This is a genomic window from Clostridium sp. FP1 (assembly GCF_011065975.2).
In the GTDB taxonomy this organism is placed as follows: Bacteria; Bacillota; Clostridia; order Clostridiales; family Clostridiaceae; genus Clostridium_AD; species Clostridium_AD tagluense.
The window spans coordinates 4060515-4118185 of sequence record NZ_JAAMNJ020000001.1; the positions used below are offsets into that span (position 1 = coordinate 4060515).

59 protein-coding genes and 1 riboswitch (2 of these 60 cut by a window edge) are annotated in these 57671 nt (G+C 31.4%); of the genes, 20 read left to right on the forward strand and 39 right to left on the reverse strand.

Going from position 1 to position 57671, the window contains the following annotated elements:
- Both G9F70_RS19540 and G9F70_RS19545 read right to left on the reverse strand, forming a co-directional pair.
- Positions 1 to 43, reverse strand: the start of a protein-coding gene (locus G9F70_RS19540) for a toxic anion resistance protein (protein WP_164944645.1). 1058 nt of this gene lie to the left of the window's left edge; only the first 43 of its 1101 coding nucleotides appear in the window; its start codon is at positions 41 to 43; the stop codon falls past the left edge of the window.
- A gap of 100 nt (positions 44 to 143) precedes the next feature.
- Positions 144 to 1790: a YceG family protein gene (locus G9F70_RS19545; protein ID WP_164944646.1), complete on the reverse strand. Its 1647-nt coding sequence runs from the start codon at positions 1788 to 1790 to the stop codon at positions 144 to 146.
- A 400-nt stretch (positions 1791 to 2190) separates the two neighbouring features.
- On the opposite strand from G9F70_RS19545, the gene rsxC reads away from it, so the two are divergent.
- Genes rsxC through rnfB form a run of 6 tightly spaced genes read left to right on the forward strand, consistent with a single transcriptional unit; the run spans position 2191 to position 7173 of the window.
- Positions 2191 to 3513, forward strand: coding sequence for an electron transport complex subunit RsxC (gene rsxC, locus G9F70_RS19550; protein ID WP_164944647.1), 1323 nt, complete (start codon positions 2191 to 2193; stop codon positions 3511 to 3513).
- Between the two features lie 15 nt (positions 3514 to 3528).
- A complete protein-coding gene (locus G9F70_RS19555) occupies positions 3529 to 4449 on the forward strand; it encodes an RnfABCDGE type electron transport complex subunit D (RefSeq protein WP_164944648.1) in 921 nt (306 codons plus the stop codon).
- Positions 4450 to 5022 carry an RnfABCDGE type electron transport complex subunit G gene (locus tag G9F70_RS19560; RefSeq protein WP_164944649.1) on the forward strand — a complete coding sequence of 191 codons (573 nt, stop codon included), beginning with the start codon at positions 4450 to 4452 and terminating at the stop codon, positions 5020 to 5022.
- On the forward strand, positions 5022 to 5714 hold the full coding sequence (locus G9F70_RS19565) for an RnfABCDGE type electron transport complex subunit E (protein ID WP_125002657.1): 693 nt from the start codon (positions 5022 to 5024) through the stop codon (positions 5712 to 5714). Before G9F70_RS19560 ends, G9F70_RS19565 begins: the two co-directional genes overlap by 1 nt.
- 34 nt (positions 5715 to 5748) lie before the next feature.
- Complete coding sequence (rsxA, locus tag G9F70_RS19570; RefSeq protein WP_164944650.1) at positions 5749 to 6336, forward strand: electron transport complex subunit RsxA; 588 nt, start codon at positions 5749 to 5751, stop codon at positions 6334 to 6336.
- Positions 6337 to 7173, forward strand: coding sequence for an RnfABCDGE type electron transport complex subunit B (gene rnfB, locus G9F70_RS19575; protein ID WP_164944651.1), 837 nt, complete (start codon positions 6337 to 6339; stop codon positions 7171 to 7173). It begins immediately after the preceding gene.
- A 330-nt stretch (positions 7174 to 7503) separates the two neighbouring features.
- Here the strand turns inward: rnfB and G9F70_RS19580 are convergent, their stop codons facing one another.
- The 8 genes from G9F70_RS19580 to G9F70_RS19615 all read right to left on the reverse strand — a co-directional run bounded on the left by G9F70_RS19580 (position 7504) and on the right by G9F70_RS19615 (position 13682).
- On the reverse strand, positions 7504 to 7989 hold the full coding sequence (locus G9F70_RS19580) for a Gx transporter family protein (protein ID WP_164944727.1): 486 nt from the start codon (positions 7987 to 7989) through the stop codon (positions 7504 to 7506).
- Between the two features lie 42 nt (positions 7990 to 8031).
- A complete protein-coding gene (locus G9F70_RS19585) occupies positions 8032 to 8418 on the reverse strand; it encodes a NusG domain II-containing protein (protein WP_164944652.1) in 387 nt (128 codons plus the stop codon).
- Positions 8405 to 9412: an FAD:protein FMN transferase gene (locus tag G9F70_RS19590; RefSeq protein WP_164944653.1), complete on the reverse strand. Its 1008-nt coding sequence runs from the start codon at positions 9410 to 9412 to the stop codon at positions 8405 to 8407. The genes G9F70_RS19585 and G9F70_RS19590 overlap by 14 nt, the downstream gene beginning before the upstream one ends.
- Positions 9413 to 9554: 142 nt before the next feature.
- Positions 9555 to 10196: a reverse transcriptase domain-containing protein gene (locus G9F70_RS19595; protein ID WP_224617691.1), complete on the reverse strand. Its 642-nt coding sequence runs from the start codon at positions 10194 to 10196 to the stop codon at positions 9555 to 9557.
- A complete protein-coding gene (locus G9F70_RS19600) occupies positions 10162 to 10557 on the reverse strand; it encodes a reverse transcriptase domain-containing protein (protein WP_202882618.1) in 396 nt (131 codons plus the stop codon). Before G9F70_RS19600 ends, G9F70_RS19595 begins: the two co-directional genes overlap by 35 nt.
- A gap of 291 nt (positions 10558 to 10848) precedes the next feature.
- A complete protein-coding gene (locus G9F70_RS19605; protein ID WP_164944654.1) occupies positions 10849 to 11262 on the reverse strand; it encodes a hypothetical protein in 414 nt (137 codons plus the stop codon).
- A gap of 200 nt (positions 11263 to 11462) precedes the next feature.
- Positions 11463 to 13043, reverse strand: a complete 1581-nt coding sequence (locus G9F70_RS19610) for a sodium-dependent transporter (RefSeq protein ID WP_164944655.1) — start codon at positions 13041 to 13043, stop codon at positions 11463 to 11465.
- A 432-nt stretch (positions 13044 to 13475) separates the two neighbouring features.
- Positions 13476 to 13682, reverse strand: coding sequence for a hypothetical protein (locus G9F70_RS19615; RefSeq protein ID WP_164944656.1), 207 nt, complete (start codon positions 13680 to 13682; stop codon positions 13476 to 13478).
- A gap of 315 nt (positions 13683 to 13997) precedes the next feature.
- Here G9F70_RS19615 and G9F70_RS19620 point away from each other — a divergent pair, with 315 nt between their 5' ends.
- The 8 genes from G9F70_RS19620 to G9F70_RS19655 all read left to right on the forward strand — a co-directional run bounded on the left by G9F70_RS19620 (position 13998) and on the right by G9F70_RS19655 (position 24019).
- The gene (locus G9F70_RS19620) at positions 13998 to 15830 is read left to right on the forward strand and encodes an ABC transporter substrate-binding protein (RefSeq protein WP_164944657.1); all 1833 of its coding nucleotides are present in this window, start codon (positions 13998 to 14000) and stop codon (positions 15828 to 15830) included.
- Positions 15831 to 15948: 118 nt separating this feature from the next.
- On the forward strand, positions 15949 to 16878 hold the full coding sequence (locus tag G9F70_RS19625) for an ABC transporter permease (RefSeq protein WP_164944658.1): 930 nt from the start codon (positions 15949 to 15951) through the stop codon (positions 16876 to 16878).
- Positions 16879 to 16882: 4 nt separating this feature from the next.
- The gene (locus G9F70_RS19630) at positions 16883 to 18166 is read left to right on the forward strand and encodes an ABC transporter permease (RefSeq protein WP_164944659.1); all 1284 of its coding nucleotides are present in this window, start codon (positions 16883 to 16885) and stop codon (positions 18164 to 18166) included.
- 12 nt (positions 18167 to 18178) lie between these two features.
- A complete protein-coding gene (locus G9F70_RS19635) occupies positions 18179 to 19231 on the forward strand; it encodes an ABC transporter ATP-binding protein (RefSeq protein ID WP_164944660.1) in 1053 nt (350 codons plus the stop codon).
- 1 nt (position 19232) lies between these two features.
- The gene (locus G9F70_RS19640) at positions 19233 to 20207 is read left to right on the forward strand and encodes an ABC transporter ATP-binding protein (protein ID WP_164944661.1); all 975 of its coding nucleotides are present in this window, start codon (positions 19233 to 19235) and stop codon (positions 20205 to 20207) included.
- 383 nt (positions 20208 to 20590) lie between these two features.
- Positions 20591 to 22078, forward strand: a complete 1488-nt coding sequence (locus G9F70_RS19645) for an exo-beta-N-acetylmuramidase NamZ domain-containing protein (protein WP_224617693.1) — start codon at positions 20591 to 20593, stop codon at positions 22076 to 22078.
- 562 nt (positions 22079 to 22640) lie between these two features.
- Positions 22641 to 23222 carry a 5-formyltetrahydrofolate cyclo-ligase gene (locus tag G9F70_RS19650; RefSeq protein WP_164944662.1) on the forward strand — a complete coding sequence of 194 codons (582 nt, stop codon included), beginning with the start codon at positions 22641 to 22643 and terminating at the stop codon, positions 23220 to 23222.
- A gap of 68 nt (positions 23223 to 23290) precedes the next feature.
- On the forward strand, positions 23291 to 24019 hold the full coding sequence (locus tag G9F70_RS19655; protein WP_164944663.1) for an HAD-IB family hydrolase: 729 nt from the start codon (positions 23291 to 23293) through the stop codon (positions 24017 to 24019).
- Positions 24020 to 24158: 139 nt separating this feature from the next.
- Here the strand turns inward: G9F70_RS19655 and G9F70_RS19660 are convergent, their stop codons facing one another.
- From G9F70_RS19660 to G9F70_RS27105, 7 genes are all read right to left on the reverse strand, one after another.
- Positions 24159 to 24467, reverse strand: coding sequence for a hypothetical protein (locus G9F70_RS19660; RefSeq protein ID WP_164944664.1), 309 nt, complete (start codon positions 24465 to 24467; stop codon positions 24159 to 24161).
- An 83-nt stretch (positions 24468 to 24550) separates the two neighbouring features.
- Complete coding sequence (locus G9F70_RS19665) at positions 24551 to 25483, reverse strand: CobW family GTP-binding protein (RefSeq protein WP_164944665.1); 933 nt, start codon at positions 25481 to 25483, stop codon at positions 24551 to 24553.
- A gap of 277 nt (positions 25484 to 25760) precedes the next feature.
- The gene (gene ribE, locus G9F70_RS19670; protein ID WP_125002690.1) at positions 25761 to 26222 is read right to left on the reverse strand and encodes a 6,7-dimethyl-8-ribityllumazine synthase; all 462 of its coding nucleotides are present in this window, start codon (positions 26220 to 26222) and stop codon (positions 25761 to 25763) included.
- A 45-nt stretch (positions 26223 to 26267) separates the two neighbouring features.
- The gene (locus G9F70_RS19675) at positions 26268 to 27470 is read right to left on the reverse strand and encodes a bifunctional 3,4-dihydroxy-2-butanone-4-phosphate synthase/GTP cyclohydrolase II (RefSeq protein WP_164944666.1); all 1203 of its coding nucleotides are present in this window, start codon (positions 27468 to 27470) and stop codon (positions 26268 to 26270) included.
- A gap of 52 nt (positions 27471 to 27522) precedes the next feature.
- Positions 27523 to 28170, reverse strand: coding sequence for a riboflavin synthase (gene ribE / locus G9F70_RS19680; RefSeq protein WP_164944667.1), 648 nt, complete (start codon positions 28168 to 28170; stop codon positions 27523 to 27525).
- 24 nt (positions 28171 to 28194) lie between these two features.
- Positions 28195 to 29292, reverse strand: a complete 1098-nt coding sequence (gene ribD, locus G9F70_RS19685) for a bifunctional diaminohydroxyphosphoribosylaminopyrimidine deaminase/5-amino-6-(5-phosphoribosylamino)uracil reductase RibD (RefSeq protein ID WP_164944668.1) — start codon at positions 29290 to 29292, stop codon at positions 28195 to 28197.
- 250 nt (positions 29293 to 29542) lie between these two features.
- A riboswitch (FMN riboswitch) is annotated at positions 29543 to 29655 on the reverse strand.
- Positions 29656 to 29775: 120 nt separating this feature from the next.
- Positions 29776 to 29910 carry a hypothetical protein gene (locus G9F70_RS27105; RefSeq protein ID WP_258881011.1) on the reverse strand — a complete coding sequence of 45 codons (135 nt, stop codon included), beginning with the start codon at positions 29908 to 29910 and terminating at the stop codon, positions 29776 to 29778.
- Between the two features lie 155 nt (positions 29911 to 30065).
- On the opposite strand from G9F70_RS27105, the gene G9F70_RS19690 reads away from it, so the two are divergent.
- From G9F70_RS19690 to G9F70_RS19700, 3 genes are read left to right on the forward strand one after another with little or no spacing between them, the layout of a single operon-like run.
- Entirely contained in the window at positions 30066 to 30866 is an 801-nt protein-coding gene (locus tag G9F70_RS19690; RefSeq protein ID WP_164944669.1) for an amino acid ABC transporter substrate-binding protein, read from the forward strand.
- A 33-nt stretch (positions 30867 to 30899) separates the two neighbouring features.
- Positions 30900 to 31541, forward strand: a complete 642-nt coding sequence (locus tag G9F70_RS19695; RefSeq protein ID WP_164944670.1) for an amino acid ABC transporter permease — start codon at positions 30900 to 30902, stop codon at positions 31539 to 31541.
- A gap of 51 nt (positions 31542 to 31592) precedes the next feature.
- Positions 31593 to 32333, forward strand: coding sequence for an amino acid ABC transporter ATP-binding protein (locus tag G9F70_RS19700; RefSeq protein WP_164944671.1), 741 nt, complete (start codon positions 31593 to 31595; stop codon positions 32331 to 32333).
- An 86-nt stretch (positions 32334 to 32419) separates the two neighbouring features.
- Here G9F70_RS19700 and megL read toward each other — a convergent pair whose 3' ends face one another.
- From megL to G9F70_RS19730, 6 genes are all read right to left on the reverse strand, one after another.
- Positions 32420 to 33622 (reverse strand): methionine gamma-lyase, encoded by a 1203-nt coding sequence (megL, locus tag G9F70_RS19705; RefSeq protein ID WP_164944672.1) that lies wholly within the window; start codon positions 33620 to 33622, stop codon positions 32420 to 32422.
- Positions 33623 to 33952: 330 nt separating this feature from the next.
- Positions 33953 to 35524 carry a sigma 54-interacting transcriptional regulator gene (locus G9F70_RS19710; protein ID WP_164944673.1) on the reverse strand — a complete coding sequence of 524 codons (1572 nt, stop codon included), beginning with the start codon at positions 35522 to 35524 and terminating at the stop codon, positions 33953 to 33955.
- Positions 35525 to 35610: 86 nt separating this feature from the next.
- Positions 35611 to 36036 (reverse strand): hypothetical protein, encoded by a 426-nt coding sequence (locus tag G9F70_RS19715; protein ID WP_164944674.1) that lies wholly within the window; start codon positions 36034 to 36036, stop codon positions 35611 to 35613.
- A gap of 76 nt (positions 36037 to 36112) precedes the next feature.
- Positions 36113 to 38092, reverse strand: coding sequence for a DUF4153 domain-containing protein (locus tag G9F70_RS19720; protein WP_164944675.1), 1980 nt, complete (start codon positions 38090 to 38092; stop codon positions 36113 to 36115).
- 52 nt (positions 38093 to 38144) lie between these two features.
- Complete coding sequence (locus G9F70_RS19725) at positions 38145 to 38354, reverse strand: helix-turn-helix domain-containing protein (protein ID WP_125002709.1); 210 nt, start codon at positions 38352 to 38354, stop codon at positions 38145 to 38147.
- Positions 38355 to 38454: 100 nt separating this feature from the next.
- Complete coding sequence (locus tag G9F70_RS19730) at positions 38455 to 38949, reverse strand: DUF2975 domain-containing protein (RefSeq protein ID WP_125002711.1); 495 nt, start codon at positions 38947 to 38949, stop codon at positions 38455 to 38457.
- Between the two features lie 224 nt (positions 38950 to 39173).
- On the opposite strand from G9F70_RS19730, the gene G9F70_RS19735 reads away from it, so the two are divergent.
- The 3 genes from G9F70_RS19735 (at position 39174) to G9F70_RS19745 (ending at position 41318) form a co-directional block, all read left to right on the forward strand.
- Positions 39174 to 39758: a phosphatase PAP2 family protein gene (locus G9F70_RS19735; RefSeq protein WP_164944676.1), complete on the forward strand. Its 585-nt coding sequence runs from the start codon at positions 39174 to 39176 to the stop codon at positions 39756 to 39758.
- A gap of 185 nt (positions 39759 to 39943) precedes the next feature.
- Positions 39944 to 40513: a TetR/AcrR family transcriptional regulator gene (locus G9F70_RS19740; protein WP_164944677.1), complete on the forward strand. Its 570-nt coding sequence runs from the start codon at positions 39944 to 39946 to the stop codon at positions 40511 to 40513.
- Between the two features lie 13 nt (positions 40514 to 40526).
- The gene (locus G9F70_RS19745; RefSeq protein ID WP_164944678.1) at positions 40527 to 41318 is read left to right on the forward strand and encodes a sulfite exporter TauE/SafE family protein; all 792 of its coding nucleotides are present in this window, start codon (positions 40527 to 40529) and stop codon (positions 41316 to 41318) included.
- 74 nt (positions 41319 to 41392) lie between these two features.
- Here the strand turns inward: G9F70_RS19745 and G9F70_RS19750 are convergent, their stop codons facing one another.
- The 16 genes from G9F70_RS19750 to G9F70_RS19825 form a co-directional block, all read right to left on the reverse strand.
- Entirely contained in the window at positions 41393 to 43192 is a 1800-nt protein-coding gene (locus G9F70_RS19750; protein ID WP_224617696.1) for an ABC transporter ATP-binding protein, read from the reverse strand.
- 82 nt (positions 43193 to 43274) lie between these two features.
- The gene (locus G9F70_RS19755) at positions 43275 to 45032 is read right to left on the reverse strand and encodes an ABC transporter ATP-binding protein (protein WP_164944679.1); all 1758 of its coding nucleotides are present in this window, start codon (positions 45030 to 45032) and stop codon (positions 43275 to 43277) included.
- Between the two features lie 117 nt (positions 45033 to 45149).
- Positions 45150 to 46217: a serine hydrolase domain-containing protein gene (locus G9F70_RS19760; RefSeq protein WP_164944680.1), complete on the reverse strand. Its 1068-nt coding sequence runs from the start codon at positions 46215 to 46217 to the stop codon at positions 45150 to 45152.
- 23 nt (positions 46218 to 46240) lie between these two features.
- Complete coding sequence (locus G9F70_RS19765) at positions 46241 to 47080, reverse strand: class I SAM-dependent methyltransferase (RefSeq protein WP_164944681.1); 840 nt, start codon at positions 47078 to 47080, stop codon at positions 46241 to 46243.
- A 72-nt stretch (positions 47081 to 47152) separates the two neighbouring features.
- Positions 47153 to 48028: a GNAT family N-acetyltransferase gene (locus G9F70_RS19770; protein ID WP_164944682.1), complete on the reverse strand. Its 876-nt coding sequence runs from the start codon at positions 48026 to 48028 to the stop codon at positions 47153 to 47155.
- A gap of 56 nt (positions 48029 to 48084) precedes the next feature.
- On the reverse strand, positions 48085 to 49020 hold the full coding sequence (locus G9F70_RS19775) for an aminoglycoside phosphotransferase family protein (protein WP_164944683.1): 936 nt from the start codon (positions 49018 to 49020) through the stop codon (positions 48085 to 48087).
- Positions 49021 to 49091: 71 nt separating this feature from the next.
- Positions 49092 to 49475, reverse strand: a complete 384-nt coding sequence (locus G9F70_RS19780) for a hypothetical protein (protein WP_164944684.1) — start codon at positions 49473 to 49475, stop codon at positions 49092 to 49094.
- A gap of 83 nt (positions 49476 to 49558) precedes the next feature.
- Positions 49559 to 50065 (reverse strand): GNAT family N-acetyltransferase, encoded by a 507-nt coding sequence (locus G9F70_RS19785; protein WP_164944685.1) that lies wholly within the window; start codon positions 50063 to 50065, stop codon positions 49559 to 49561.
- A gap of 26 nt (positions 50066 to 50091) precedes the next feature.
- On the reverse strand, positions 50092 to 50847 hold the full coding sequence (locus G9F70_RS19790) for a GNAT family N-acetyltransferase (protein WP_164944686.1): 756 nt from the start codon (positions 50845 to 50847) through the stop codon (positions 50092 to 50094).
- Between the two features lie 210 nt (positions 50848 to 51057).
- The gene (locus G9F70_RS19795; protein ID WP_224617697.1) at positions 51058 to 51408 is read right to left on the reverse strand and encodes a serine hydrolase domain-containing protein; all 351 of its coding nucleotides are present in this window, start codon (positions 51406 to 51408) and stop codon (positions 51058 to 51060) included.
- Positions 51409 to 52251: 843 nt separating this feature from the next.
- Positions 52252 to 52413 (reverse strand): hypothetical protein, encoded by a 162-nt coding sequence (locus tag G9F70_RS19800; protein ID WP_164944687.1) that lies wholly within the window; start codon positions 52411 to 52413, stop codon positions 52252 to 52254.
- 138 nt (positions 52414 to 52551) lie between these two features.
- A complete protein-coding gene (locus G9F70_RS19805) occupies positions 52552 to 54264 on the reverse strand; it encodes a methyl-accepting chemotaxis protein (protein WP_224617699.1) in 1713 nt (570 codons plus the stop codon).
- 241 nt (positions 54265 to 54505) lie between these two features.
- Positions 54506 to 55018 (reverse strand): ECF transporter S component, encoded by a 513-nt coding sequence (locus G9F70_RS19810; RefSeq protein ID WP_164944688.1) that lies wholly within the window; start codon positions 55016 to 55018, stop codon positions 54506 to 54508.
- Between the two features lie 214 nt (positions 55019 to 55232).
- Positions 55233 to 56765, reverse strand: a complete 1533-nt coding sequence (gene ptsG / locus G9F70_RS19815) for a glucose-specific PTS transporter subunit IIBC (protein ID WP_202882619.1) — start codon at positions 56763 to 56765, stop codon at positions 55233 to 55235.
- Between the two features lie 304 nt (positions 56766 to 57069).
- A complete protein-coding gene (locus tag G9F70_RS19820; RefSeq protein ID WP_164944732.1) occupies positions 57070 to 57312 on the reverse strand; it encodes an EAL domain-containing protein in 243 nt (80 codons plus the stop codon).
- A gap of 82 nt (positions 57313 to 57394) precedes the next feature.
- Positions 57395 to 57671, reverse strand: the 3' portion of a protein-coding gene (locus G9F70_RS19825; protein ID WP_164944689.1) for a hypothetical protein. It continues 782 nt past the right edge of the window; only the last 277 of its 1059 coding nucleotides appear in the window; the start codon falls outside the window, past its right edge; its stop codon occupies positions 57395 to 57397.

Sequence of the window (57671 nt, forward strand, 5' to 3'; positions counted from 1 at the left end):
TGTTCTCGTCTTTGATTATAAGTACTCCATTACTGTTTTCCATGTTTTTCACTCCTCTTATCTATTTTCCTGATTTATTTTCAAATTTTTATGCCCTAGCATAAAAATCAAAATTAACTTTCCAATCTTAACTACTTTAAATATTAGCTGCGGAAAAACTTTTCAAAAAAACCTTTTTTCTTTTCCACATATTTTTTAAAGGGCAATTCAAAGCTCACATTTTCTAATCTGTGAATATCGTATTTCTGTGGATAAATAAAATTCTCTATGTCGTTGTATCCCGATGGGTTGTATATGATTATATCTATTCCCATAGAATTCATAAAGGTAAGCATTATGCAGTCTTCAAAAGATAGATTTCCATTTTCTTCATTATTATAAACTATAATTTTAGGAACTTCCTCTGGGTAATCATAGGATTGCAATAATTCAAGTACTCCTCCATCTAGATTTATAAGTACTGAGAAAATATCCACTTGCAAATCCCTTAAATCTTCCTGTTCAACATTTATTATTACAGGACTTAAGCACAGTTCTTTAATTTTCTGAGCCATATTTTTTTGAAGTCCAAATCTTAACTCCTTATATTTCCACCAAGATGAATTAATCATTTCCTCTATGTTAAATTCTGAAAAAGCATTATTAGGATATATTAGATTAAACTTCCCATATTCCAAATGAACTACATCCATTATAGGTAGTTCATTATAAAATTTTGTATGTTTTTGAGTTAGCACATCATTAATTTCCTTCCAATAAATATCAATATCCTCATGAGTGCCACATACTTTTGAAAACATATTAGGCACGACTACAGTTAATTCTTTAACTTTCCACCCTTCTCTTATATATGCTTTTTCCTTCATCCATATATATATTTCTTCATAGGTAGTATTAAGGGTTACCGCCTGCAAATTATAATCTACAAATTGCCAAGGTCTGTAAAACCCTGAATCATCTGTAAACAGTGTTTTATTAAGCTCTTCCTTAGCATTGTAAGCACTTGTCTTAATCCTATCTTCCGTGCCAGTAGGAAAAGGTTTTATTTCCTCTTTATAATTATAAACAATTTCCTTAGAAAAAGCATTGTATTTATCAATTTCCTGGAAGGTTCCAGACTCCTTAGGATTAAAATATAAAATATCACAGCCCAAAGTTGATAGTAAAATCAAATAAAAAACCTCTATTCTTGAAATTTGCCCATAAAATACTACTTTAGGATTGATAGTCGTATAGTCAAATTTTTGGAATAGCTCTTTGGAATAAATTTTTATCCAATGAATCATATAATTTATTATAAGTTTAATATCCTGATTGTCCATTGTCTCGTTGCTCTTAATATAATATTCTATTAGCCCCTTCAAATTGTTTTTAATTTGCCTTAGCAAAACTTTATTAGGTAAATCCGGAAAAAGTCCATTATCACTTATTAAATTTATAATTGTAGGCACATCTATACTTTCCACATTACCTACCTTTGACCAAATATCATTCAATACATTTTGAAATCTTATGTTAATGTCTTTATCTAATCCCTCACTAAATCGAATATAACCTGCTCCAATTCTTTTTAGTTCTTTATCTAATTTATATAAATTATCATAGTAATCAATCTCACTGTTTTTTATACCTATAAATCTATAAAAATAATTTGGAATATCTACAACATTGGAATTATATTTGAATTTGTTTCTTTTATAAATCTCCGTTTTTAAACTATTTATGATATCTTCATCCATGTCCAAATTCACACTGTGTATCTCTAAAGTATTTAAACTATTCTTCTCCATATTCACCTTACCTTTTTAATTGTTTACTCTCGTAAATATAGTTTTTTCTATTTTAAGTATACCATATTAATCTCCTGTTGTTCATTATAATATATTGAAAAAAAACCAATTTAATATAGATTAATTAGAATTTTCAGAATAATATAACTTTATTTTCCTCATTTTTTTTCTTAAAAAGCATACTTTTATACTCACAAATGGTGTAATATATATGTTAAAGTGCGTTTTAAATACACTTTAACAATAAAATCATATCATTTTTGCATTATTTTATATAATTTTGTTATATAATAATAAGTATAAGGTAACTATCGATTTATTATTGTTATGTACCCTATAAATACAAGGGCGTAACAATTTATAATTGCTAGGTCCAAAACGAACTACAAGGAGGTTTATTATGGGACTTTTGACTTTCAAAAAAGGTATTCACCCTAGCGACAAAAAAGACTTAAGTATGCACAAAGCAATTCAAGATTTGCTTCCAAAAGGCAATTTAGTATTTCCTATGCAACAACATATAGGAGCGCCTTGCGATCCACTAGTAAAAAAAGGTGATAGAGTATGCGTCGGACAAAAAATAGGTGAATCCAAAGCTTTTGTGTCTGCACCAATATATTCAAGCATATCTGGAATAGTATTGGATGTCACCCCTAGACTACATAGTAATGGAACTATGGTATCTTCAGTTATTATAGAAAACGATAACATTTACGAAGAAGTACTTACTATGGTTCCTCACAGTGATTATGAAAAGCTATCCAAAAATGAACTATTGGCTATCATTAAAGAAGCCGGCATAGTAGGTATGGGTGGCGCAGGTTTTCCAACACATATTAAGCTTAATCCGCCGGAAGGTAAAGTCATCGACAGCATTATAATAAACGCTGCCGAATGCGAACCTTATTTAACTTGTGATTACAGAATGCTATTGGAAAAAACAGATGAAATTGCTGAGGGATTAAAAATTATTCTTCAAATGTTTCCTGGTGTAAAAGGATATATTGCAATAGAAACTAATAAACCTGATGCAATTGAGGCTATGAAAAAAGCCACAGCAAACATTAATAATGTAGAAGTTACTTCGATGCTTACAAAATACCCTCAAGGCGCGGAAAAACAATTGATTTATGCAATTACTGGTAGAGAGTTATCTTCTGGAAAGCTTCCTGCTGATGTTTCCTGCATAGTTCAAAATGTTGATACAGTGTTTGAGATATTCAACGCTGTAGTAAATGGCAAACCCCTTATAGAACGAGTTTTAACTGTAACTGGAGAAGCAATTAAAGAGCCTTTAAATTTAAGAGTTAAATTTGGAACTTCTATGAGTGAAGTTATCGAAGCTGCTGGTGGATTCAAAGAGGACCCTGTTAAAGTAATTTCAGGTGGACCTATGATGGGAACAACCCTAAGCTCTTTAGATGTTCCTGTAATAAAAGGAACCTCAGGGATTCTTTGTTTAACAAAAAATCAAGCTAAATTAGAGCAAGAATCTAGTTGTATAAGATGTGGAAAATGCATGAGTGTCTGTCCTATGTTTTTAAACCCTACAAAACTTAACTCTTTAGTTTTAAGAGGAGAATATGAGGTCTTTGAAGAATATCATGGAATGGATTGTATTGAGTGTGCTTGTTGCTCTTATGTATGCCCCGCTAAACGTCATTTAACTCAAACTTGCCGTGAAGGCAAACGAACAATAAATATTAATAGAAGAAAAAAATAGATAGAGGTGAATTATATGTATACAGTATCTTCATCCCCACACATAAAATCAAATGATTCTGTGCAGGGTATAATGAGAGACGTAATAATAGCATTAATACCTGCTACCTTTGCTGGAATATACTTTTTTGGAATGAAAGCATTTTTAGTTACATTGGTATCTGTGCTATCATGTGTTGCAGCAGAAGCACTATGGCAAAAGCTTGCTCACAGAAAAGTTACAATTGGTGACCTTAGTGCTGTTGTAACTGGTTTATTAATAGCTTTTAACTTGCCAGCTGCTGTTCCACTTTGGCTTCCTGCAATTGGAGGTTTTTTCGCAATAATTATTGTAAAACAATTTTTCGGCGGAATTGGACAAAATATAATGAATCCCGCTTTGGCTGCTAGAGCATTTTTACTTGCTTCTTGGCCAGTTCATATGACTAATTTTACTGTTGATGGTGTTTCATCTGCGACTGCACTTGCAATACTTAAAAGCGGTGAAGGTCAATTACCTAGTCTAATGAACATTTTTATTGGTAATGTAGGTGGTTGTATTGGTGAAACCTCTGTACTTGCATTGCTAATTGGCGCAGCTTACCTACTATATAAAAAAGTAATAAGTTGGCATACACCAGTTTCATATATTGGCTCAGTATTTATTTTAACTCTTATATTAGGTAGAGGTGGATTCATGAATGCAGATGCATTATATGAAATTTGTGCTGGTGGCTTAATGCTCGGTGCTTTCTTTATGGCAACAGATTATACAACTTCACCCATGACAAAAAAAGGACAACTTATATTTGGAGTTGGTTGTGGACTTTTAACCACAATCATACGTTTATATGGTGGTTATGCTGAAGGAGTATCCTATTCTATATTAATAATGAGCTTATTTGTTCCATTCATAGATAAGTTTACTGCTCCACGTATTTTTGGGGAGGTGAAATAATTGAAAGAGAATATAAAATTAGGTCTAATTTTACTTTTAATTACAGGTGTTGCAGGATTCTTACTAGGTGGTGCCTATGAAATAACTAAAGCACCTATCGCTGCCTCCATTGAAGCTGATAAACAAGCCGCTATGAAAGCAATACTACCCACTGCTGATAAGTTTGAAAAAGCAGATGTAAAAATTGAGGGTAATGAAAAAGTTTCTGAGGTTAATGCAGGCCTTAAAGGTACTGAAATAGCTGGATATGCTATAAAAGTTTCACCAAAAGGATATGCTGGCCCTGTAGAAATAATGGTTGGAATATCAACCGAAGGAAAAGTTACTGGAATTAAAATTTTATCCCACGCTGAAACTCCTGGTCTTGGTGCTAATGCTCCACAACCTAAGTTTTCAGATCAATATAAAAATAAACCTACAAAAGAAAAATTAGAAGTTGTAAAAACTATTCCTTCAAAGGATACTCAAATACAAGCTATTACAGGTGCCACTATTACATCGAAGGCTGTAACGCTTGGCGTTAACGATGCTGTTAATTTTTACAACTCTTCATTGAAAGGAGAAAAAAAATAATGAGCACATTTTCTGAAAGATTAAAAAATGGTATAGTAACGGAAAATCCATTATTTGTACAAGTGCTAGCTACCTGCCCTACCTTAGCTGTTACCACCAGCGTAGAAAATGCTATAGGTATGGGACTAGCATCTACAGCAGTGTTAATTGGTTCTAATCTTTTTATATCCGTACTAAGAAAAGTAATTCCAGATAAGGTTCGTATACCTGCTTATATTACAATAATTGCTGCTTTCGTTACATTGATACAGTTTTTATTACAAGGTTTTGTTCCTTCTCTATATAAGTCACTAGGAATTTTTATTCCACTTATAGTTGTTAACTGTGTAATTCTTGGAAGAGCTGAAGCTTATGCTTCAAAAAACAAAGTACTTCCTTCAGTTTTTGATGCTATAGGAATGGGACTTGGTTTTACAGTAGCATTAGTAATTGTAGGTGCTATAAGAGAATTACTAGGAGCTGGTTCAATATACGGATTAAAATTGTTTGGAACCTCCTTTGAACCTGCTATAATTATGATTTTAGCACCTGGAGCTTTTATTACCCTTGGAATTATAATGGCTCTATTAAATCAAAAGGCAATAAATGAAACAAACAAAGTTAATAATAAAATTGCACATTTTCATGAAATTAATCCAGAGACGGGTGAGTGTACTGGGTGTGGGTCTTGTGCTCATAGTTGCAAAAAATAATTTTATTTAACTTTATTAAGAAAGGTGGATGGAAATGAAACTTTTTTCAATTTTTATAAGTGCATTTTTAATTAATAACTTCTTATTAGTTAAATTCCTTGGAGTATGTTCTTTCCTTGGAGTTTCTAAAAAGACTGAGACTGCAAAGGGTATGGGCCTGGCAGTAGTGTTTGTTATGTTCATAGCTTCATTTATGACCTATGGAGTCTATAACTGGATTTTAGCTCCTTTAAACATAACCTATTTATCAACATTAGCATTTGTTCTAGTTATTGCAGCACTAGTGCAATTTGTTGAGATGGTTATTAAAAAGACTCAACCAAGTCTCTATAAAGCACTTGGAATATATCTTCCATTAATAACAACTAACTGCGCACTTCTTGGTATGGCAGTTATAAATATAGGTGAAAAATATAACCTAATAGAATCCATGGTCAATGCTCTTGGAGCTGCTCTTGGATATATGCTTGCTATTGTACTTCTTTCTGGTTTAAGAGAACGAATGGAAGAGAGTGACAATATGCCATTATGCTTTAGAGGTCTTCCTATTTCACTAGTTACAGCTGGCCTTATGGCTATTGCATTTTTAGGCTTTAGCGGCTTAAAATTGGGGGGTATTTAAATGGATGTTAACAATTTAATTTACCCAATAATAAGTATTGGTGGTATGGGACTTGTATTTGGAGTAGTACTTGGTTATGCTAATAAAAAATTCCATGTACCAGTTGATCCTAAAGTACCACTAGTTAGAGAAGCATTACCTAGCGCAAATTGCGGTGCATGCGGATTTGCTGGTTGTGATGCTTATGCAGCAGCCGTAGTTGAGGGAGATACACCACTAAATTTATGTTCAGTAGGTGGAGCTTCTGTTGCCGAAAAAATAGGAGAAATACTTGGTTTAAGTGTTGAAACTGCTAATCCTCAAGTTGCCTTTGTTAAATGTAAAGGAACTTGCGGCGTTGCAAAAGAGAAATATGAGTATGATGGAATAAGAGATTGTCGCCAAGCAGTTATTGCTCCTGGTGAAGGTCCTAAAGCTTGCTCAGATGGTTGTTTAGGTTTTGCAAGCTGTGTAAGGGCTTGTGAGTTCAGTGCTCTTCACATCATAGATGGTGTAGCTGTAGTATATAAGGATAATTGTGTAGCTTGTGGCGCCTGTATTAAAGTCTGCCCTAAGAATTTAATAGAGCTAGTTCCTGCTACTCAAGAAGTACTTGTTGAATGCAACTCAAAATCCAAAGGTAAATCAGTAAAAGAAAATTGCGGCGTTGGATGTATCGCTTGCACCATGTGTGTAAAAGTTTGCCCAGCGGAAGCAATTACTATGGTTAATAACTTAGCTACAATAGACTTTGAAAAATGTACACAATGTGGCCTATGTGCTACTAAGTGTCCAACAAAAGCTATCTCAAAGCCTCTAAAAGCTCATGAAACCATGAGTGATGCAGTAAGTAAATAACAAAAAATAAAAAAGGTACTAAGATTATAATTAAATCTTAGTACCTTTTTTTGTGTGCTTCCCTTTTAGCAATAATAATAGGATAGAAAATTTCCCCGCAATGACTTGCAATAAGAAACGAGCAAGCTATTGAAATTCCATTTACAAATTCGTCTTTTGCAGATATGAAATTCTCGTAAGCCTGCCAGGACGGCAGGCTAGCGAACCCGAGCCAGGACGGCGAGTGTGAGCGCTAGAGAATTTTATATTGGCAAAAGATTAGAATTTGTTAATGGAATTTCTAGTTTGGAGTTCTTATGCAAGGCACGTAGGGGAAATTTCCTATCCTTTTTATTTTAGTGTTAATATTTTTTCTAATCTATTTTTCAATACGCTAGCTAAAGTTCCAATAAAATACCCTGTAATAATAGCTGAAACTAGTAATACCGGTAAATACAAATATATTCTCAAATCTTTAATTATAAAGGCGGCTACCAGTAATTGCCCTACATTATGAAAAATAGCACCACATACACTAATTGTAGCTAGGCTTAAGGAATTCTTAAGATACTTATATAGTAATATCATTACTATATTACTAAGTAATCCACCAGCAATACTGAATAAAAGCGCTGATAACCCACCTCCAAAAATAGAACCTAGCACAGTTCTTAGAATCATTATTAAAATTGCTTCCTTCCAGCCAAATAAAATTAATGCAACTAAGGATATAGAATTAGCAAGTCCTAATTTTATCCCTGGAAATAGCACTGGAATTTGAGCCTCAATTAAATAAATAACCAAGGCTATTGCCACGAGTATACTAAGTAAAACCATTTTTTTAGTCTTTTTCACCTTATCACCTGCATGTTTTTGATTTTAGAATGTCCCAGCATCAATACTGTTATTGCTTTGTCCATTAATATTAATTATAAGTTTAAAAGGTAAACATACAATCATCTCACCTGGTTTTGAAATCCATCCACTTTTAACACACTCTTTATGTGGGCAATCTGCATCTTTAATACTAATACTATTATGTTTAACTGATATAGTATTAAAATGGCCATTTGCTGTCTTAAAAGTAAAATCTTCTGGCTTAACTATCTTACTCAAATCAATAGTTTTAATAACCTTGCCTTCACGTTTAATAACTGCAATATTTTCCGACCCCTTAATTGAAGTTTTATATATTGAAACTACGCCTACTGCTATTACTACAATAAATAAAAGTACTATCCCAACTATTTTATCACCTTTCTTCATAAGTAAACTCCTTATTCGTTAAATTAAAACTATCTTTAAGACCTGCTGTAACATATACTTTTTTATCTGAGGTAACAAAAATAGCTTCTACGCCTTTAATAGACTCTATCAATTTAATTCCCTTTGAGAGTCCCAATATATATGTACTAGTAGATAGTGCATCTCCATCTATTGAGTTATCTGATACTATGGTTGCACTTATAAGACCAGCCTCTGATGGGTATCCAGTTTTCGGGTCAAATATGTGATGGTAACGCTTGCCGTCCACAATAAAATATCTTTCATAGTTTCCTGATGTAACCATAGATTTATCAGTAACACTAATTGTTCCTAAGTATTGTCCCCGTGTATCCAATGGATTCTGTATCCCTATATTCCAGCTAGTTCCATCTGGTTTACTTCCTACAGCAAAAACATTGCCACCTAAATTTATAAGTGCACTGTTAACCTTATTATCAATTAAAACTTTCTTTATCTCATCAGCTGTATAGCCTTTTGCTATAGCACCCAAATCTATAGCTTGCCCAGTTCGCCTTAACTGTACTGTAGAATTCTTACTATCTAGAATAATATCCTTATAGTCGACTAACTTTAACTTTTCCTCGATTTCACTTTTGGAAGGAACCCTGGCCTTATCTGTACCTATGCCCCACAGTTTTACAATTGGTTCTATTGATACATCAAGTGAGCCACCTGTTAACTTACTATACTTAACCGCTTTTTCTATTACGGAATAAGTATCCTTACTAAGCTTTTCACCTGAAACCCCTGCCTTAGCATTTAATTTTGTAATTTCAGAAGATTTAATATTAACAGACATTTTGCTTTCTATGTCACTAATTCTTTTTAAAGCTAGCTCTGTTGCTTTTTCTGAATTTTTACCATAAACCTTTAATTGAACAATTGTCCCCATCATATAGGTCTCTTTTTCAACGGGTTTAGCATTACTTTTGCAAGATACTAAAAATATTGGAATGGACAATAATAAAACCATATACCATGTTTTTCGTGAACTTTTTATGATATCTCACCCTTCCTGGCTTGTTCTTAAGTAAACACAGGTGTTACCACCCATGCTCCTCGACGGAACCGTACGTGCCCTACTAAGGCATACGGCTCTTCACCTCATATTTCAATCATCTATAGAATAAGCTTACATTTATTATTGGTTCTAGTAATGGAAAAGTCTTAAGCAAACCATTATAGATTGTATCAATTGTGTAACTTCTTCTTTGACTTCTTCTATTAAGCCATTTAAACAGTAACCACTTGACTACATTTTGATAACTTTTCACACCTCTTGTATTATCCGTAACTCCATAATACTGATAGTGTCCCCTAAGTTTCTGATTAATTTTCTTAAACAATTCACCTAAAGGCATTATTCGATTATTCTTAACCCATTCCTTCATTGTCTTGACTTTGCTTCGAAATTTCTTCTTACTAGTCTTAACCTTACAACGAAAGAATCGCTTATCACCATTTAAACTACAGTAAAATGTAAATCCTAGAAAATCGAAAGTTTCGGGTTTGCACAATCCTCGTTTCGCCCTGTTTTGCCTGGCAAACCTCCCGAATTCCAATATCTTTGTTTTCTCTAAAGCAAGTTCTAATCCAAATTTCTTGAATCTTTCTATTAGCTTTTGATAAAGCTCTTCTGCTTCCCATTTGTTTTGAAAGCAACATACAAAATCATCACAATATCTTACTAAATATGCTTCACCACTACACTGGTGTTTAACTTTAACATGAAACCAATAATCCAGTACGTAATGCAAATATATATATTTGCAAGAATCGGTGAAGCCCCATTTCCTTGAGGGGTGCCTTGCTCACTTTATGGTACTGCACATTTTCTATGATTTCTTTGGCCGCTTGATGACAATTTCTATTTGGTCTGAATCCAAAGGATTCATTAAAGAACTTTGGCTCATATATCATAGTCAATATCTGTGATATATTATTCTCAACTAATTTATCTTCATAGCATGATATACCAAACGGTCTCATTTTGTCGCTTCCATCCTTTGGGATATACACTCTCCTTATAGGTTCAGGCTTATAGCTTCCGCTTTTCATTTGTTTTACCAAATTTTCTACGTTTGCTCCCCGCCCTACGCTTAAATCTAATGTTAGCATTTCGACTCCAAGGACTAGGTACAGGTGGCTGGTTAGACCTTTCCTGATAGGGTTTCCCTACTATATGTTAATAACTTACTAATGAAAATAGAATTACTTCCATTTCAAGAGGAAACATCACGCATTTGCGTGCTGTTTCGCAGCTCGCACTTTAAATACATTATATCATATATATACTTTAAGTAAATTGCTTACTATAGCATGAATGACAGAAATTTTTAGTCCAAACTAAAAACGCTGAAACAAAATCTCAGCGTTTTTAGCAAGTATATAGTCTATTTTTTTCATATCTTATGTGAAAAGTTCTTTATGTCTACGCAATTTTACAAACACTATTACCGACAAACTAATCATTAGAATACTTAATAAGAAAAAGATTAGTGTAAATGCTCCAGCTTTAGTAGCTGATATATTATATTGTGCACTCACTTGAGCAATTTGGTTACCTCTATCAGAAAAAACATGTATAGAATATCGTATCCATAGCACTGAAATAGCAAACGCTAATGGAACTATTGCCATGGCTATTAGATACCCACTTTTCCTTCTTCTCTTCATCCCTATAAGCCCCATAAATATTGGGAGAATAAATAATAAAGGCATTAGAAATCCAGTAAATTGTGAAGATAACATTAAAAACAATGCACATAAAAGTGTAAAATAAAAAGTAATTTTTCTCATGGTTATAGCTTCATCGATATTCATACATCCTCACTCTTTTCTTATTGATTCTTTAATACTACTCTTAAACTCATGAATGATAACCCGACTATACTGCCCCACATTACTAACATAAAAGCTAATGCTTGACCACTCATATTTCTTCCTCCTTATATTTTGGGGGAGTAGATAACAATTAATAATTGTTATCCCTCCTTATATTTCTCTTAAATACACAATAATTATTACTTTCTAATTAGAACCTTGTTTTGTACAATCTCCTCACCATAAATAGCTTTTAAACTTCTGTAAGTTCCAATAAATCCTATTATAAATACCACAATTAAAACTATCCTTGCACCATTTACCCAGGGGATTAATACTGGTGTTTTTTCTACAAAACTTGGTACAAATTTAAAATATCCTTCTTTAAAATATGATACAGTTGATCCAAATAAAATAACTATTATTACTGCTGGAGTTACAAATTTAATCATAACACTATACATCCATTTTGGTGCTTGCCAGTAAGATCCACGATTCATCTCGTCCAAAGGACTTTCCTTCATAAGCCAACCAGCTACAATTATTTCTATAAGACCCATTACAACCAGTAAATAAGTACCAACCCAGTTATCAAGCTCTGTAAAATAAGCAAGCTCAGCTGTTTTGGTAATTATTGGTTCTAAAGCAACTGGAAGTCCAACTATTATATATCCTACGAAAACCATTAAAGCGGCCTTCTTCTTTGCCATGCCCATACCCTCTTCTAATATTGTTACTAAGTAATTATACATAGCAATAGCTGATGTAAATCCAGCAAAGAATAATAACATAAACCATAGTGTCCCCATTAATCTACCACCATCCATAACTCTAAAAATATTAGGTAGGGATATAAAAGATAGTCCCACTCCTGATGATAAACCTTTTACACCCATGAAAGCATAAGTAATTGGTATAGCAATACTTCCGCCCAGGATTACTTCTGCAAATTCATTTAAGGATACTGTTGTCATTGCTGAAGCTACAATATCATCATCCTTCTTTAAATAAGAAGCGTAGTTTTGAATTATTCCCATACCTAATGATAGCGTAAAGAAAATTTGACCTGCTGCTGCAAGTGCTCCTTTAAAACTCAAATCTCCCCATCTTGGAGTCCAAAGATAATCTAGTCCCTTTATAGCAGACCAATCTGGGTTAACTGGTGATCCTATAGTTAATGTTTTATAAATTAATATAAATCCAAATATATATAAAGTAGGCATCATTATTTTTGCCCAAGATTCTATACCTTTTTCAATCCCTCTTGTAACTGCCAGGCCTAAAATTGTTAAACTAATAATCCAGAAAGTAAATACATAAACGGGATTTTGTATATAGTTCGTAAAAAATTGCCCTGTGCTTACAGCCTTATCTAAGTATCCACCAGTGGCAGATAAAAATGCGTAGCCTAGTGTCCATCCTATCAAGTGATTATAGTATGAATTTACTAATAATGTGACTCCAATAACTATCATTCCACATATTGAGCCTAAAATAATTGCCTTTCTCGGTTTAATCTTGTCTCTTGATTGAATATAAATCATAAAACCTACAGTTCCATGTCCATACCTTCCACCAAGTCTTCCCATCATCCATTCTACGAGCATTAACGGAATTCCTATTAAAATAAGAGCGCCTACATAAGGAATCATAAAAGCGCCGCCACCGTTTTTTGCAGCTTGATACGGAAATCTCCAAAAATTACCAAGACCAACTGAATTCCCTGCCATTGCTAGAATCATTCCAATTTTAGATCCCCACTCTTCTCGTTCTTTAGCCATACTTAAACCTCCCTTGTGTATTTTTTAATAATATATTAATAATTTATGAATTATTAATATATTATTAGTATATTATCAAATTCTTCTGAAAATTGCAAGCAATAATGATTTTTTTTCATTTTATTTTTTTGTTTTGTTAATTTAACATATATTTGCAATCATATATTTTCAAAATACTTAAAAGCATCCTCTTAGATATTGTTGTCATACCAGTGTATTTTAAACTTTTTTATATTAAAATTCTAAATATATTCTTGAATAAATGCTATTCAATTTTTAATGACGATTTAGTAATAAGAAAATTTTTAAGATTAATGATTTTTTTCAAAAAATAAAAAGTCATTTTTCACTAATATAAACTCATTTAATTTCTAAAAAGGCATAGGATTAATATCCTATGCCTTCTTCTAAAAAACAATAAATTTATTAATTCTAATAAGCCCTTTGATCTCCATTTAAAATATTCTCAATTTCTACTGCTATTTCACGACCTTTTTTATAGGAGTTAAGTCTATCTTGTGGTATGGAGTCTTTATATACGTCCTCACCAGAAAGAAAATCTATTATTCCTTTTTTTGCACTTGACACGTCTCCAACGTGGTCTATTCCATTAACTTCTCTTACTTTTGAATAATCCATGGATATTCCTCCCTATATGTCTTTCAAATACTGAGTAATTATTAATACTCCAGTATCATAAGTATTATAATTATAGCTTTCCCAATTTAGAATTTTTAATGTATTAATATATTCCTTAATATTAACAAAAATATATATTAATCACATGAAAATTGTTACTCTTCATTTTTTGAATATTTTTTAATTCTAAAGAACTTATTATATTACAATATAAATTTTCTTGATATTTATTCAAAATATTTACATAAAAAAAAATAATGGTCATATTATATAACAGTACTTTAATTTTTAATGATTAGATAAGGGGGGTATATAATGAAAAAGAAAAAATTAGTTGCTTCTTTGCTATTAGCTTTGTTTGTATCCACAAATGTGCTTTATGGCTGCTCAAAAAAAACTAAAGTTGTAGAGAACAAAGCACCACAAGTTTTAAATTATTATACTGTAGATGAACCAGAAACCTTGGATGCACAACAGATGACCGGATCACCTGACTTTCAGATTGCAAATATGTTTATTGAAAGTTTAGTTCGTTTTGGTAAAGAAGAAGGTAAATACGAACCAGGGGTTGCTAAAAAGTGGAGTTTAGATTCTTCAACCAATACTTACACTTTTGAGTTAAATAAAGATGCAAAATGGTCTGATGGAACAGTAGTTACTGCAAATGATTTCTTCTTTGGATGGAAGCTTGCGCTTGATGGAAACAGTCAGTATGGATTTATGATCAGTGATTACATTGTAGGAGCTCAAGATTACGCTAATCTTACTAGTGAAGGTTTTTTTGCAAAAGCAAATGCTAAGTTTAAAACTTTAGTTGATAGCAGAGATGCTGAAAAGGACAAAGATAAAAAATCAGCCTTGGCCGCTAAGGTTACTGATGCTCTAAAGGCAATGCCAGCAGATCTAAAAACGGCATTTGAGGCAAAGAAAAAAGATTTATGGTCAAAGGTTGGAATCAAAGAGAATAATGGAAATATTGAAATTAAACTTTCAAAAGTATGCCCATACTTTGTGGGATTAACTGCTAATTCTGTTTATTGTCCTGTAAATGAGAAATTTTACAATGATCATAAGAGTGACTACACTCTTGAAGCTGCAGGGTTAAACAGTAATGGACCATGGATAGTTAAAGAATGGAAACATAAGGATAGCTTTACTCTAGAAAAAAATCCAAATTACTGGAATAAGAGTAATATAAAAATCGATACAATTCAGTTAAAAGTTGTTCTTGATGTTGCTACAAGAACAAATCTTTTAAAGACAGGTGCTTTAGATGGTTCAGCAATTCAAGCTAATGATTTGAAGACATTCCAAGATAAAGCAGTGCTTGATCAATACAAACTCCAAGATTTAATTGATATGCCTGATTATACTGTATTCTATCTTGAATTTAACCAATTTAACAATCCAATAACTTCTAATACTAATATTAGAAAGGCTATATCTTTAGCTATGGACCGTAAGGGTTTAGTTGAAAATGTTTCACAAGGCGATATTGCTGCACTTGCAGTAGTTCCGGAGTACTTCCCAGGTCTTAGTAAGTCATTCCGTGAAGAGAATGGCAAGACTTTATTTGAAGATAATCAAAAGGATGCTGCTAAAGCGGCTTTAGCAGCAGGGCTAGCAGAGTTAAAACTAGCTAAATTACCTACTATAGATGTTTTAACAAATCAGTCTGATATTGGTAAGAAACAAGGCGAAAAGTTACAATCAGATTTAAAAGAGATTGGAATTGACATTAATCTTGTGCCAGTTGCATGGGGTGATAAATTAACTAGATTGAAAGTTGGAACATTTGGTATTAGTTCTAATGGTTGGGGACCTGATTATATAGATCCAATGACATACCTTGATTTATTTGAATCAAAAAATGGAAATAATCATGGTAAATATAATAACCCAAATTATGATAAATTAATTAATAATGCTAAAGGTGAATCAGATACTAAAAAGAGAATGGGTTATTTATATGATGCTGAAAAAATACTAATAAGTGATATGGTTGTTGCACCTCAATACTATAGAACACTTCATACCACATTTAAAAATTATTTAAATGGAGTTGTTATTAGAGGCGCTGGCCCAACCGTAGATTTTTATTGGGCTAATGTAGATATGACAAAGAAAAATGGTGAGAAAGCTAAGTAAATTTAATTTTAATTATTAATAGTTAAGGTGGGGTATATGTTATTTAAACGTATATCTTTCCTTTTATTAATAAGTAAATGGGTAACTTAGTATTTTTCTATATAGAGGAGGCTCACGAATGGTTAAATACATTTTAAAAAGAATCTTTTACGCAATAATCACAATTTTATGCATAGCAACTATAACTTTTGTATTAATGAAAGCTCTACCAGGAGATCCCTTCCATAATGAAAAAATGAAACCTGAATTAAGACAAGCTTTATTACAAAAATATGGATTGGATCTACCGGTTTCCAAGCAATATTTAAAATATATGAATAACTTAGTTCATGGTGATCTTGGACTTTCTTATAAATACGTTAATCGTCCAGTATCTCAAGTAATTAAAAGTAGTTTTCCTAAGTCCTTTGCTTTAGGGTGGAGGGCCATGGCATACTCGTCTATTTTCGGAATACTTTTGGGTATAATAGCAGCCTTAAAACATCAGAAAACGCAAGATTATATTATAATTTTTATTTCTATTGTAGGAGTATCTGTTCCAAGTATTGTTATGGGGCCACTGCTCGCATATTATTTTGGCGTTAATTTAGGGTGGTTGCCAGTTACCGTAACTAACAGTGAACTTTCTATGATTTTACCATCTTTTACTTTAGGCCTTGGTACTCTAGCATTTGTAGCTAGATTAATGCGTTCAACTACCCTTGAAGTACTGGGTCAAGATTATATACTAACTGGAAAATCTAAAGGACTCGCCACTTCTAAAATTGTATGGAGCCATGTAATTCGCAATGCCGTAATGCCAGTTATCTCAGTACTTGGACCATCTTTTGCTGCTATTATAACAGGCTCCATTGTTATTGAAAACGTTTTTGCTGTTTCAGGACTTGGGGGATATTTTGTATCCACCATCACAGACCAGGATTATTCTATGACTATGGGTATAACACTATTCTATGCAGTGCTTATAATAGTATCTATTCTTTTAGTTGATATAGCATATGGATTAGTTGATCCAAGACTTAAAATATCAAGTAAAGGGGGCGAATAACTAAATGGATAAAATTGAAAAGGAGCAATTTAATCATGTTGGTAAAAACCTAGAAGCTGCTCAGAGTATAAAACGCCCAAGTATGTCATATTTACAGGATGCCTTTAGGAGATTAAAAAAGAGCAAGCCATCTATAATATCCTTTTGGATTTTAGTTGTATTGATTATTATGGCAATAGTTGGCCCAATGATTTCAAAATCACTTTATGGACATACTTATAGAACCCAAAATTTAAAGTTGCAAGACCAAACCTTTATTCTTTCAAATCAGCGTAGTTTAAAGTTATCTTCTAATTCTGTATTTTCCTATGGAAAATATAAACCTAACCTTAGAAAAACAAAATTGGAATTTAAAAATGTTAAATTGAAAAACCAATCTGGCAAGCTAAGCTTTTACATTGGTGATAAATCTGAAGAATCCTATCAAGGGGATCAAAAGGAATTTAAACTGGAGATAACAACAACTTCATCCGATAATTGGGATTCAATTATAAAGAAATTAAATATTGAAGCAGAAAATATTTTAAAACAAGACCCAGATTTTAGAGGAATCTCTTTTAAAAAAAGTCATAACAATATAACTGTAACAACAAAAGGCGAAAAAAACTTCAACAGTAAATATTGGCTTGGAACTGATGACCTTGGTAGAGATCTATTTACTAGGTTATGGGAAGGCTCAAGAGTTTCTCTCCTGATTGCAGTAATATCAGTGTTGTTTACAATTTTATTTGGTGTTGTTTATGGAGGCATATCTGGATACATTGGTGGAAGAGCTGATACTATAATGATGAGAATCATTGAGATTATCATGGTTATTCCAGACATGTTATATATTATGTTGTTATCCATTGTATTTCCCAGAGGAGTTGTAACCATTACCCTTGTTCTTGCATTTACAAGCTGGATGGGAACTGCAATATTGGTTCGTGGAGAAGTTTTAAGATTAAAACACAGTGAATATGTGATTGCATCACAAATTCTAGGTGCAGATTCAAAAAGAGTTATTTTCAAACATTTGATTCCAAATTGTATGGGGCCAATTATAGTTAACATGACTATGATGATTCCAAGGATGATTTTTGCAGAGGCATTTTTAAGTTTCATCGGTTTAGGCGTACCAGCGCCATATGCATCTCTCGGAGTTCTAGTTAATGATGGAGCAAAGATTTTTTATCAATACCCACATTTACTTATAATACCATCAATTGTTTTATGTTTAATTATGCTTTCATTCAATATGCTTGGTGATGGACTACGCGATGCACTTGACCCTAAACTTAGGAAATAGGAGGTTAATAACTTGGAAAAAAAGATATTAGAAGTGGAAAATTTGTATGTTTCATTTGATACGTATGCAGGTGAGATTCAAGCAGTTCGTGGCGTTTCCTTTGAATTATTTGAAGGTGAGACCTTAGCTATTGTTGGAGAATCTGGTTGTGGGAAATCTGTAACTGCTAAATCTATAATGAGACTTAACCCAGAGCCGCCTGCACGTTTTAAAAGTGGGAAAATTATTTTTAATGGTGAAGATATAATTGCTAAGTCTGAAAAGGAAATGAGAGAAATTAGAGGTAACCAGATTGGTATGATATTTCAGGACCCAATGACTTCTCTTAATCCTACAATGTCAATTGGAAATCAAATATCAGAAGGGTTAAGGACGCATAATATCACTCTTACAAATAAACAAGCCCATAAGATAGCTCTTGATATGTTAAAGTTAGTTCAAATACCAAATGCAGAGCAGCGAATTAACGAATATCCACATCAGTTTTCTGGCGGGATGCGTCAACGTGCTATGATTGCAATTGCACTCGTGTGTAATCCTAAGCTTCTTATCGCTGATGAACCTACTACTGCGCTGGATGTAACGATTCAAGCACAAATATTAGAATTGATGAAGGATTTACAGAAAAAGATAAATACTTCTATTATAATGATTACTCATGATTTGGGTGTAGTTGCTAATATTTCACAAAGAGTAGTGGTTATGTATGGTGGTAAAATCGTAGAGTATGCAAGTACTAATGAGTTATATTATAATCCAAAACATCCATATACTTGGGGGCTTTTGAGTTCAGTACCAAGGGTTGATGTTGTTAAAAGTCAAAATAGATTATCATCAATAGAGGGTACACCGCCAGATTTATTTGCGCCTCCCTCTGGATGCCCATTTGCAGATAGATGTGAATATTCAATGAAAATTTGCAGGGAAAAGATGCCTCCTGATTTTATTATTACTAAAGGGCATGGAGCTGCCTGTTGGTTAAACCATCCTGATGCTCCAAAAGTAAATTCACCTAGTCTTTTTATAACAGCAAAGAAATCCACTGAAAAGAGAGGTGGAAATTAAAATGGTTGAAAAAGATAAAAAAGAAATACTTCTTAGCGTAAAAAATTTAAAAAAATATTTTCTTGTGGGAAAAAATCAATATTTAAAAGCTGTTGATGATGTAAGTTTTGATATTTATAAGGGTGAAACACTAGGCCTCGTAGGCGAATCAGGTTGTGGGAAATCTACCTGTGGGCGAACTATTTTAAGAATTTATAACCCTACAGCAGGTACTATTGAGTTTGAAGGTAAATCTGTTCATAGCCTGAACAGAAAAAACTTAAAGGAATTTAATAGAAGAGCACAAATGATTTTTCAAGATCCATATGCTTCTTTAAATCCTAGAATGCTTGTATCCAATATTGTTGCAGAAGGTATTGATATTCATAATCTTAGCCATGGAGACGAGCGAAAGAAAAGAATTGACGAGCTTTTAGAATTGGTTGGACTTAATCGAGAACATGCAAATAGATTTCCACATGAATTTAGTGGTGGTCAGAGACAGAGAATAGGAATAGCTCGTGCGCTTGCTGTAAATCCTGATTTTATCGTATGCGATGAACCTATATCAGCCTTAGATGTTTCTGTTCAAGCTCAAGTAGTAAATTTACTTCAGGAATTACAAACAAAATATGGTTTAACCTTCTTGTTTATCGCACATGATCTTTCAATGGTTAAATATATTTCAGACAGAGTTGCAGTAATGTATCTTGGTTCCTTGGCAGAACTTGCCAAAAGTGATGAATTATACAAAAACCCACTTCATCCTTATACGGCGGCGTTGCTTTCATCAATTCCACTACCTGATCCCAATATTGAGAAGACTAGACAAAGAATAGTGCTTGAAGGTGATGTTCCTAGCCCTATAAACCCACCTAATGGATGTAAGTTTGTTGATAGGTGTAATAAAGCTATGGATATTTGTCGCGAAAATAAACCTAAGATGGTAGAGATAGAACCAGACCATTTTGTTGCATGCCATTTATATGATAAATAATATAAGATATTGACAGCCAAAAACTGAGTACTGTGATATTACTGGAAAAATAAGCACTATGGAAACTTATTCAAATTCAATAAGTTTCCATAGTGCTTTTTATATTTAGCAATTAAATCATCTCCTGCGGAGCTGCATATTAACGACTTCAGAAGGAGATTTAGATTCCCACTGAAGTTTTCTCTTTCTTACAGCGTGTAACTCCCACTTATAGAAGTAGGGACTTTCCTTCTGAAATGTCGTTAAAAAAATACATGAATTTTATATCTGATAGATCCCATTTTTATATACTAAATTATAAAAATATAATATAATCAATTTAAAGTAATATTCCATAAATATTTATTAATTGTTATTTATAAGCAGACAATGGGGGGGTCATATTGAAGCACAATTTTAAAATATTTGTATTTTTACTATTTTCCTGTATTTTCATGGCTTTCACCAGTACAACTTTTTCCACTGAAAAATATATTTTCTTATCTTCAAAACAAAATACTGATTCAAATAAAATATGGACTATAAAATTTAACACCACCCTTGATAAAAAAACTATCACGGATGAAAACATTTGGGTTTCTGATTCAAAAGGTAATAAGCTAGATACAGCTTTAGCTTTAGCCCAGAATTTGAAATCAGTAAAAATATCTCCACTTAAAAAGGGTTATAATTTAAATGAAAACTACTTTTTAAATATAGAAAATGGTGTACAAGCATTAAACGGTAATAGATTATCATCGGCTGTTGCGATGCCTTTTATCATCCCTGGTTTTAAACTTGGGGATGAATTATTATTCACAACGCATAGTAAACTTATAAAGGGCAAAAAAATAGGATTTATTACAAATCAGACTGGAGTAAACAGTTCAGGTGAAAATATGATAACACTACTAGCTAATTACAAAGGCGCAAAACTTACAGCTTTATATGGACCAGAGCATGGTATTGATGGTAAAGCTAAGGCTGGTGACGATGTAAAATCTTATATTCATCAAAGCTTAAATATTCCTGTTTATAGTCTTTATGGAGATACTAGAAAGCCTACTAAAGAAATGCTATCAAACATAGATGTACTTATTTTTGATATTCAAGATATCGGCTCGCGTTCTTATACTTATATGTCAACATTAAACTATTGTATGCTAGCTGCTGCGGAGTATAATAAACCAATTATTGTTTTAGATAGGCCAAATCCATTAGGTGGTGAAATTGTTGATGGCCCAGTGCTTGAGGATAAATATAAAACCTTTGTTGGCGTAGATAATTTGCCCATATGCCATGGCATGACTGCTGGGGAGTTAGCTAATTTTTTCAATCGTAAAATTAGTGCTAATCTTACTGTTATACCTATGGAAGGCTATAGTAGAGATATGATTTTTGAAGATACAAAATTAAAATGGGTTAAAAGTTCTCCATACATTCCAGATATTGCTTCAGTGTTTGGTTATTCTGCTACTAGTCTTGGAGCAGAAACCTCTATCTATCAAGACGATTCCTTTAAATGGGTAGGTGGACCCGGTATAAACTCAGATAAGTACGCAAAACTATTAAACGACGATAAACTACCTGGTGTAAAATTTATTGCTAAAAATAGAGGCAGTTCTGGCGGTGTAAAACTTTTGATAACTGATTATCGTTTGTTTAACCCAGCTAAAACAGGCATATACACTCTTTCACGTGCACACTCATTAAATAATTTCAAAGTACCTAAAAGTGATGAAACCATTGTAATGTTTGATAAAATCATGGGCACGGATAAGATTGGGATGTATTTAGAAAAGGGATACACGCCTCAGCAAATAGAAGCTACCTATAAAGCGGATTTGGAACAATTTAAAAAAGAGAGACAAAAATATTTAATTTACGAATAAATTCGAAGTTAACGCTTTTTTCTTAGATTATGCTATAACGAAAAGTATATATTGCTGGAATGCTCTCACGTCGCTAAGTAATTCTAAAATTTATTTTATTTACAGTTGCTAAAAAATGCAAACTCGCTATCGCTCAGACATGCATTTTTCTTTACACACCTGCAAATAAAATAAATTGTGAATTACTAAAGCTTGCTCGAATGCATTCTGCGCAATATATACTTTTGTTAGCATAATCCAAGAAAAAATAGTTAGTTCGCAATGGATACCAATGTGACATGACATAAACCTAACTTACTATCAAACCCTCTGCATTTATCACAGGATATATAAAATTCAGAATTAATTAGTCCCATTTATCACTCTTTTTCATATGATATTTTACATAGCTTTAATGTTATTAAAATTATTTTCTGAGTAAAAGCATGCTTTTACCAAGTTCTACAAATTGCATATATGAGAAACATATGTTATACTAATTAAAATTTTGTAGTATATAAATACTTTTACCACAATAGCTTTCTTTGTTTGTACAGATGTAATAATTTCTGGGGGGATACTTATGGAAAATAATCTTAAGGATAATTTAAGGAAAAATATGCTTAAAGAAAGAAAAAGCATGAAAACAGAGACTGTAAGTGCTTTTAGCCATATAATTATGGACACAATTATAAAATTACCTGAATTTTTAAATTGCAAAAATATCATGTTATACTTAAGTTTTAATAATGAAGTTGATACATATGCTCTTGCTAAGTGGTGTTTAGATAACGGTAAAAAAGTAATTGTACCTTATTGTATAAAAGAGACACGAGAAATTATACCTTTTGAAATAAATAATCTTACAAAGGATCTTACTAAATCTTCTTTTGGTATTATGGAGCCCAAACATGATATATTAAAAAAAGCTAATACTTGCGATATAGATTTAATAATAGTTCCTGGCGTAGTATTTGATAAGCATGGAAATAGGATAGGCTTTGGTGCAGGTTATTACGATAGATTTTTACCTAAAAGAGTAAAAAATACCCCTACTATAGGTATAGCCTTTGACTATCAAGTAATTAGTAAAATCCCCACTGGTATTTATGATGTGCCTTTAGATTTCATAATCACGGAAAAAAGAATAATATTTCCTGATTAAGTCCTTATACCTTTTTATAGTTAAACAATTACAGAAACAAAATTATACTAGTATTGGAGGTGACCCCTTTGGAAAAAAGAATAGCTGCTTTCTTTGATATTGACGGTACTCTCTATAGGGAAGGTTTAATAACAGAGGTATTTAAAAAATTAATAAAAAGCGAACTAATAGAAAATGATAAATGGTACAAAGAGGTAAAACCATTTTATGTTAAATGGGATAAGAGAATAGGAAATTATGATAATTACCTACTTAAGATGGCTGATATTTATAGTGAAGCCATAATTGGCCTTCACAGGACTCAAATTGAGTTTATTGCTAGCCAAATTATAAAGCAAAAGGGAGATAGAGTATATACCTATACTCGTGATAGAATTAAATGGCATAAAGATCAGGGTCATTTAATTATTACTATATCAGGTAGCCCCATTGAACTTGTACGCGAAATGTCTATAAAATACGGTTTTGATGATTATATAGGAACAAAGTATATATTAAATGAAAATGATGTTTACACTGGTAAAATTATTCCTATGTGGGATAGTGTTAGTAAACAAACTGCCATAGAAACTTTTGTTTGTAAATATGATATTGATTTGCAGCAAAGTTATGCTTATGGAGATACTTCCGGAGACTACACTATGTTAAAGTCAATTAGTAACCCCACAGCAATAAACCCTACTAAGGAACTGCTACTAATGATTTTAAATGATGATGAATTAAAAGAAAAAATAAATATAATGCTTGAAAGAAAAGATGTGGTATATAAGCTAAACCCAGAACACATAGAAATATAATATCTTTGTTTTTTCTAAAAAAAACTACTATATAATATTATATAGTAGTTTTTTAATTAGAATTATCATAACATATTTTGTTTTGAAATGTGCTCTCTAATGTTAAGAGATTTATTATGATCATAATTTAATATTTGCTTTACTTTTTCTTCTTTGAAAATCTTTTTTTTGATATAAGTGAATAGCCAATCCATATTATAAATAAACTCCCAATGGTTATATTTGTTATAATGTCTTTTAATGCTGGCATACCTTGTGCTAGAAAGGTTCCAATTAGGATTAAACCTCCCATTAAAATTAAAATAGACTTGTTTAGTTTTATATATTCCGCTTTGTTTTCGCCACTATAATTTTCACCTTGCTTCTTCTCAAAATTTAAGCCAGAAACAACAGCGGAAGCTCCCATCATAACAAATATAATAGTAAAAATACTATCGCCCATTCCCATTACTAATACCCCCTACGCTACCTAACTTATACTAATACTAATACTAAAAATATTATATCATAGCCATATCTGCATATTATCAATTATCTAAGCTTCATTTCTTGCCCTGTAATTGTCTTCCAATTATCTATAATTGGTTTTATAATATTAGGTCCTATCTTTGATATGAAAACTAATTTAGATTCTGCTTCTCCTAGTTGAAATAATTTATAATCAATTTTTCTATTAACTACATCTACTTGATTCCACCCATCCTCTAATTTGAAAAACCCTTTAATTCTATAGCTACTTTCTGAAACACTGTTTAGAAATTCAGTTAGTTCTTCTTTAGTTACTTGTCCATTAAAAGTTAAATTTAAACTTTTAGGTTTGCTTTCAGGAGTATTAGTAGTTTCTTCATCTTCGGTCCATTGATTTTTCATTAAATCATGACTTAAGAAATCATAGCTAAGTTCACCAAAACTACATTCCTGAATTTCCACTTTAGAATTAATATCTATAATTTTATTTTTAATTTGGGAAAGTGTTTCTTCGTTAACTAAATCTATTTTATTAATTACAACCAAGTGACAGTGTTTAAGCTGCCTTTCTACTGTTTCTAAATCTTCTATTTGATCTAGAAAGTGCAGAGCATCCACAAGGCATATGGCTCCTTTATAGTCATAAACATTGCCCACTGCAACCTCTACCCCGCTTAATACATCCCCAATATTAGATGGATCTGCAAGTCCAGAACTTTCTACAAATAAATATTTCAATGAACCTTTTGACATTTCAACCATAGCATGAGCAAAAGATAATTTCAGGCAAGAACAAAATATAGACCCTTTGTTAATTTCAATTAACTCCATGCCTTCTTTTTTAATAATTTGTCCATCTATGCCTATTTTTCCAAATTCATTCATTATCACCCCGACTTTTTCCTCTGATAAATTGTTAAGTACATTTGTTAGAAATGTTGTCTTACCTGAACCCAAGAAACCTGTTAATAAATACAAATTTATTTTATTTTCCAATTATCTCCCTCTTTTCTAATAATTAAAATCTATTATAATTTCGCTTTTTATCTTATAACCTGAAATTTAAATATGTATATAGTTAAATTATAAATTTATAAGGTATAAAGGTCAATAAGAAACTAGCAAATTGTGTAATATCAGTTATGTCTATTTTACATTCATTACATATCTTATATATTAAGGAAGGTACTTTCTAATTAAAAAAAAGGAGAATTTAATATAGTTTCCCACATTAAACTCTCCAATATTTATTTCATTTTTTAAATTACAAATACTAAATTTCTTTTAATAGATTTGCCATTTCTATTGCAGATACTGCAGCATCATAGCCCTTGTTACCAGCTTTAGTCCCTGCTCTTTCAATTGCTTGCTCAATATTCTCAGTAGTAAGCACCCCGAAAATAACTGGAACTCCTGTTTCTAAGGATACAGATGCAATTCCTTTAGTAACCTCACCAGATACATATTCATAATGAGATGTAGCCCCTCTAATAACTGCTCCTAAACATATTACGCCATCATACTTGCCAGACTTCGCCATCTTCTTTGCAACTAATGGTATCTCAAATGCCCCTGGCACCCATGCAATTTCAATGTTATCTTCTTCCACACCGTGACGTTTTAGACCATCTAGTGCTCCTGATAATAATTTACCACCTATAAACTCATTAAATCTAGCTACTATAATTCCGAATTTTAAACCCTCTGCTATTAATTTACCTTCATATGTTTTCATGTTAATTCCTCCTATTAATTTATAATATTTTAGCTTTTAATATATTTATTTTAATTTAAGTAAATGGCCCATTTTTTTCTTTTTAGTTTCTAAATAAAACTTATTTCTTTCATTATGATTCATCTCTATAGCTACTCTTTCAACTATATCAATACCATAACCTGAAATACCTGTTATTTTTTTAGGATTGTTAGTCATCATTCTAATCTTTTTAGCGCCCAGCAGTTCTAATATCTGAGCCCCTATACCATAATCTCTCATATCTACCGGAAATCCTAAAGCTACATTTGCTTCCGCGGTGTCCATGCCTTTATCTTGAAGATTATAAGCCTTTAACTTATTAATTAATCCTATTCCTCGACCTTCCTGCCTCATGTAAACCAAAATTCCACACTCTTCTTTTGATATCGCTTTCATGGCTGCATCATATTGCTGCCCACAATCACATCTCATAGACCCCAGCGCATCTCCAGTAAGGCACTCTGAATGCACTCTGACAAGAACAGGCTTACTACTGTCTATTTTTCCTTTGACTAATGCTACATGGTGTTCTCCATTTATCTTATTCACAAATCCATAGATTTTAAATTCTCCATATCTAGTTGGCATTTTAGCTTCTGTAACCATTTCTACCAGGCATTCAGTTTTTCTTCTATATGCAATTAAATCTACTATAGTAATTATTTTTAAATCATGCACTTTCACATATTCCATAAGTTCAGGGACCCTAGCCATGGATCCATCTTCATTCATAATTTCGCAAATTACCCCTGCAGGATATAATCCAGAAAGCCTTGCCATATCAACTGCAGCTTCTGTATGTCCAGCCCTTTTTAACACTCCACCCTCTCTTGCTGCTAGAGGAAATACGTGACCCGGTCTATTAAAATCCTTTGAAGAAGCCTGAGGATCTATCACTTTTAATATAGTGGTTGCTCTTTCTGCTGCTGATATTCCTGTAGTAGTATCGATGGCATCAATAGAGACTGTAAACGCTGTTCCATGAACATCAGTATTGTTTGTCACCATCTGTTTTATATTTAATTTATCTAATCTTTCTTTAGTTGTAGGCATGCATATAAGTCCACGGGCATAAGTAGCCATAAAATTTATATTTTCCTTAGTAGCTTTTTCCGCAGCTATTATTATATCTCCTTCATTTTCCCTATCTTCGTCATCTACTACCACAATCATTTTTCCATTTTTAACATCTTCTAGTGCTTCTTCAATAGTATTAAATTTAAACATCTTTACACCCCTTAATTTTTATTATTATTACTTTATACTGTGAAACGATTTATTAAAATCCATTTTCCATAAGAAAATCCCTACTAATAGCTTTCTTTTCTTTTGGAGCTTCACCATATTTCAATAGTTTTTCAATATACTTTGACATAATATCACTTTCAAGATTAACCACATCACCTATCTTGTTGTTTAATAAAGTAGTTTCACCTTTTGTATGAGGTATAATCGATACTTTAAATTTTTGGGCGTCCACATATGCAACAGTTAAACTAATTCCGTCTATGGTTATTGAACCTTTATGTACAATATACTTTAATATATACGCTGTAGTTTCTATAGCCACCCAAGTGGCATTGTCTTCTTTATAAATATCTAGAATAGTTCCTATTCCATCAATATGTCCACTTACTATATGACCTCCTAGTCTATCACTAGCTCTAAGTGCTCTTTCTAAATTAACGAGGGAGCCCGGTTTTAATTTCCCTAAATTACTACTTCTAATAGTTTCAGCCATAACATCTACACTAAAGCTACTTTTATTAAATTCTGTTACAGTAAGACACACTCCATTGGTGTTAATGCTATCTCCAATCTTTGTATCTTCCAAAATCTTTGTGGCTTTTATGGTGATTCTCGCAGATCTCGCACCTTTTCCTATGGATAGTATCTCACCAATTTCCTCAATCAAACCTGTAAACATCTATTCACATCCTTTATAATAACTTTAAACTTTCACTACATAAGCCTCAATCATGATGTCCTCATCAAATCTAGTTACTTCGGCATCACAAAGCACAATAGAATCTTCCACATGCTCTACGCCCTTGCCACCTACTGGTGTTTTACCAGAAGTCCCTCCAAATATTTTGGGAGAAATAAAAGTAATAACTTTATCCACAATGCATTCCTCTATTGCAGAATAATTTAAAGTACTTCCACCTTCGAGTAGAATACTATCTATTCCCATTTCACCTAGTACTATCATTAAATACTTCAAATCTACCAAATTATTTTTACTAGGAGTTACAATAATCTCTGCGCCCTTTTGTTTTATAGCTTCGATTTTACTCTTATCAGCAAATTCTGTTGTAACTATAATAGTTTTTGTTTTTTCATCACCTTGCAATACCTTTGCCTCTAAGGGTATTCTTGCCTTACTGTCTATAACTATTCTTGTAGGGTTTAGGCTAAGCAAACCATCTCTTCTTGTAGTAAGTTCTGGGTCATCCATAAGGATTGTTCCAATCCCCACCATAATTCCAGATACCCTTTGCCTTAATTCATGCACATAGGCTCTAGATTTTTCATTACTTATCCACTTTGAATCCCCACTAGAAGTGGCTATTTTTCCATCTATCGTCATAGCAGTTTTCATTATACAAAAGGGTTGTTTCGAACTTATGTACTTTATAAAAATTTCATTTGTTTTCATTATTTCTTTTTCCATTATGCCAGTAGTAACTTCTATACCGCTACTTCTAAGGATTTCTATACCTTTGCCTGCCACCAGTGGATTTGGGTCTATCATTCCAATTACCACTTTAGATATTTTATTTCTCACTATAGCATCAGCACAAGGTGGGGTTTTACCATAATGAGAACAAGGCTCCAAAGTTACGTACATGGTTGCACCTTCTACGTCTTCCTTTGAATTTTTAAAAGCATTTACTTCTGCATGTGCTCCGCCAAAATATTCATGATAGCCTTCACCAATTATTTTATTGTCTTTTACAATAACAGCACCCACTAGTGGGTTTGGATTTACAAAACCAACTGCTCTTTTAGATAATTCAAGTGCTCTATTCATATAATAATTGTCCAATATACCACCCCTAATTCTATAATTGTAGTGCAATTTTTACTCGGTATCTCTTTTCTTAGTATGCATAATTTTCAAGAAATAAAATCATATAAATTACTAGCTTGTTATTTGTTTTAATGTGCCTAAATTAATAAAAGCCCTGAAAACAATGTTTTCAGGGCTTAATAAGCTTAATATATTTAATATCAAAATACAAAAGCATCTTCACAACTATCTTCATAGTTAATAAAACTCTCTTATATCTATCATTACTCTCCTTCTCTCATCCAGACTTTACTGTCGGCTCTGGAATTCAACCAGATCTACCTTTCGGCTCGCGGGCTATACCGCCGGTTAGGAATCTCACCTACCCTGAAGGATCTATTCAATTTTCAACTTAAGAATAGCACTTTGTGATTTTACTGTCAAGTGAATAAATATATAATAAAAATAAAGAACCATTTATTTAACACCTTAAATAATGGCTCTTTATAATGTTCATATTTATTTATTTTTCTTATTTCTTGTCTCACTATTTTTTATATTTACATCATTGTCACGCATATCTTTGTCATTATCTGTTCTTTTTATTCCTACTGAAGATAATTGCTCATTTGTAAGTTTCTGCTTTACAGTCATTTAAAACACTCCCTTTCTTAATTTATATTTTCCACCGGGAGAGAGATTTATACTACTATTATATTTATTTTTGCTTTTTTACTTTACAAAGTTAACGTGTTAAAGTAAAATGATATTTATAGCTTGTACAAAAGATAAATAAAGGAGTGTTGAAAATGAAAAATAAATTAAAATTATTAATGGTGGCAATACTTTCCACCGCTATTTTAACGGCTTGTGGAAGTACACCTTCTACAGATAACTCATTAAGTGATATAAAACAAAAGAAAGAACTAATAATTGGTCTTGATGATAATTTTCCACCAATGGGCTTTAGAAATAAGAGTGGTGAAATCGTAGGCTTTGACATCGATATGGCAAAAGAAGTAGGCAAGCGAATGGGCGTAGCCGTAACCTTTAAGCCTGTAGAATGGGATGGTGTTATATTAAGTCTAAATAATAAAGACATTGATGCTATATGGAATGGATTAACCATAACAGACAAGCGAAAAGAACAAATTGCTTTTTCTAAAGTATACCTTCAAAACAAACAAATAATTATTGTAAAAAACAAATCAAATATTTCGAGTAAGATTGATTTAAAGGATAAAATTGTAGGTCTTCAAATGGGTAGTAGCAGTGAAACTGCTCTAAGTTCAGATTCCCAGCTTTCTAGTTCATTAAAAGAGGTGAAGAAGTACTCAAACAATACAGAAGCTCTACTAGATTTAAATGCTGATCGTATTGATGCTGTTATAGTAGATGAAGTAGTTGGTAGATACTACACTAATCTAAAACCAGGTGATTATAAAGTTCTTAATGAAAATTTAGGTGTAGAGGATTATGGCGTAGGTATAAGAAAAACTGACGCAAATCTTACTGCAGAAATAGATAAACTAATAGGCGAAATTGAAAGTGATGGAACTGCAAATAGTATATCCCAAAAATGGTTTGGGAAAGATATTACAAATAAATAATGATTATGAATTTTTCGGAAGTGGGTGTTATATTTGGCTAATTTTATAGACATTACAACTTATATTTTAAAAGGTAGCCTCTTTACAATTGAATTGTATTTTGCAACCATAATCTTTTGTTTGCCTCTTGGAATAATAGGCGCGCTAATTAAAGTCTCAAATTTAAAAATACTTGGTAAAATTGTGGACCTCTATACTTGGTTTTTTAGAGGAACACCCTTACTTCTTCAACTTTTCTTCACATATTTTGGGCTACCTATTATTGGCATTAAGTTTTCTCCTTTTACTGCAGCTGCTCTTACCTTTTCTTTAAATTATGGTGCTTACTTTACTGAAATATTCAGGTCTGGCATTCAATCTATTGATAAAGGACAATACGAGGCAGCCAAAGTATTAGGTATGAATTATAGACAAACTATGTCAAAAATAATACTGCCGCAAGCCTTTAAACGAATAATTCCTCCCACCTGTAATGAGGGAATTACTTTAATAAAAGATACGGCTTTAGTAGCTGCTATAGGATTACAAGATTTACTAAGAGCTGCTAGAGAAATTGTGACTAGAGATTTTACAATCGCTCCTTTTTTTATCGCCGCAATAATATATTTAATCTTTACTTCACTTATTGTCATGGCTTTTAAAAAATTAGAAAAAAAGTATTCAGTTTACGAATAGACAATAACTGCCCCAATAAGAATAACCTGTTAAATTAAGGATGGTGCTACTATGAATTTACTTACGCTAAGTAAAATAAATAAAAGTTTTGATAAAAATGAAGTTTTAAAGAATGTATCACTAAGTTTACAAAAGGGTGAAGTAATATCCATTATTGGTCCTTCTGGCTCTGGGAAAAGCACTCTTCTTAGATGTATAAGTGGGCTTGAGCAGATGGATAGTGGACTAATCGAATTTAATGACATAATTATAGCCGCGGCTAAAAAGAAAATTATTAATATTAAAGCAATTGATGCACATAAAAAAATAGGCATGGTTTTTCAAAACTTCAATTTATTTCCTCATAAAACAGTTTTAGAGAATATTATTGAAGCTCCAATTATAGTAAATAATATAGATAAAAAAGCTGCTATAAACATAGCAAAAAACCTACTAACAAAAGTAGATTTATTGGATAAAATAAATTCTTATCCTTGTACTCTTTCAGGTGGTCAAAAGCAGAGAATTGCTATTGCTAGGGCTCTTGCAATGAATCCTGAGTTAATTCTTTTTGATGAACCAACTTCTGCATTGGATCCTAAACTCACCAGTGAGGTTTTAAAAGTTATTAGAAATCTTGCCCTTGAAAAAATATCACTAGTAGTAGTTACCCATGAAATGGAATTTGCAAGGGAAATTTCAGATAGAATTATTTTTATGGAAAACGGAGAAATACTAGAGACCTCCACTCCTGATTTATTATTCTCAAATCCTAAACATCCAAGAATTAAACAGTTTTTAAATCTTGCCTAAAAATAATTTATTATTATAAAAAGCAAACAAAAAAGATTATCTATATGCTAACATATAGATAATCTTTTTGTTTATTATAACAATTACTATTTAACCATTAATTTAAGAGCCTGGTCTAAATCAGCAATAATATCTTCAACATTTTCAAGGCCTACTGCCAGTCTTACTAAACCATCAGTTATACCAGCTTCTAATCTTTCTTCCTCTGAATATGGTGAATGAGTCATTGAAGCAGGATGTTCAATTAGTGTTTCAGCATCTCCTAAACTAACAGCTATACTGCAAAGCTCAGTAGAATTTAAGAATTTTTTACCTTCTTCAATTCCACCCTTAATTTCAAAAGCAATAATTCCACCGGAAAGACTCATTTGTTTTTTTGCAAGTTCATATTGTGGAAAACTTTTAAGTCCTGGGTAATATACTTTTTCAACTAATGGATGAGCTTCTAAAAATTCAGCTACAGCCATTGCATTTTTGCAGTGTTTTTCCATTCTTATTTCTAATGTTTTCATTCCTCTTATAATCAAGAATGCATTAAAAGGACTTAATGAAGCTCCTGTCATATCTTTAACACCAAATAATCTAACCTGATCAATAAATTCTTTAGATCCAACAGCAAAACCAGAAATTACATCTCCATGTCCATTAAGAAATTTTGTTCCTGAATGTACTACAACGTCTGCACCGAGTTCTAGAGGCCTTTGTGTGTATGGAGTACTAAATGTATTGTCAACTATAACCATACAATCTTCCTTAGCATGAGCAATCTTTGCTATTGCCTCAATATCTGTTATAAGCAATGTTGGATTTGCAGGTGTTTCTAAGTAAATAACTTTTGTGTTTTCTTTCATAGCATTTCTAACATTTTCTAAGTTTGAAACATCAACAAAAGTAACTTCAACACCATATCTAGAAATACCATGAGCCAAAAATGCATGAGTACAGCCATAAAGAGTTTGTGCTGAAATCACATGGTCTCCAGCCTTTAATGCTGTCCACATAACTGAAGATATAGCTCCTATACCTGATCCCATGGACATACATGCTTCTCCACCTTCAAGCATTGCCAATTTTTCTTCGAGTACTGTATTAGTAGGATTTCCTAATCTTGTATAAACATAGCCCTCTTCTTCTCCCGCAAATCTTCTTCCACCTTGCTCAGCTGAGTCAAAAACAAAAGTAGCTGTTTGATGTATTGGAGTAGCTAGTGATCCATACTGATCTTCTTTATTTCCACCATGTATAGCAATAGTCGCAAATCCACTATTTCGTAAATGTTCTCTATCCATCACAATTCCCCCTAGTATAATTTTCTCTTCATATAAATATATAAGCAATAATGCTGCCACCTTTTAGTAAAAGCTTTTTAAATTTGGCATTATAAAATTCTTTAGGCATATGAAATAAATAGCTTTTTATTTATTTACTGTACCTATGCCATTCAACTACAGTTTTTTATATGAATTCTAATATTTATATTGGGAAAATCAAAATTAAATTGATATTATAATAGCCCTAGATTAATTTTTATTTAATGCAGTGGAATTTTTTATAACCATTAAGGTCATAAAAGTGTAAAGCTTTCTTTTCACTTGGAAATTATTCTTTACACCTTTGATTTATTCTTCATATATTCTGTATTTTTTAATTTTATTAATAATAGTAGTATGTGAAACCCCTAATTCCTTTGCTGTTTTTCTAAGACTTTTGTTTTTTGAAAGAGCAATTACTATTGCCTGTTTTTCACAACTTTCCACAAGTTCTTTAAGTTTTAACTCTTTATGCACCTCCAAATCAATTTTATTTTCCATCTTACTCCCTACCCCTATGTCCATAATAAGATTCCCTAAAGATATATATTTCCCACCACACAAATTCATAGCCCTCTCAATTACGTTTTGTAATTCACGTATGTTTCCTGGCCAATTATATGTCAATAATTTATTTATAAAAGATAGCTCTGCACCTTTTATTTCTTTGTTTAATTTTTTATTGAATTTGCATATAAACAGAGTAACTAAAGATGATATATCCGAAAGTCTATCTCTAAGAGGTGGAATATTTATTGGAATAACATTTAATCTATAATATAAATCTTCTCTAAATTTTTTCTGCTGGATCATCTCTTCTAAGTTTCTATTCGTAGCCGCAATAATTCTCACATTTACATTTTCTTCTTTTGTACTACCGATCTTTCTAATAACGCCTTCTTGAAGAACCCTTAAAAGCTTTGCCTGCAGCACTATAGACAATTCGCCTATTTCATCTAAAAACAAGGTTCCACCATCTGCTTCTTTAAAAAGGCCTTCTTTTCCGCTATTCATGGCACCTGTAAAGCTTCCCTTTTCATACCCAAATAGTTCACTTTCAATTAAATTATCTGGAAGTGCCGCGCAACTTATAGTTACAAAAGGATTATTTTTTCTGTTACTTAAACTTTGAGTTGCCTTTGCAAATAGCTCTTTTCCAGTACCACTCTCGCCTCTAAAGAGTACAGTAGAATCACTCTTAGCTACAGTTTCAACTATTTTTTTGACGTTCTCAATCTTACTACTATTTCCTACAATTTCCTTAAATGCACCTTCTGTAGTTCCAGCAATAACATTTGCAATCTCTATAGCTTTATGAATATCTTTAATAGATGCAACTGCACCTACTGTAATATTATTATCATCTACAATTGGTCTACCAGTAGTTAGGTAATGTACTTCTCCTCTTTCTGTTTTAACATTAACTTCTACATTATCATACTTTATGCCACTATTTATAAGTTCTACAGCTGGCGCATCTCCACCTATTAATTTTCTAATATCCATACCTATAGCTTCTTCTTTTTTACAATGAAACACTTTTTCGCAATAATTATTGAAGATGTCTATTTCAAACTTTTTATTTACAACCATTATTCCTTCATCTACTGAATCCAAAATAGCTAAAAGCTTTCTTTCATTTTCCTCATAATTAAGTAAATCCATTTCATTAACCATAACAACGTCTTCTATTGCAGAAATTTGTTTTTTTAACGCTTCCTTCTCTACGTCATTCATATTCTGCATCTTAATACAAATTTTTTTAGGAAAAACTTCCACAGAAAGGAGGTTTATTGCTGCCTTATAAATTTTCTCTAATATCATTACAGTTATTCCCAATCTATCTTTAGTTATTATCTCAAATCTAGTATTTTTCTCCACGCTTATACCTCCTTACTTTCTCTTTTGCCTAAAATCCTAGCATACAAATAGATATACTTGTATGCTAGGATTTCTTTGTTTCTATGTTATATATTAGCCCTCATTAGATTTTTTCTATAACCAACAAAAACATATCCACAAAGACATAACTGAATTGCACTTAAAATCAGAAATTCCACAGTTGCCAAGTAGAACTCCCCTAAAATTATTATTTGAGCAACTATGCTTAAAAAGAATATCCCACCCATTATAGCGGATACAAACCAGGACTTGCTATTTTTCCTTCTAAAACATGAGATTGTTGCTATAATATTTCCCAACCCAAATAATACTATTGCAATAATGCCAGGAATAACCCAGCTTTCAAAAGGAACTTTAGATAGCCATTCTTTCGGATATTCAGTGAGAATTCCCTTACTTGAACTTATCATACTTACTCCTATGGAAATAGCACCTAATGCTAAAATAAAGTCGTAAAACCCTAATAAGTTAACTCTTATTTTTTGTTTCATTTTATATTTCCTCCTACTAAATAAATTTAGAAAGCAATCTTAACCATAGCCTATTCTTAACCCTTAGGTATTTGGGTTAATTTTGATCTATTATCTTTTTCGCCTTGTATTTAGAATAGTTAAACTCGTACCATGAATTTTCTTGTGATAAATCTTTCTTCAAATCCTCTAAATAACTATTAATTTGCTTTGCAATATCCATGTTAGAATCCCCTTTTAACTTTAATATCTCTGGAATAGCATCATAGGATAAATTCCTTAAATATTGTACATCAATTTTCTGTGTTTTATAATATATATCTATATTCTTACTCGCAATTATTTTATCCACATTAATGTAGTTTACTAATACATACATACTCAAAACAATTATTATCAAAATCTTGTTAAGTGATATTTTCCTATTCCAAATCCCTATTAATGACACTACAAATAGCATAAATAGCATAAACATAAATATATGAACAAAAATCCTTAAATAAGTAAATCCATAGGTTTGTTCGTATAGTGACATCTTATAATGAGCTGAAAATAGCATGTTAAAAGTAAATGCTACAAGTATGCTTAAAAATACATTGGATATATTATTTATCCTCTTATTATCCTTTTTAATAAATTTCATACTGCTAAGTAATATAGTAAAATTAATTATTGTAACAGCCACAAGCTCAAAAAAACCTTTTCTTGCATATTCTGAGTAAGTAAATCCACCAGCAGTAAAGTTATTCCCCCCACCATAAAGATAGGAAAACTGAACTATTGAAAATAAAAGATATACTAAATTTATCATGAAAATAATTGTTAAAATAGTAACTGGCTCCCATTTTATATCCTTCTTGTTACTTTCACCTTCATCAAATGCATATTTAAAGCTCCATATATATGAAAATATAATTATAAAAGCTATTATAATAACCAAGAAATGCCCTGTTATTTTCCCCAGGCTTATGTCTTCAAGTCCAATAGAAAAATTTGTTATATAGTTTTTGAATACCATATCTGCTGATGTTAATAACACTAAAATAACAATTAATAAGGGTATAGAAATAATTACTCCTTTTAAAATATTTTTCTTTGTAGAGCTTATTTCTTTTTTATTTCTCGAAGTTATATTCCCTTTTATAAATATAAAAGGCTTATAAAAATTCTCTGAAATAGATTTAATACCTCTCTTAAATACTTTTCTTATTAAATTCGAACTATCCCATTTTATGTTCTCATATCTAATTAATACCGTGCTTACTAGCGTGAGTACCAATATCATTATCCCATTAAAAGAGTTTAAAATAACATTAGAATGAATAGAATAATTTAACGCTATTAATACTGTAGGAATAATCGTAATAAATCCAATGCTTTTTTTAACATAAACCTTTTCCCGAGCACTCCATAAGAAAAACCCCATAAACATAAGATAGAAAATAGGAATAGAAATACCAGATTGTTTACCTATAAAGAACCTTTCATAAATTATTGCCAAAATAAGAGCAACACCAATAGTATAAATTTTTTCATTCATACCAATTTGAGCATCTATGTTCTTTGTTTCTTTCATACGTTTTTTTTCTAATAACCTTATATTGTCATACTTATAATTTGGAAAAGAAAAAACTAAACTTTGGACTGCCTTTAACCAATTTTCACTATAATCTTGCTCTATACATTCTTCTAGTAAAAGTCTTAAATAATTTATATTATCTCTATGGAATTTTTCTTTTTCAAATAAATCAGTCCATCGAAGACCCTCCATATAAAAATTTCCTACATGTTTTTTAATTTCTTTTGTTGAAATATCAAACTTATCATTCACACTCTCTATATTAATTAAATAAGTTTCTATGTCTGAAGATAACTCTTTTTTAAATTTTAAAATAACTTTATAAGGCATATTAATTTGCTCTGTAATCTCGCGAGCAATTGCATCACTCGGAGTCTCCCCATCATTTATTTCTCCTCTTACAAAAAAATTAATAGGTTCACTATTTTCTTTATGACCATATGCCATAAGAACCATATTATCTTTTACAATAATAGCTTGAACATACTTACTCTCCATTCTCTAAATTCCTCCTACTATTACATATTTAAATACACTAGATTTCATAATTTTAATCATCTTCACTATATTCAAGTATATCTCCTGGTTGGCAATGCAGTTCTCTACAAATAGCTTCTAAAGTACTAAATCTAATGGCCTTTGCTTTAGAAGTCTTTAATATAGATAAATTTGCATTTGTGATTCCAACTCTGCTTGATAACTCTTGCAAAGATACCTTCCTTTTTGCCATCATAACATCTAAATTTACGACAATTGCCATATTCATCCTCCTAGTAGTTCACTAGCTACATAACAATTCTCAATTGTTATGTACTCCAGTATTTTGGGATATAAATAACATTTATTCTCGTTATTTATCCTTATATTGTGAATTCATTTTCTTCTTTAGCTTCAACAGCTTGTTTAAACACCTGAGATAAAATTAGAATAAAACACCCAGCAAAAAAGAATATTAAGAATTCAATATCAGTATGTATTCCACTATTGTCAACATAGGCAATTTTAAAGTTTTTATATTGGCCATTTATAACAAAATTTATAGCATAGCAAATTGAGATTACAAAACTTAACAGAGATATCCTTTTCAAACAAAGCACATTATCATTAATAAAAGGTGTTACATTTATTAATGAGCTAACTATTTTTCTAAGATTAAATAAGATTAGTATAACGGCAATTCCTCCTAGACTAAATAAAATGTATGTGATAATAAATCTACCCCATGACATCTCTACTACCTTTTCCATTAATATTCCTTTTGACAATGTAAAATAAACAACTATTCCAATAATAATCATAATATCTAATGATATTTTTAATAATGAAGCTAAAGACATTTTCCCATAATATTTCATTTAATATTCCTCCTGAACTAATATTTCTTTCAATTTCAATATTACTACCAATTGAATTGTTTTTCAATGTATTTTTATTGTTTTTCAATATATTTATTTTAAAATTTTGTTAACAAATATTATAAATGTATCTTTTAATTATAGCTTTTGATATAATAAATTGATATTTATGAATTAATTTGAGTTTTATATTTTTGTAATATCGAGAGGATGATTAAATTAAGATGCTTTATTATTTAATAAATTCTATGCATTGGGCATGGGTTCAATTTTTTATTGCTATATCAAACTCTTCTGACCCTGCGCCTCAGCTTTTACTAACCTTTGTGGTTTTCATAATATTATATCTTTTGAATAACAAATTAGAAGCTATATGCTGCGTATTCAATATAGGCATTACTGGTTTCACCAATTTAATACTTAAAAACACAGTGAAAAGATATAGACCCATGGAAATAAGATTAATTGACGCTCATGGGTACAGTTTCCCTAGCGGTCATTCTTCAATTTCTACAGCTATTGGTCTTGTACTTATTTACTTTATACTTAAACGAATAAAGAATAAAAAAATTGCCTATACATTAAGTGGTTTAATATTTACTTATCTAATTCTTGTAGGAATTAGTAGGGTTTATCTAGGTGTTCACTATCCAACAGATGTTCTTGGTGGATGGGTTATAGCTATAATATGGTCCTACATTACTATTTCCGCTTATAAATTTTGTATGAGCAAAGGCGTAAATAAATTTTTAGACAAATATTTTACTATTAAACTTAATATTTTTAAACGTAAGGCAAAATCTATTTAGTTTTACTGTGCACTTAAAGCCCTAATTATTCATTTTTGAATAATTAGGGCTTTTTATCTATATGCGTTGTGGAGTACCCTTTGTCAATGGCAATCTAAAAACTTCTTTACAATTAAAAACAATTGTTTTATAATGAATAATAGTTCATTTAAAATGAATCGCAATTCATTATAGGAGGTTACACAATGCCAAAGATAATTAGAGACCTTAAAAAAAACATTAAAAAGTCTGCCATGGAACTATTTATTGAATATGGTTATGAACAAGTTGATATGAAGATGATATCGAAAAAATCTGGAATAGCAGTTGGTACACTTTATAATTATTATAAAAGCAAAAAATTACTTTATATGGATATTCTCGAAGAAAGCTGGCAAAGCACCTTTTTAAATCTTGATGAAATAAGCAGTCTTACTACCATTCCCTCCAAAGAAAAAATAAAAAAATTAATAACTACTTTGTACGAAGACACTGAAACCAGAAATGGTCTAGGCAAACACTTCCTCGGTAATTCACCTTTTGAATTAAACGAAGATGAAAATTTTAATAATCTAAAAAATAATTTACTCACAAAAGTTAAAAATATAATTAGCTCTGTTAGTAAAATAGAAACATTGAGTAAATGTAATAACGTAGATGTTATGTTAACTGAATCATTACTATTATTAATATTAACAACATTCCAACTTCATCCTGAAAATAAAAATGACAATATTAACTTTCTGGTTGAATTTATAAATTTATCTATAAAATAAGGAGATGATTTTTATGAGTGTTTATCTTTATCTAGTAGCAATAATTACAGGTATTGGTACAGGTGTTATAACAAGCCTTATTGGCGCTAGTGGTGTTATGATTATAGTTCCCATTTTAACTATGTTTTTTTCAGTTAGCGCTCACACAGCTATTGGTACTAGTCTTTTCGTAGATGTAATAGCATCTTTAACTGTATCTTATTCATATTATAAAAGTGGAAATATCGAACTAAAATCTGGTATATGGATAGCTATAACTTCTATTTTTGGTGCTCAACTTGGAGCAATGCTCGCAAGCAACATGGGCGATAGTAACCTTAGTTCAAGCTTTGGTATTGTGCTCCTCTTAGCAGGTTTTGCTATGTTACGTAAGGGCCTTAAAAATAAGAAAGCTGAATCAACTGCTCCAAAGAAATTTATTAACTTCAAACATGAGTGGCAGAAAATAGTAGTTGCTTTAATTATTGGGTTAGGCATAGGAATATTAAGCGGAATATTCGGAGCTGGTGGAGGAGTTATGATCCTTTTAGCTTTAATAATGATATTATCTTTTCCTCTTCATAAAGCAATAGGTACTTCTACCTTAATAATGGCTGTAACAGCTTTTTCCTCTACTATTGGTTATGGGGCTAGAGGCAATATAGATTTCACTTTAGGAGTTATAATAAGTGTAGGTGCAGTTATTGGTGGTGTAGTCGGTTCACGCTATGCTAATAAATTCAATGAAAAGACTTTACAAAAAGTTGTAGGTATATGCTTTATGGCTATGGGCATAATTATGACTGTTATTGCACGCCTATCATAAAATCCAAAAAAACACACCCCTAGATGGGTGTGTTTTTTCCGTATGATTTCACTTGACTTCACTTTATTTTATTTCTATGAACCCCAAATCTGCCTCATTTCCTCACAGTTTTCTAATAACTCATCTAAAGTTCCTTGTGCTTGCACATGTCCATCTTTCATAACTATAATATTATCTGCCTTTTGAAGAGCAAAGCGTCTGTTTGAAACTACTAAACAGGTTTTATCTTGCTGCTCAAAAATTCTATTCCAAAGTTTCATTTCCGTTTCTACATCAAGCGCGCTTGATATATCATCAAAAATTAATAGCTCTGGGTTTCTTACAAACATACGAGCAGCTGCTACTCTTTGGATTTGTCCACCAGACAATTTAACTCCCTTAGGACCTATAACTGTATCAAGTCCATTTTCTAAGGCATCTAAATCCTCCTTAAGTATTGCTGAAGCAATGGCACTATTTAAGTCTACCTGATTTTCTGGAAGCCCTAGTAATATATTATTTCGCATGGTGTCACTAAATAAATTTGGTACTTGCGCTGTATAAGAACTAATTGGTGGTACAAAAAATTCTGAAGGTTCTTTTACTCTTTCATCATTCCAATATATTAAGCCACTATCTGATGGAAGTAGCCCTAGCAAAGTCTTTAGTAACGTGGTTTTTCCTGAGCCTATACGCCCTGTAATCACTGAAAAAGATTTTTCCTTCAACATAAAATTAATATTTTTTATCCCTCCACCTGAATTTTTGTATACATAAGTTAATCCTTCTACTTTTAATTTTTTTAATTTTTTCCCTTCTATATTTAAATTGAACTTTGGCTTCTCAAGTTTTCCTTTCAAATATAATGAATTATGCTTTACCAAAGTTTCTTGTGGTTCCCCCTGTAAAAGTTCATGCATACGTTTAAAAGCTACACCTGTTTGCTGATAATCAGATATAAAGGTTCCAAAGGAGTGAGTAAAATCAGCTACAAAGGTTAAATAATATATAAACAATGCAAAATCCCCTACAGTAAAGGTTCCCGCTTTCATACTTTGCCCTACTAAAAGCAAAATAAATCCTGTACCTATGCTCACTGTATTGGTAAATACTGAATCTAAAAGCTGACTTAATACACTATCTCTAAGTACCATTTTATGTCTCTCTTTATTAAGCTTATTTAGGTGATTCATAATATAATCTTCTGAACCTGAAACTTGAATAGCTTGTACCGACCCAAATATCTCTCCAAGAGCCCCTGTAACTTTTCCTGTAGCTTCTCTAGAAGCCCTTCTATATTTTTCTACACGCTCACTAGCGATCTGTGCAATAGCTACTACTGCTACTAAAGGCGTAAATACAAATATAGTAATCCCAGCATTTATTCTTAATAAGATAACTATTGCTACTATAGCAAAAACTGCTGTTCCAATTACATCTAAAGTCCAACTAATTGCATCCTCTGCTTGCTCAGCATCATCACGAAAACAGTTAACAGCCTCACCTACTGAATAAGGTATTGAATTTGACCCTGGTTTTTGTAGAATACATTGGAGCAAATTTCGTCTAATAAGTGCACTCATAGTAAATCTATGAACAATATCAGTTCTGGCTCCACAAAATATCCCCATAATAGTCACAATTGCCGTAACTGCTATTAAGACTATAAGCCCCCAAATGCCAACATTAAGTGTTGCTTTTCCACTAAGAGTGTCAAAAAACTCCTTAGCTATAAGTCCTGGTATTACTGGAGATACAAGAATAAAAATCCACATTAAACAATTAGCAAAATAAAGCCACGGTCTATATTTTATAAGCTCCCACATAAGTCGAAAGGTCTTCATATCCCCTTTATTTTCTTTTTTCATTGGTATTTCATTTATGCTATTTTCCATTTATTTATCACCCCGTATTCCTTATATTCTAAAATTCTTAATTCTTAATTTAACTTTCCACTTTTCATTCTCAACTATTCTTCTACGCAATTATGGATTCTTCCACATCTTCCATACATTTTTGAAGTAAATTGAAAAATTTAGATTCTTTATCCCTTAATAATCTTTCCCTATTACCATATTCTGAAACACTTCCATTTTCTAAAATCAAAATATCATCTGCCCTCTGAACTGTCCATAAACGATGAGCTATAATAATACAAGTTCTATTTTCTAGAAGTTTATTTAAAGCTCTTTCAATTAATTGTTCTGTTATAGGATCTAGCCTAGAGGTCGCTTCATCAAGTATAACAAGACTTGGATTTTTTAGAAAAACTCTAACAAAGGCAAGTAACTGTGCTTCTCCAGCTGATAACCCACCTCCACCAGCATCTAGAATAGTGTCTAGTCCATTAGGTAATGAATTATACCATTCCTGTAGTCCTATATCATACAGTGTAGCTAGTATTTCTTCATCTTTAATATTCGGATTAAAGAAGGTTAAATTCTCCCTAACTGTAGCATTAAAAAGTTGAACATCCTGTGTTATAAAAGCCGTATTCCGCCTAAGTTCCTTCAGTGATACTGAATTTAGTTTTTTACCTTCAATATAAATATCACCCGTCTTTGGATCATAAAGTCTTGCTAGCATACGAGCCAGAGTTGACTTTCCACTACCTGTACGTCCTAAAACTCCAAGCACCTTTCCTTTAGGAATATTAAAAGAAACATCCTTTAATACTGGAACCCCCTCTTCATATTCAAAAGAAATATTCTTAGCTTCAACAGATATTGCTCCAGTACTAAGTAACTTTTCAGTACCATCCACTATCTTTGATTTCATATTTAAAAGTTCTTGAACCCGAGCAACACTTGCTCCAGCCTTTTGTAAATCCTCGAGCTGAGTTCTTATTTCCTCAATAGGCTTACTTAAGGATTCCGTATAATTAAAAATCAAATAAACTGTTCCAATAGTAATTAGCCCCCTACTCCATAGATATCCACCCACACCAAAGGCGATAATATTTCCTATAGCAAAAATACCTAAGGTACTTGCCCACATAAGATAATATCTTAATTTAGCTTTTTTCGTAATTGGAAGCCAATTTCTTATTTGCTTATAAAATTTATACATAACATACTCTTCAGCACCACTAGAACGAACATCCTCTGTGTTTCCAATCTCTTCTCCTAGAAAACCATAAAACTTAGCACTGATCTCTCTATTTTTAACCCATTTGTCCACAGAATTCGCTTGAATTTTCCAAAGAGTATACATAGCAGCAAAAGCAAAAATAGATAAACTTATACCCACTCTAAAATCTTCTCTAAATAAAAGAATTAATATTCCTATAACCAATACCCCATTAGTTAAAACATTTATCATAAATTTTGAGAAGAAATTAAATAATGCCGTAACATCCCCATCTACTCTTTCAATAATTTCTCCTGGTTGATGACTTTTATGAAAGCTCATATCTAAACTAATACAATGCTCCACGAGCTCTGCCCTTAATGCATTAGTAGCTGTCCATCCTACATTTTGACTTACATAGGTTGCTATAATGGCAAGTACCTGCTGAATTAATGCTGCACCTATAAATATAAGAGCAGCTATAGTTAGCATTTTAGCTGATTTCCCTTCAGTAGCTGCATCTATAAAATAACGTAAAATCTGAGGATTAACTAATTGAAGTGCCACACTACTACCTAAAATTAAGGTAAGCAAAAATACTCTAAGCTTTTGTGGCTTTAAAAATTTCCATAATAATTTTATATATTGTTTAACTTGTGTGTCCATTTTAATTCTCCTTTCTTGGGGACGGTTAACAACTTATTGACCTATTTAATCGATTGAATATTAATCGTCCCTATATTGGGTAAAAATTACACCCCAGCGATATAATTTTTAACTTCCCTAACTTATCTTACCTATTAATATCTTTTCAACTTCCCCGGCTAAATCCCAAACATTACAATCTTGATTTGCAAGAACTACAAGTGTTGTATCTATGGAAGGATAATAATTGAATTTACATGCCACGCCAGGGTTACAACCATCTTTAGTTATATATCTCACTTCATTATTATCATTGCTAACAATGAATTCATAACCATAGCCCATCATATGTGTGATTTTTTCATACTTTGTGTGTACTACTTTTGGTGTAAATAAACCCGCTGTCATTGCTTTAGACAATACCCTACCATTGTAAATCTCGCGCACAAACAAATCTAAATCTGCAACCGTTGTATATGCTCCAGAATCTGGTGATCCTATTGGTGGATATGAATATATGTTTTTTCTCCATCCAATAACTTCATCTTTTTCATTGCATATTTCTGCATATCCTTCTGCAACATTTTCGTTTACGCCATCCATACTATAGAAGTCAGTATCGTTCATGCCTATTTTATTAAAAACATTTTCTTTTATATATTCACGATATTTCCGCCCTGTAATTTTTTCAATAACGAGTCCTAACAAAACAAAGGCAACATTATTGTACCTACAACCATTTCCCGGCTTAAAGTTAGGTTCTTTATGAATAAATTGCGGTAAAAAATCAACCGTTTCTCTTACCGAATAGTTTGGCTTTTCCTTCCAAATATCTTCATACTCTTCACCTGCTTCTTCATCTGCATCATCGCCAATTCCAGATGTATGCGTTAAAAGATGATAAATATTAACCTCTTTTGATATAGTAGTGTCTTTTATATCTAAAATTTCTAAAACTTTATCTTCAAAGGATATTAAGCTTTTATCAATTAACTGAAGTATTCCAACAGTAGTAAATAATTTTGTAATAGATGCTGTATCAAATTTTGTTGTGATTGTATTCTTAATTTCAAAGCCCTTGTGCGCCTCTCCATATGCGCCCTGAAATATAGTTAAATCTCCTTTTTTAACCAGTGCTGCCCCTGAAAAATTATTTTCTTGTGCATATTCATTGAAAATTTGTTTTACTTGTTCTTGTATATTCATAATGCATATCCCCCATTTTAAAATTATTTATCCCCAAAAGCATATAAGACGGACATTGTAGCAGCTATCCCTTCTACCTCTTTAATTTCTCTAAGCTTTTCAAAAACTTCTGCTTTAAAGTCCTCCATCCTATCTTCTGCTATCATTTCTAGTACTTCTATATATCCATGAGTCCAAAGTTTGTCCCACCATTCTTGTTCATCTTTATATATGAAATCTTTATCTTCACTTATAACTTGTATGTTTTTAAATCCAGCGCCCCTTAAAATTTTATATAAGCCTTCTTCTGTATCAAATTCGGGACTATCCTCCTCTTGATATTCATCTATTTCATCTTCAAATTCAGGTAAATATTTTTGGACTAAATCATCTAACCACATAAATTTTTCATCTTCTTTTCTTGAAAAAGTAGTGAATGAAAACCTGCCACCATTTTTTAGAACTCTCATAAATTCATTGAAGGCAATTTTATAATTTGGAAAGAAGAATACTCCAAATCCACATAGTATATGATCAAAAGTTTCACTGTTAAAATCTAAGTTTTCAGCGTCCATTACTACTGCTTTTGTATTCTTAATACCTCGTTTTTGAATTTCCAAATTAGTTTCATTAACCATGCCTTGTGCTATATCAATACCTATAACTTTTCCATTCTCGCAAACTTTGTCTGCTGCTAAAAAAAGTGAAGCTCCTTTTCCTGATGCCACATCCAGTACTTTTTCACCTTCCACTACACCCGCAATTTCAACCAATCGCTCTCCAAAGTATGCAAAAAATCTTGGACCACTACTATCAAAAACTGCTGATACCTTATTGAATAAATCAGTTATGCTATTCTTAATTTCTATATTTTTATTTTCCATAAATATCTCTCTCCTTTTACCTAACTAAAAATATAACCTATAGTTCATACCATCCTATCTTTCATTATAAGTTCAGTTCTTATAAAATAACATCTTACTTTCTTCTTTAAACCCTACCTTACTGTATAACCCGATTGCCTGCAAATTTTCTAAACCAACACATAATCTAATATTACCTATTTTTTCAAAAGATAAAATCCAATTGATTGCTATTTTAATTAATTTACCGCCTAATCCTTTACCTCTCATATTTTCTCTAACTCCGAAAAATTCAATACAACTTTCACCAAATTCTGGCTCAACCTCTACATAAGTATATCCAATCAATTTCTCATTATCTTTTATAAAAAACACCTTTCTACGTTCATTAATACGGCTTAAAATATCGCTTCCTGAATAATAAGTATTAGGGAAATTCTTATCATGAAGTAATTTAAATTCATTATTGTATTCGAATGTAAGTTCAAAATCTTTCACTTCAAAAATTTCTTTAAAATCATCTCTACCCAAGCTCATAATAAAGTGTTCACCATTATTTTTAAATCCATATTCCTTCGCAAATTGTATACATTGAATGTTTTTGCTATTACAAAATATCCCAAAACTAGCACAGCAATTTAATATATTTTTTCTTAAAAGTAACCATAGTTTACTCGAAACATTTTCTTCACTATATAATTCTTCTACAAAAGGCCCCCATAATTCTCCATAGCTTTTTTCTTCCTCTACATCTATACCGAGCACCCCTATAAGCTTTTCACCATCATATGCACCAACAAAATATTTTTCAATATTCCCGTCCTCAAAGTCTTCATATAAAGCATTAAGTACTTTTTCTTTCGTTTTTTCACAGTATCCTATATTATAATTTTCTTTAGAATTCATAAATTCGATAAACTCTGCTAGTTTATCTATTTCATTATTTTTTATTGTATTTATTTTTACCATATAAATCACTCCCACTACCCCTCATAAACACTGATCACTTATTAAGTGTAATTCCATTATGAATATTTCTTAAGTATATTTATACCCTCCCAGTAATAATCGGGTGCTTGTATTTTAGCCCAACTGCATATACTACGTCCTCTATAAAGTTCATATAATTGCTTTTTCTTTCCTAAATTATTACTAAATTTCATGTATTTTTCATAACCCAGTTTGAAAGCCTCTGCAAATTTTTGATTTTCATCTGTTAGTTTATAGTAGCAATCAATTATTTCTGAATCTCTATCATATGGAATGCAATGTTCAAAATCAATTAATGCTGAAAGTTCCCACTTATTATCTACTTTCTTAACAAGAATATTTCTTTCTCCAAAATCCCCATTATGAAGGTATGACACTTTAACATCATCTACTAAGTTCAATTTTCCCTTTAAAATTTCTGCACATTGTCTTTGAAGTGGTTCTTCCTCTAAATGTTGGTCAAAGAGCTCCTTCAAAACTTCATCAACATTTTTTCTAAAAAGCCTAGAAAAATCTTTTTTATTATCTATACTTTTTCCATTCTCATCCCAATTACCAAAGAAATCAAAGGTCTTTAAGCTATGTATTTTACCTAGCTGTTCTCCCATTGTTTCATATATTTCTTTTACATTATCTTCACTCATAACATCTTTAACTTTGGCAAATACTTCACCCTCTTTATGCTCCATAAAAAGCCACTCTGTACCACCGCAAAGTTTGCCTAACTTTAAGATTTTAGGTGCTTTAACGCCACTTCCTTCAAGGAATTTTAACGAAGCCACTTCCCTATTCCATCTATTCTTTTTGTAATAAAGCTTAACTACTCCTATTATTCCACTTTCATTTTTAACGATATAAACAAGGTGTCTTTGAAGTTCATGATTTCCTATTGGTACTACTTCTATATTCTCATTTAATAATTTTGAAACTATTTCTTTAATATATCCATCTGAATAATTTAATATATCCACTTCTTCTCATCTCCTAACGTAGGTTCCGTTAACAAAAAGCCATAATATCCAACTACTCTATTATTTATTTTCTAATCCTCATGCATTACTTTGCATTTTTGGAGCCATAAAACTTTATACTCTTCATCTGAAATAATTCTTTTCTCTAAATCCACTATAGAATTTATATTCTCATTAATGCACCAATCAACACATATCTGATAAGCATCCCAATCTAAATCATCTTCATCCCAATATACTTTTATCTCATTAATTCCATTTAAATATGCTGCATATGCTCTTGTATGACCATCTGTAAAAATTATTTTATTATTTAATTTTTTAATAGGTATTGCTTCATAACTATTAATATCTTCTGGTTTAAACCAGCTTAAAACCTTTTGTAACTTCATTGAATTTACATATAATTGACTTGGTTGTATTTCATATAAATTCATTATTATCTCTTTGTTCATATTAATCTCTCCTCCTATGTGAGCAATGGGGACAGTTAAAAACTTTTTATATTATTTTAATTTTGTTAACCGTCCCCAACTTTCTAATACTTCTTAAATTGAAATCCCAATACATCTATATCCTCTTGTTTGTTTAATCTCTCATCATAATTTTTTCTAAGCTGAATCATATTTAAATGATCGAACCCACATTCCCTATATAATTTAATAGCACCTGTATTTCTAGGAATAACATCAACAAACATTGTTATTATCGCTTTTTCTCTCATAAGTTCATCTAATGCTGCCATAGCCTTCTTGCCTACACCTTGCCCTCTAAATTCTTCTGAAATATAAAAATCCTCTAACCATGCAACATTTTGACCTCCAAATCTTACATAGAAAAAGCCTACTGGTATTTCATCTTTGAAAACACTATACACTTTCCCCGTTCCCTGCCATTCCTTAAGTGTTTCAACTGATTCTTCATCACTTTGCCAAAACTCTTTTGGTGCATTAGTTAATTTTCTATGATAATTCATAAGCTTCGTTATCATTTTAGCTGTATTCATAAATAAATCTTGCTGTAATTCTTTTATGCTTATATTCATTCTAATTTCCCCCTTGATTTTCATGTTTAATTTTCCTCTTCTTTTGTTTGGGAATAAAGCTCTGCCCATGCTGGAAAAAATCCAGCATTTATAGCAATATTCTGTGAATGAAAATGAGAATCCACTGTGCCATAAAAAGGCACTTTCCCTCGTTTCAAAATCTCATTCTTTAAAAGTATAGTCAAGTTTGTCCCTATACCGCGGCCACGATACTCAGGCAAAACATCAATTCCAATTTGCCACATAGTTTTGCTATCTGCACTGGCACCTGCCATACCCATTATGTTATCTCCCTTAAAAGCTGCAACTGCAAGCACATCTGGATGATTTTCATCAAAAACAAAAGCTTGTCCGAATCTATCATCATTCTGAAACTGCAAAATATCTTCACACTCATACCATTTTACATTGGTAATAGGTTCTATACACGCCACCTTAGGATTTGGTAGATAATAGTGGTGAATATCTGCTATTTCATGTCCAAATTCTTGCAATTTTTTATCTATTACTCGTAGTTTGGGATATTCAAAAATCCATACATCTCTATTTAGCATTTTTTCTTCACACCAAGACATCATTATAGGTGATGTACTTATAATTACTTTCCCACCAAAACAGAGTAGTTTTAAAAAGCATCCGTCATTATCATAAATACGTCTACCATAAGTGAGCTTATTTTCAACTATTGTATTTTTTTCTTTTTCAAAATCAGATACCTGGCAATTATAGTCCAGTGCTAACTGCTCTCTCGCAATTTGTAAAATTTCAGTTTTTGTATACATAATGTTACCCTCCATTTATAAATAATTTTCAGAACTTCCCCTTAATTAAATCATCTTCTTCGAAACTCCAATATTAACGACTTTAGAAGGATATTTAGACTCCAACTGAAGTTTTATTTTTTTTATAGCATAAATCTCCCACTTATATAAGTAGAAGATTTTCCTTCTGAAATGTCGTTAAAACTTAAAAAAGTTGTTAACCGTCCCCAGTTATTTACTCTCACCGATTAACTTCTCTAATATTTTCTTGTATCTATCATCTTTAATCTCAAAATAAGGTAAATACTCTATCAAGTGTGAGTCTAATTGAATTTTACCTTGCTCCACTAACTGCATTATTCCTGTAGCTATGAAAGTCTTTGATACTGACGCCATATGAAATAGTGAGTATTCATTTATTGATTCTTTAGTCTCAATATTTTTCACACCAAAGCCTTTTGTATAAATAACTTCATTATCATAAACCACACCTACTGCCAGGCCTGGAATATAGTTTTTTACCGTATATTCATTAAGTACCTTATCTAAGTTTTCTATTATTTGATTTTTAATTTCCATCATAATCGCCCCTTTTATATTTGGTAAATTACAGAACTTATTAACCATTCCCAATTAATCCTACTTGACCATTGATATAACCTTTATTATTTCTTAACTGTCCCTTTTTCAAAAAATTAAAGATGCATATGAACATACATTCATCTACATCCTTTTAACCAGTCACCTAAAGTGCCGGAATTCCATTATTATATATGCTTTCATCCAATTTTTTTTACTATGGATAAATACCTAACATATATTAATCTAAAATAAAAAGCTGTGTTGTCAAAAACAACATAGCTCTAATTTCAAATTATTATTAAGCAAGATAACGCTAAGCTGTAATTACTTTTTATAAATCTAGCATTAAAGTAGAAACATACTTCCTAGCACTTTTATAACTTACTATAATGTTAATGAAAATCAAAGAATTGTAATTGATGTTGTTCAATCAATATATTTAAAATCCTAAAATCCACAGCAAACAAACCTAAACTATTAAAAATATAATCTTTAACATTATAGATTACTATATACTTTGAGTATTTCAAATAAACCTAAAATATAGAGTTCATAAAAACACTTATACCTATAGTATTTCTGCTATGATTTTACTATTAGATTTTAAATTTATTATAATTGTAACAACATAATAATCATTCTTCAGTTCCCCTTTCACAGTAATCATTTTTTAATATACCGACTTTGTTAAGCTGTCGATATATTGATTATATTGTATATTTTCCCATTAGTCAATGTTTTTATAAATATAATTTTCCGAACTTTCTATTAAATTATAAATTTGGATGCTATACATCAATTTCTTAATTTTAATGAATAATTTTGTTCAAAAAAAAGACACCTTCATAAGTGTCTATATACAGCATTCACTATTTTTTCACATTTTAAGTATGCAATATCTGTTATATTCTTTCCTGTAGCAATTTCTACAAAATTTAACTCTTTAGCACTTATATCTAGTTTAGATTTAGTTTCTTTTATTTCAGCCTTAAATTTACCAGACATATTTACACCTTGGTGAGTTAATAATCAAAGAGAATATAAAAAATTACAATTTATATTCTCTAATAATTTTAACCATATTTCAGAAAGAAAACCCCCTCCACCTTAACACTGAACCTTAGAGTCCCATATACCTGATTACTATACTGTAAACTTAGATAAAATACTTAAAAGTTTATCTGAATTTTCTTTCGCAGCTTTAGTTTCATCTATAACTTCACTTGATTTTTGTACCACATCTGTAAGTTTTTCTGTAATATTTATAGTACCTTGTGCCCCTTCTGTTGCAGCAATGGTTATTCCATCCATTGTTTTAACAATAACCTCAATTGACTCAGATAATTCCAATGTGCTTGAGCTAAAATCACCTACTAAAGTATTAACAAAATTAGCATCATTACTGTATTTGTCTCCCGTTTCTACTAAATCCTCATAATCCTTTAGAACCTTAGTATCTATAAATTCTAATACTCCAATAGAACCAGTTGATAAATTAGAAACTGCAGATGTCACCGTTCCTGTAATCTTTTGTATTTCAACTACTGTATCATTGGATTGCTCTGCTAATTTTCTTATTTCATCTGCTACTACAGAGAACCCTCTACCAGCTTCCCCTGCACGAGCTGCCTCAATAGCTGCATTAAGTGCTAATAAATTAGTTTGAGAAGATATTTCAAGTATTGTATCTGAAAGTACATTTATTTGTCCTACTACCTTTGAGTCTTCAATGGCTTTTTCTAATTTAGTCTTTGCATCAAAATAAGTTTTATTGGTATCTTGCCTAGACTTTAACGCGTTATTTTTTAAGTTTACTGCTCTATCATTTATTTCTTTAGAAGAAACTTCCCCAGCACTAGCTTTGTTTGCTAAAGAATCAACAACTAAATTAGCCTCATTAACTGTTGCATTTATTTCCTCTGTAGATGCAGCTGTTTCTTCCATACCAGCAGCTAACTCCTCAGTAGTGGCAAATACATCTTCTATTTGCATATTCAAACTATACATGTTTTTGCTAATCATATCTACGGTTTGAACTGTAGATGCCGTATTTTCATTTACTTCAATCATTATAGTTCTTAAATTAGCTAAAAACTTATTTATAGCACTTGCAAGAACACCTAATTCATCCTTAGAAGAAATTTTGATTTCTTGAGTTAAATCTCCGCCCTTACTTGCTAATGTTTCCATTTCATCTCTTAAAATATTTATAGGTTTAAGAATGCTTGCTATTATTAAAGCACTTGCAGCTACTACCAATAAAACTGATATTAATATAATAACTATAAAAGTATTTCTAGCCTTTCCATATGCAATGTCACCTTCATCTGATGTTTGTTTCGCATCTTTGTTATTATATTCCACCAGTTTTATCAGTTCATTACTAGCTGCATCAAAAGCTTGTTTACCCTCATTATTCATTATTTTTATAGCTTCTTCTGTTTTTAATTTCCTGCTTAATTCTATTACTTTCTTGTGAAGTTCCAAATATTTAGTCCACTGACTGTTTATTGCATTATACATTTCTCTATCATCATCTGTTGTGATAGTTTTCCCATATTCACTGAATGACTTATTTATTTCATTGCTTTTTTCATCCATTGATTTTTCAATATTGCTCATATTTTCATTAGAAACGGATATAATATGATCAAACTCTAAAATTCTATAATCTGATGTCATAGTGTTAATATTCCCAGACTGTTGGATTCCTGGAATATTCTCCGTTGTTATTATTGTTGACCTATCATTGACCGCTTTAATGATTTTTACTGAGTAAACCCCCATTGCTACTAGCACAATTAATATAAATGTAAATATTAAAATTAGTTTATTTCTGATTGTCAATTTATTCAATTTCCATCCTCCTTATTGCATTTTTAGACAAATACAAGTTCTTTTATATTATATATCGTTATATTTTGTTTTTTCTTTATAATTTAATTAATATTAATTTTATATCTATACCATTTTTTGTATTAATCCGAATGTATCTATGTCTTAAATAATCTATAATATAAAATGCTAGATATTATGTTGCAAAAAAAATCTCCCATAACAAGTTATAGGGGATTTTTTATAGTTTTATATGTCTTATTTAGCTAAGTTCACTTCTTCTTAACATCGGTTTAATAATTGCTGCTAAAGGTATAGCTATGGCAACTCCTAATCCCGTTGTTATTACCGATGATACCATTTTTACTACTGCAACCTTAAAGCCTACAAATACAAACCAGTTAACAAGAAAATATCCAAGTAATGATACTACTCCACCAGCTATAAAACCAATAACGTTTTGTGTCATACTTCTGCCTTCTTTTCCTCTTGCAAAAGCAATGCTTCCTGCTGTATATCCTGTTAATCCTTTTATTATTAATGTAGGTAAAACCCAAGCTATATAAGCAGGATTTGTTGCATCAAATAATGCACATCCAATGCCTCCTGCAAAAGCTGCATCCTTACCAATTATAACCGCTGTAAGAAATATAACTGTTGTTCCTAAATGAACCATTGTGGGACTTCCGCTTACATTTATAGGAATATGTAACCAAGTTCCTATAAAACATAATGCTGCAAAAAGCCCACAAAGTACTACTCTTTTAACTTTCACAAAGTACTACTCTTTTAACTTTCATAAATTACCCCCATCTTTACTATTATTGTAATCATTTACAATAATTATTATACTAGTAAACTTATATCAGTCAAATGTATGGGTACATTCTTTGATTTGCTTCCTAATATATAAAAAGCCATTAGATAAGTATTATACTTATCTAATGGCTTTTTATGTGAAAATTTATTTTTAATTACAACTACAAGTATTATTTATCTAAACCCTTAGCTATAACTTCTTTAATTTCTGTTTTTATATGCTCTGCTCTTGTTCCGAATATTGCTTGAACACTGTCTCCAACTTCAAGCACACCAGCAGCTCCTAATTTCTTAAGTTCCGCTTTATCAACATTTTTAGAATCCAAAACACTTACACGTAAACGAGTAATGCAGGCATCTAAATTTGTGATATTTTCTTTTCCACCTAACGCTTTTAATACTGCTATTGCGTGTTCTTGACCTTTAAGATTAGTTTTTGAAGTACTTGCGTCTTCCTGCTCATCTACTTCACGACCTGGAGTTTTAAGGTTCCATTTTCTTATAGCAAAACGGAATCCAAAGTAGTAAAGTGCTGCAAATACTAAACCTACAGGGATTACGAGCCACCAAGCTGTTCTATTTGGAATTACACCAAATAGTAAGTAATCTATAAGTCCACCGGAGAAAGTCATTCCTATTTTAACATTTAAAAGTTGCATTGTCATAAAGGATAATCCTGCAAATACACAGTGAATTCCAAATAATACTGGTGCTACGAATAAGAATGAGAATTCAATTGGTTCTGTAATACCTGTTAAGAAAGAAGTTAAAGCTGCAGATATCATAATACCAGCTACAATTTTTTTCTTTTCAGGTTTTGCTTCATGAATCATTGCAAGTGCTGCCGCTGGAAGTCCAAACATCATAAATGGGAATTTACCAGCCATAAATGTACCTGCTGTAAACTTTACACCATCTTTTAACTGAGCCATAAATATAGCTTGATCTCCATTAACCACTTGACCAGCTTTGTTTATATACTCACCAAATTGATACCAAAATGGGTTATAGAAAATATGATGTAATCCAAAAGGAATTAATGATCTTTCTATTACTCCAAATACAAAAGCTGATAATGTTGGATTAGCCTCAATCATACTTTTTGAAAATACATTTAAGCCATGTTGGATTGGAGGCCAAACGAAACTCATTGCAATACCTATTCCAATAGCCGTTACTGCTGTAACAATAGGTACAAATCTCTTACCTGAAAAGAACCCTAGATAAGAAGGTAATTCAATGTTATAATATTTTTTATATAATTGCGCCGCTACAATACCTATTATAATACCACCAAATACTCCCGTTTGAAGTGTTGGGATACCTAATACGCTTGCAAATTGTGGATGTGTTCTGTTTATTAATTCTGGAGTAACTCCGGCAACAATACCTAGTGTTTTGTTCATTATTAAGAAACCAACTATTGCTGCAAGGCCTGCAACTCCTTCACCCTCAGCTAGCCCTACTGCAACTCCTACAGCAAACAATAATGCAAGGTTACCAAAAATAACATCCCCTGATTGTTCCATGATTTTAGCTACCATTTGGAACCAACCAGCATTAAATATTGGAGCATTCATTAAAAACTGATCACTTTGGAACATGTTACCAAATCCAAGTAATAATCCTGCCGCTGGTAAAAGTGCTACCGGTAGCATTAAAGCTTTTCCTACCTTTTGTAAAACACCAAAAGCTTTTTTCATTTATATTCCCCTCTCTTTGTGGCATGTTAACGAAAATAAAAGGCATAAGCAAAGTCATATCAATAGCTTTAGCTATTAAACTATAATGACTTATGCTCATGCCTGATGATATCAGTAACACGCAAATTTAATTATTAAATTAATTTTCCCCTGTAAACTTTTACATTTAATTACACATCATAATTAATATATACATATTAATTACTTACTGTATACATATTATCACGTATTATTACTTTTTTCAACATTTTTTTATGATTTTCCGAAATATTTTTTAATCTTCTTAATATTGTTATTATTCGTTCTATGGTAAATTTATCTTTCTTTCTATTAAGTTTTCAATTTCCTTTCCTGGTATTGGCTTGCTAATCAAATACCCTTGAATTGCATAATTTTTTAATTCCTTTAAAATAACAAATTGCTCTATATCTTCAACACCTTCTACCACAACTTTTATATTTAGGTTTTGTGTCATTGCAATTATTGCTTTTATAATTGCAATATTTTGCGTACTTTCAGCAATATTTACAATTAAAGACCTATCTATTTAAAGTGTATATAAAAAGGTTAACAAAATATCACTATATTTTATTAACCTTTTTACATATTCCAATATGTTTTATTTAATTTTAAAATACAATATAATATGCAATATTAATCAGTTCTGCCCATGGTGTATTGCCATCAACACTGTACTTTTTGCCATCCTTTTCCCAGAACAACTTAACATAAGGTAGTTCTTTATTATCAATGCTTGGTTGTAAAATATATTTAACTGAAATCTTATTTACATTTATAATCATAATATTTTCCTCTGCTACTTTTGATTCTGGACCACTATTTTTTATGTTTTTATACTCAGTTATCTTAAAATACTGAGAATTATTGCTATAAATAATTTCATAT

Bases quoted from the DNA above. Each gene is read 5' to 3' on its own strand.
- G9F70_RS19545 (WP_164944646.1), bottom strand. From the start codon at position 1,790: ATGGAGAAGAATAGTTTAAATACTTTAGAGATACACAGTGTGAATTTG.
- rsxC (WP_164944647.1), top strand. From the start codon at position 2,191: ATGGGACTTTTGACTTTCAAAAAAGGTATTCACCCTAGCGACAAAAAA.
- G9F70_RS19555 (WP_164944648.1), top strand. From the start codon at position 3,529: ATGTATACAGTATCTTCATCCCCACACATAAAATCAAATGATTCTGTG.
- G9F70_RS19565 (WP_125002657.1), top strand. From the start codon at position 5,022: ATGAGCACATTTTCTGAAAGATTAAAAAATGGTATAGTAACGGAAAAT.
- rsxA (WP_164944650.1), top strand. From the start codon at position 5,749: ATGAAACTTTTTTCAATTTTTATAAGTGCATTTTTAATTAATAACTTC.
- rnfB (WP_164944651.1), top strand. From the start codon at position 6,337: ATGGATGTTAACAATTTAATTTACCCAATAATAAGTATTGGTGGTATG.
- G9F70_RS19580 (WP_164944727.1), bottom strand. From the start codon at position 7,989: ATGGTTTTACTTAGTATACTCGTGGCAATAGCCTTGGTTATTTATTTA.
- G9F70_RS19585 (WP_164944652.1), bottom strand. From the start codon at position 8,418: ATGAAGAAAGGTGATAAAATAGTTGGGATAGTACTTTTATTTATTGTA.
- G9F70_RS19590 (WP_164944653.1), bottom strand. From the start codon at position 9,412: ATGGTTTTATTATTGTCCATTCCAATATTTTTAGTATCTTGCAAAAGT.
- G9F70_RS19600 (WP_202882618.1), bottom strand. From the start codon at position 10,557: ATGCTAACATTAGATTTAAGCGTAGGGCGGGGAGCAAACGTAGAAAAT.
- G9F70_RS19605 (WP_164944654.1), bottom strand. From the start codon at position 11,262: ATGAATATCGATGAAGCTATAACCATGAGAAAAATTACTTTTTATTTT.
- G9F70_RS19610 (WP_164944655.1), bottom strand. From the start codon at position 13,043: ATGGCTAAAGAACGAGAAGAGTGGGGATCTAAAATTGGAATGATTCTA.
- G9F70_RS19615 (WP_164944656.1), bottom strand. From the start codon at position 13,682: ATGGATTATTCAAAAGTAAGAGAAGTTAATGGAATAGACCACGTTGGA.
- G9F70_RS19620 (WP_164944657.1), top strand. From the start codon at position 13,998: ATGAAAAAGAAAAAATTAGTTGCTTCTTTGCTATTAGCTTTGTTTGTA.
- G9F70_RS19625 (WP_164944658.1), top strand. From the start codon at position 15,949: ATGGTTAAATACATTTTAAAAAGAATCTTTTACGCAATAATCACAATT.
- G9F70_RS19630 (WP_164944659.1), top strand. From the start codon at position 16,883: ATGGATAAAATTGAAAAGGAGCAATTTAATCATGTTGGTAAAAACCTA.
- G9F70_RS19640 (WP_164944661.1), top strand. From the start codon at position 19,233: ATGGTTGAAAAAGATAAAAAAGAAATACTTCTTAGCGTAAAAAATTTA.
- G9F70_RS19650 (WP_164944662.1), top strand. From the start codon at position 22,641: ATGGAAAATAATCTTAAGGATAATTTAAGGAAAAATATGCTTAAAGAA.
- G9F70_RS19660 (WP_164944664.1), bottom strand. From the start codon at position 24,467: ATGGGAATGGGCGATAGTATTTTTACTATTATATTTGTTATGATGGGA.
- ribE (WP_125002690.1), bottom strand. From the start codon at position 26,222: ATGAAAACATATGAAGGTAAATTAATAGCAGAGGGTTTAAAATTCGGA.
- G9F70_RS19675 (WP_164944666.1), bottom strand. From the start codon at position 27,470: ATGTTTAAATTTAATACTATTGAAGAAGCACTAGAAGATGTTAAAAAT.
- ribE (WP_164944667.1), bottom strand. From the start codon at position 28,170: ATGTTTACAGGTTTGATTGAGGAAATTGGTGAGATACTATCCATAGGA.
- G9F70_RS27105 (WP_258881011.1), bottom strand. From the start codon at position 29,910: ATGACTGTAAAGCAGAAACTTACAAATGAGCAATTATCTTCAGTAGGA.
- G9F70_RS19690 (WP_164944669.1), top strand. From the start codon at position 30,066: ATGAAAAATAAATTAAAATTATTAATGGTGGCAATACTTTCCACCGCT.
- G9F70_RS19700 (WP_164944671.1), top strand. From the start codon at position 31,593: ATGAATTTACTTACGCTAAGTAAAATAAATAAAAGTTTTGATAAAAAT.
- megL (WP_164944672.1), bottom strand. From the start codon at position 33,622: ATGGATAGAGAACATTTACGAAATAGTGGATTTGCGACTATTGCTATA.
- G9F70_RS19715 (WP_164944674.1), bottom strand. From the start codon at position 36,036: ATGAAACAAAAAATAAGAGTTAACTTATTAGGGTTTTACGACTTTATT.
- G9F70_RS19720 (WP_164944675.1), bottom strand. From the start codon at position 38,092: ATGGAGAGTAAGTATGTTCAAGCTATTATTGTAAAAGATAATATGGTT.
- G9F70_RS19725 (WP_125002709.1), bottom strand. From the start codon at position 38,354: ATGGCAATTGTCGTAAATTTAGATGTTATGATGGCAAAAAGGAAGGTA.
- G9F70_RS19730 (WP_125002711.1), bottom strand. From the start codon at position 38,949: ATGAAATATTATGGGAAAATGTCTTTAGCTTCATTATTAAAAATATCA.
- G9F70_RS19735 (WP_164944676.1), top strand. From the start codon at position 39,174: ATGCTTTATTATTTAATAAATTCTATGCATTGGGCATGGGTTCAATTT.
- G9F70_RS19740 (WP_164944677.1), top strand. From the start codon at position 39,944: ATGCCAAAGATAATTAGAGACCTTAAAAAAAACATTAAAAAGTCTGCC.
- G9F70_RS19745 (WP_164944678.1), top strand. From the start codon at position 40,527: ATGAGTGTTTATCTTTATCTAGTAGCAATAATTACAGGTATTGGTACA.
- G9F70_RS19750 (WP_224617696.1), bottom strand. From the start codon at position 43,192: ATGGAAAATAGCATAAATGAAATACCAATGAAAAAAGAAAATAAAGGG.
- G9F70_RS19755 (WP_164944679.1), bottom strand. From the start codon at position 45,032: ATGGACACACAAGTTAAACAATATATAAAATTATTATGGAAATTTTTA.
- G9F70_RS19760 (WP_164944680.1), bottom strand. From the start codon at position 46,217: ATGAATATACAAGAACAAGTAAAACAAATTTTCAATGAATATGCACAA.
- G9F70_RS19765 (WP_164944681.1), bottom strand. From the start codon at position 47,080: ATGGAAAATAAAAATATAGAAATTAAGAATAGCATAACTGATTTATTC.
- G9F70_RS19770 (WP_164944682.1), bottom strand. From the start codon at position 48,028: ATGGTAAAAATAAATACAATAAAAAATAATGAAATAGATAAACTAGCA.
- G9F70_RS19780 (WP_164944684.1), bottom strand. From the start codon at position 49,475: ATGAACAAAGAGATAATAATGAATTTATATGAAATACAACCAAGTCAA.
- G9F70_RS19785 (WP_164944685.1), bottom strand. From the start codon at position 50,065: ATGAATATAAGCATAAAAGAATTACAGCAAGATTTATTTATGAATACA.
- G9F70_RS19790 (WP_164944686.1), bottom strand. From the start codon at position 50,847: ATGTATACAAAAACTGAAATTTTACAAATTGCGAGAGAGCAGTTAGCA.
- G9F70_RS19795 (WP_224617697.1), bottom strand. From the start codon at position 51,408: ATGATGGAAATTAAAAATCAAATAATAGAAAACTTAGATAAGGTACTT.
- G9F70_RS19800 (WP_164944687.1), bottom strand. From the start codon at position 52,413: ATGTCTGGTAAATTTAAGGCTGAAATAAAAGAAACTAAATCTAAACTA.
- ptsG (WP_202882619.1), bottom strand. From the start codon at position 56,765: ATGAAAAAAGCTTTTGGTGTTTTACAAAAGGTAGGAAAAGCTTTAATG.